The organism is Nocardia barduliensis (assembly GCF_013315795.1).
GTDB lineage: Bacteria > Actinomycetota > Actinomycetes > Mycobacteriales > Mycobacteriaceae > Nocardia > Nocardia barduliensis.
Genome location: NZ_JABLTE010000044.1, coordinates 1 through 56,078 on the forward strand (window position 1 = coordinate 1; position 56,078 = coordinate 56,078).

55 protein-coding genes and 2 pseudogenes (1 of these 57 running past the window's edge) are annotated in these 56,078 nt (G+C 66.8%); 26 read left to right on the top strand and 31 right to left on the bottom strand.

Annotation, left to right across the window (positions count from 1 at the left end; translation table 11 throughout):
* Nucleotides 1-12: 12 nt before the first annotated feature.
* Nucleotides 13-1,110 (bottom strand): MBL fold metallo-hydrolase, encoded by a 1,098-nt coding sequence (locus HOV91_RS19935; protein ID WP_174186913.1) that lies wholly within the window; start codon nt 1,108-1,110, stop codon nt 13-15.
* Nucleotides 1,110-1,958 (bottom strand): SDR family oxidoreductase, encoded by an 849-nt coding sequence (locus HOV91_RS19940; protein ID WP_174186914.1) that lies wholly within the window; start codon nt 1,956-1,958, stop codon nt 1,110-1,112. The genes HOV91_RS19935 and HOV91_RS19940 overlap by 1 nt, the downstream gene beginning before the upstream one ends.
* A gap of 114 nt (nt 1,959-2,072) precedes the next feature.
* Between HOV91_RS19940 and HOV91_RS19945 the strand changes: the two genes are divergently transcribed.
* Together HOV91_RS19945 and HOV91_RS19950 are read left to right on the top strand one after the other, a co-directional pair.
* Complete coding sequence (locus tag HOV91_RS19945; RefSeq protein ID WP_174186915.1) at nt 2,073-2,735, top strand: TetR/AcrR family transcriptional regulator; 663 nt, start codon at nt 2,073-2,075, stop codon at nt 2,733-2,735.
* A gap of 247 nt (nt 2,736-2,982) precedes the next feature.
* Nucleotides 2,983-3,885: a tyrosine-type recombinase/integrase gene (locus HOV91_RS19950; protein ID WP_246350450.1), complete on the top strand. Its 903-nt coding sequence runs from the start codon at nt 2,983-2,985 to the stop codon at nt 3,883-3,885.
* A 205-nt stretch (nt 3,886-4,090) separates the two neighbouring features.
* Here HOV91_RS19950 and HOV91_RS19955 read toward each other — a convergent pair whose 3' ends face one another.
* The 3 genes from HOV91_RS19955 to HOV91_RS19965 are packed head-to-tail and all read right to left on the bottom strand — an operon-like array spanning nt 4,091 to nt 8,075.
* On the bottom strand, nt 4,091-5,710 hold the full coding sequence (locus tag HOV91_RS19955) for an ABC transporter permease (protein WP_312884711.1): 1,620 nt from the start codon (nt 5,708-5,710) through the stop codon (nt 4,091-4,093).
* A complete protein-coding gene (locus HOV91_RS19960) occupies nt 5,707-6,621 on the bottom strand; it encodes an ABC transporter ATP-binding protein (protein WP_174186916.1) in 915 nt (304 codons plus the stop codon). Before HOV91_RS19960 ends, HOV91_RS19955 begins: the two co-directional genes overlap by 4 nt.
* Complete coding sequence (locus HOV91_RS19965) at nt 6,618-8,075, bottom strand: serine hydrolase domain-containing protein (RefSeq protein ID WP_174186917.1); 1,458 nt, start codon at nt 8,073-8,075, stop codon at nt 6,618-6,620. The genes HOV91_RS19960 and HOV91_RS19965 overlap by 4 nt, the downstream gene beginning before the upstream one ends.
* 429 nt (nt 8,076-8,504) lie before the next feature.
* Between HOV91_RS19965 and HOV91_RS41095 the strand changes: the two genes are divergently transcribed.
* Entirely contained in the window at nt 8,505-9,248 is a 744-nt protein-coding gene (locus tag HOV91_RS41095; protein ID WP_369009323.1) for a PfkB family carbohydrate kinase, read from the top strand.
* 66 nt (nt 9,249-9,314) lie between these two features.
* Here the strand turns inward: HOV91_RS41095 and HOV91_RS19975 are convergent, their stop codons facing one another.
* From HOV91_RS19975 to HOV91_RS19985, 3 genes are read right to left on the bottom strand one after another with little or no spacing between them, the layout of a single operon-like run.
* Nucleotides 9,315-9,719 (bottom strand): pyridoxamine 5'-phosphate oxidase family protein, encoded by a 405-nt coding sequence (locus HOV91_RS19975; protein ID WP_246350460.1) that lies wholly within the window; start codon nt 9,717-9,719, stop codon nt 9,315-9,317.
* A gap of 44 nt (nt 9,720-9,763) precedes the next feature.
* Complete coding sequence (locus HOV91_RS19980; RefSeq protein ID WP_174186919.1) at nt 9,764-10,123, bottom strand: hypothetical protein; 360 nt, start codon at nt 10,121-10,123, stop codon at nt 9,764-9,766.
* Nucleotides 10,124-10,181: 58 nt separating this feature from the next.
* Entirely contained in the window at nt 10,182-10,505 is a 324-nt protein-coding gene (locus HOV91_RS19985; protein WP_174186920.1) for a hypothetical protein, read from the bottom strand.
* Between the two features lie 1,141 nt (nt 10,506-11,646).
* Between HOV91_RS19985 and HOV91_RS19990 the strand changes: the two genes are divergently transcribed.
* From HOV91_RS19990 to HOV91_RS19995, 3 genes and pseudogenes are all read left to right on the top strand, one after another.
* Nucleotides 11,647-11,955, top strand: coding sequence for a hypothetical protein (locus HOV91_RS19990; RefSeq protein WP_174186921.1), 309 nt, complete (start codon nt 11,647-11,649; stop codon nt 11,953-11,955).
* 157 nt (nt 11,956-12,112) lie between these two features.
* Nucleotides 12,113-12,337: pseudogene (locus HOV91_RS41100) on the top strand (hypothetical protein); the annotation flags it as partial.
* 330 nt (nt 12,338-12,667) lie between these two features.
* Entirely contained in the window at nt 12,668-13,141 is a 474-nt protein-coding gene (locus tag HOV91_RS19995) for a hypothetical protein (protein WP_174186922.1), read from the top strand.
* A gap of 66 nt (nt 13,142-13,207) precedes the next feature.
* Here HOV91_RS19995 and HOV91_RS20000 read toward each other — a convergent pair whose 3' ends face one another.
* Complete coding sequence (locus HOV91_RS20000; protein WP_174186923.1) at nt 13,208-13,627, bottom strand: MerR family transcriptional regulator; 420 nt, start codon at nt 13,625-13,627, stop codon at nt 13,208-13,210.
* Between the two features lie 427 nt (nt 13,628-14,054).
* Between HOV91_RS20000 and HOV91_RS20005 the strand changes: the two genes are divergently transcribed.
* Nucleotides 14,055-14,552, top strand: coding sequence for an allene oxide cyclase barrel-like domain-containing protein (locus HOV91_RS20005; RefSeq protein ID WP_174186924.1), 498 nt, complete (start codon nt 14,055-14,057; stop codon nt 14,550-14,552).
* 223 nt (nt 14,553-14,775) lie between these two features.
* A pseudogene (locus HOV91_RS39965) lies at nt 14,776-15,186 on the top strand (DUF4913 domain-containing protein).
* 198 nt (nt 15,187-15,384) lie between these two features.
* Here the strand turns inward: HOV91_RS39965 and HOV91_RS20020 are convergent.
* A complete protein-coding gene (locus tag HOV91_RS20020; protein ID WP_174186927.1) occupies nt 15,385-16,068 on the bottom strand; it encodes a hypothetical protein in 684 nt (227 codons plus the stop codon).
* A 396-nt stretch (nt 16,069-16,464) separates the two neighbouring features.
* Between HOV91_RS20020 and HOV91_RS20025 the strand changes: the two genes are divergently transcribed.
* On the top strand, nt 16,465-17,121 hold the full coding sequence (locus tag HOV91_RS20025) for a hypothetical protein (protein WP_174186928.1): 657 nt from the start codon (nt 16,465-16,467) through the stop codon (nt 17,119-17,121).
* A gap of 361 nt (nt 17,122-17,482) precedes the next feature.
* On the opposite strand, the gene HOV91_RS20030 is transcribed toward HOV91_RS20025, so the two are convergent.
* A complete protein-coding gene (locus tag HOV91_RS20030; protein ID WP_174186929.1) occupies nt 17,483-17,728 on the bottom strand; it encodes a hypothetical protein in 246 nt (81 codons plus the stop codon).
* A 140-nt stretch (nt 17,729-17,868) separates the two neighbouring features.
* Nucleotides 17,869-19,011 (bottom strand): AraC family transcriptional regulator, encoded by a 1,143-nt coding sequence (locus tag HOV91_RS20035; protein WP_217440813.1) that lies wholly within the window; start codon nt 19,009-19,011, stop codon nt 17,869-17,871.
* Here HOV91_RS20035 and HOV91_RS20040 point away from each other — a divergent pair.
* Nucleotides 19,010-20,062, top strand: coding sequence for a saccharopine dehydrogenase family protein (locus tag HOV91_RS20040; RefSeq protein ID WP_174186930.1), 1,053 nt, complete (start codon nt 19,010-19,012; stop codon nt 20,060-20,062). The genes HOV91_RS20035 and HOV91_RS20040 overlap by 2 nt on opposite strands.
* 582 nt (nt 20,063-20,644) lie before the next feature.
* Here HOV91_RS20040 and HOV91_RS20045 read toward each other — a convergent pair.
* On the bottom strand, nt 20,645-21,004 hold the full coding sequence (locus HOV91_RS20045; RefSeq protein WP_174186931.1) for a hypothetical protein: 360 nt from the start codon (nt 21,002-21,004) through the stop codon (nt 20,645-20,647).
* Nucleotides 21,005-21,385: 381 nt separating this feature from the next.
* Here HOV91_RS20045 and HOV91_RS20050 point away from each other — a divergent pair, with 381 nt between their 5' ends.
* Together HOV91_RS20050 and HOV91_RS20055 are read left to right on the top strand one after the other, a co-directional pair.
* The gene (locus HOV91_RS20050) at nt 21,386-22,333 is read left to right on the top strand and encodes a TIGR03564 family F420-dependent LLM class oxidoreductase (RefSeq protein ID WP_174186932.1); all 948 of its coding nucleotides are present in this window, start codon (nt 21,386-21,388) and stop codon (nt 22,331-22,333) included.
* A 165-nt stretch (nt 22,334-22,498) separates the two neighbouring features.
* On the top strand, nt 22,499-22,768 hold the full coding sequence (locus HOV91_RS20055; protein ID WP_174186933.1) for a hypothetical protein: 270 nt from the start codon (nt 22,499-22,501) through the stop codon (nt 22,766-22,768).
* Nucleotides 22,769-23,219: 451 nt separating this feature from the next.
* On the opposite strand, the gene HOV91_RS20060 is transcribed toward HOV91_RS20055, so the two are convergent.
* Entirely contained in the window at nt 23,220-24,170 is a 951-nt protein-coding gene (locus tag HOV91_RS20060) for a carbohydrate kinase family protein (RefSeq protein ID WP_174186934.1), read from the bottom strand.
* Complete coding sequence (locus HOV91_RS20065) at nt 24,167-24,859, bottom strand: class II aldolase/adducin family protein (RefSeq protein ID WP_174186935.1); 693 nt, start codon at nt 24,857-24,859, stop codon at nt 24,167-24,169. The genes HOV91_RS20060 and HOV91_RS20065 overlap by 4 nt, the downstream gene beginning before the upstream one ends.
* A 61-nt stretch (nt 24,860-24,920) precedes the next feature.
* Here HOV91_RS20065 and HOV91_RS20070 point away from each other — a divergent pair, with 61 nt between their 5' ends.
* Genes HOV91_RS20070 through HOV91_RS20080 form a run of 3 tightly spaced genes read left to right on the top strand, consistent with a single transcriptional unit; the run spans nt 24,921 to nt 27,480 of the window.
* Entirely contained in the window at nt 24,921-25,562 is a 642-nt protein-coding gene (locus HOV91_RS20070; protein ID WP_174186936.1) for a TetR/AcrR family transcriptional regulator, read from the top strand.
* Nucleotides 25,559-26,944 (top strand): flavin monoamine oxidase family protein, encoded by a 1,386-nt coding sequence (locus tag HOV91_RS20075; RefSeq protein WP_174186937.1) that lies wholly within the window; start codon nt 25,559-25,561, stop codon nt 26,942-26,944. Before HOV91_RS20070 ends, HOV91_RS20075 begins: the two co-directional genes overlap by 4 nt.
* Nucleotides 26,941-27,480: an SRPBCC family protein gene (locus tag HOV91_RS20080; RefSeq protein ID WP_217440815.1), complete on the top strand. Its 540-nt coding sequence runs from the start codon at nt 26,941-26,943 to the stop codon at nt 27,478-27,480. The genes HOV91_RS20075 and HOV91_RS20080 overlap by 4 nt, the downstream gene beginning before the upstream one ends.
* Nucleotides 27,481-27,552: 72 nt before the next feature.
* On the opposite strand, the gene HOV91_RS20085 is transcribed toward HOV91_RS20080, so the two are convergent.
* Genes HOV91_RS20085 through HOV91_RS20095 form a run of 3 tightly spaced genes read right to left on the bottom strand, consistent with a single transcriptional unit; the run spans nt 27,553 to nt 31,897 of the window.
* Nucleotides 27,553-28,950, bottom strand: coding sequence for a GH1 family beta-glucosidase (locus tag HOV91_RS20085; protein WP_174186938.1), 1,398 nt, complete (start codon nt 28,948-28,950; stop codon nt 27,553-27,555).
* Nucleotides 28,951-28,991: 41 nt separating this feature from the next.
* Nucleotides 28,992-30,230, bottom strand: a complete 1,239-nt coding sequence (locus HOV91_RS20090) for an MFS transporter (protein WP_174186939.1) — start codon at nt 30,228-30,230, stop codon at nt 28,992-28,994.
* On the bottom strand, nt 30,227-31,897 hold the full coding sequence (locus HOV91_RS20095) for an amidohydrolase family protein (RefSeq protein WP_246350452.1): 1,671 nt from the start codon (nt 31,895-31,897) through the stop codon (nt 30,227-30,229). Before HOV91_RS20095 ends, HOV91_RS20090 begins: the two co-directional genes overlap by 4 nt.
* Before the next feature lie 631 nt (nt 31,898-32,528).
* Here HOV91_RS20095 and HOV91_RS20100 point away from each other — a divergent pair.
* The 4 genes from HOV91_RS20100 to HOV91_RS20115 all read left to right on the top strand — a co-directional run bounded on the left by HOV91_RS20100 (nt 32,529) and on the right by HOV91_RS20115 (nt 36,380).
* Nucleotides 32,529-33,179 (top strand): DUF8020 domain-containing protein, encoded by a 651-nt coding sequence (locus tag HOV91_RS20100; protein WP_174186940.1) that lies wholly within the window; start codon nt 32,529-32,531, stop codon nt 33,177-33,179.
* A gap of 13 nt (nt 33,180-33,192) precedes the next feature.
* Nucleotides 33,193-33,924 carry a DUF8020 domain-containing protein gene (locus HOV91_RS20105; protein WP_174186941.1) on the top strand — a complete coding sequence of 244 codons (732 nt, stop codon included), beginning with the start codon at nt 33,193-33,195 and terminating at the stop codon, nt 33,922-33,924.
* A 65-nt stretch (nt 33,925-33,989) separates the two neighbouring features.
* Nucleotides 33,990-34,592: a TetR family transcriptional regulator gene (locus tag HOV91_RS20110; protein WP_174186942.1), complete on the top strand. Its 603-nt coding sequence runs from the start codon at nt 33,990-33,992 to the stop codon at nt 34,590-34,592.
* A gap of 735 nt (nt 34,593-35,327) precedes the next feature.
* Nucleotides 35,328-36,380, top strand: a complete 1,053-nt coding sequence (locus HOV91_RS20115; protein ID WP_174186943.1) for an AraC family transcriptional regulator — start codon at nt 35,328-35,330, stop codon at nt 36,378-36,380.
* Between the two features lie 51 nt (nt 36,381-36,431).
* On the opposite strand, the gene HOV91_RS20120 is transcribed toward HOV91_RS20115, so the two are convergent.
* Nucleotides 36,432-37,034: a DUF8020 domain-containing protein gene (locus HOV91_RS20120; RefSeq protein ID WP_174186944.1), complete on the bottom strand. Its 603-nt coding sequence runs from the start codon at nt 37,032-37,034 to the stop codon at nt 36,432-36,434.
* Nucleotides 37,035-37,381: 347 nt separating this feature from the next.
* The gene (locus HOV91_RS20125; RefSeq protein WP_174186945.1) at nt 37,382-37,948 is read right to left on the bottom strand and encodes a 3,4-dihydroxy-2-butanone-4-phosphate synthase; all 567 of its coding nucleotides are present in this window, start codon (nt 37,946-37,948) and stop codon (nt 37,382-37,384) included.
* 634 nt (nt 37,949-38,582) lie between these two features.
* On the opposite strand from HOV91_RS20125, the gene HOV91_RS20130 reads away from it, so the two are divergent.
* From HOV91_RS20130 to HOV91_RS20145, 4 genes are read left to right on the top strand one after another with little or no spacing between them, the layout of a single operon-like run.
* The gene (locus tag HOV91_RS20130) at nt 38,583-39,326 is read left to right on the top strand and encodes a hypothetical protein (protein WP_174186946.1); all 744 of its coding nucleotides are present in this window, start codon (nt 38,583-38,585) and stop codon (nt 39,324-39,326) included.
* Nucleotides 39,323-40,084, top strand: a complete 762-nt coding sequence (locus tag HOV91_RS20135; RefSeq protein ID WP_174186947.1) for a hypothetical protein — start codon at nt 39,323-39,325, stop codon at nt 40,082-40,084. The genes HOV91_RS20130 and HOV91_RS20135 overlap by 4 nt, the downstream gene beginning before the upstream one ends.
* Entirely contained in the window at nt 40,081-40,668 is a 588-nt protein-coding gene (locus HOV91_RS20140) for a cytochrome c oxidase subunit 3 (protein ID WP_174186948.1), read from the top strand. Before HOV91_RS20135 ends, HOV91_RS20140 begins: the two co-directional genes overlap by 4 nt.
* Before the next feature lie 11 nt (nt 40,669-40,679).
* Nucleotides 40,680-40,982, top strand: a complete 303-nt coding sequence (locus tag HOV91_RS20145) for a cytochrome C oxidase subunit IV family protein (protein WP_174186949.1) — start codon at nt 40,680-40,682, stop codon at nt 40,980-40,982.
* A 78-nt stretch (nt 40,983-41,060) separates the two neighbouring features.
* Here the strand turns inward: HOV91_RS20145 and HOV91_RS20150 are convergent, their stop codons facing one another.
* The 8 genes from HOV91_RS20150 to HOV91_RS20185 form a co-directional block, all read right to left on the bottom strand.
* Nucleotides 41,061-41,504, bottom strand: coding sequence for a hypothetical protein (locus HOV91_RS20150; RefSeq protein WP_174186951.1), 444 nt, complete (start codon nt 41,502-41,504; stop codon nt 41,061-41,063).
* A 37-nt stretch (nt 41,505-41,541) separates the two neighbouring features.
* Nucleotides 41,542-42,267 carry a hypothetical protein gene (locus HOV91_RS20155; protein ID WP_246350454.1) on the bottom strand — a complete coding sequence of 242 codons (726 nt, stop codon included), beginning with the start codon at nt 42,265-42,267 and terminating at the stop codon, nt 41,542-41,544.
* A gap of 145 nt (nt 42,268-42,412) precedes the next feature.
* Complete coding sequence (locus HOV91_RS20160) at nt 42,413-43,219, bottom strand: CbbQ/NirQ/NorQ/GpvN family protein (RefSeq protein ID WP_174186952.1); 807 nt, start codon at nt 43,217-43,219, stop codon at nt 42,413-42,415.
* Nucleotides 43,220-43,240: 21 nt separating this feature from the next.
* Nucleotides 43,241-44,773, bottom strand: a complete 1,533-nt coding sequence (locus HOV91_RS20165) for a nitric oxide reductase activation protein NorD (protein ID WP_174186953.1) — start codon at nt 44,771-44,773, stop codon at nt 43,241-43,243.
* Between the two features lie 575 nt (nt 44,774-45,348).
* Nucleotides 45,349-45,954 carry a TetR/AcrR family transcriptional regulator gene (locus tag HOV91_RS20170; protein WP_174186954.1) on the bottom strand — a complete coding sequence of 202 codons (606 nt, stop codon included), beginning with the start codon at nt 45,952-45,954 and terminating at the stop codon, nt 45,349-45,351.
* 486 nt (nt 45,955-46,440) lie between these two features.
* Nucleotides 46,441-47,217, bottom strand: a complete 777-nt coding sequence (locus HOV91_RS20175; protein ID WP_174186955.1) for an oxidoreductase — start codon at nt 47,215-47,217, stop codon at nt 46,441-46,443.
* Between the two features lie 182 nt (nt 47,218-47,399).
* Entirely contained in the window at nt 47,400-47,771 is a 372-nt protein-coding gene (locus tag HOV91_RS20180; protein ID WP_174186956.1) for a DoxX family protein, read from the bottom strand.
* 30 nt (nt 47,772-47,801) lie between these two features.
* Nucleotides 47,802-48,476, bottom strand: a complete 675-nt coding sequence (locus tag HOV91_RS20185) for an SDR family NAD(P)-dependent oxidoreductase (protein WP_174186957.1) — start codon at nt 48,474-48,476, stop codon at nt 47,802-47,804.
* A gap of 205 nt (nt 48,477-48,681) precedes the next feature.
* On the opposite strand from HOV91_RS20185, the gene HOV91_RS20190 reads away from it, so the two are divergent.
* Nucleotides 48,682-49,275: a TetR/AcrR family transcriptional regulator gene (locus HOV91_RS20190; protein WP_174186958.1), complete on the top strand. Its 594-nt coding sequence runs from the start codon at nt 48,682-48,684 to the stop codon at nt 49,273-49,275.
* Nucleotides 49,276-49,883: 608 nt separating this feature from the next.
* Nucleotides 49,884-51,221: a TetR/AcrR family transcriptional regulator gene (locus HOV91_RS39970; protein WP_246350456.1), complete on the top strand. Its 1,338-nt coding sequence runs from the start codon at nt 49,884-49,886 to the stop codon at nt 51,219-51,221.
* A 267-nt stretch (nt 51,222-51,488) separates the two neighbouring features.
* Here the strand turns inward: HOV91_RS39970 and HOV91_RS20205 are convergent, their stop codons facing one another.
* On the bottom strand, nt 51,489-52,718 hold the full coding sequence (locus tag HOV91_RS20205; RefSeq protein ID WP_174186959.1) for a PucR family transcriptional regulator: 1,230 nt from the start codon (nt 52,716-52,718) through the stop codon (nt 51,489-51,491).
* 338 nt (nt 52,719-53,056) lie between these two features.
* The gene (locus HOV91_RS20210) at nt 53,057-53,719 is read right to left on the bottom strand and encodes a TetR/AcrR family transcriptional regulator (RefSeq protein WP_174186961.1); all 663 of its coding nucleotides are present in this window, start codon (nt 53,717-53,719) and stop codon (nt 53,057-53,059) included.
* Nucleotides 53,720-53,886: 167 nt separating this feature from the next.
* On the opposite strand from HOV91_RS20210, the gene HOV91_RS20215 reads away from it, so the two are divergent.
* Nucleotides 53,887-55,281: an ABC1 kinase family protein gene (locus HOV91_RS20215; protein WP_174186973.1), complete on the top strand. Its 1,395-nt coding sequence runs from the start codon at nt 53,887-53,889 to the stop codon at nt 55,279-55,281.
* A 290-nt stretch (nt 55,282-55,571) separates the two neighbouring features.
* Here the strand turns inward: HOV91_RS20215 and HOV91_RS20220 are convergent, their stop codons facing one another.
* Nucleotides 55,572-56,078: the 3' portion of a SulP family inorganic anion transporter gene (locus HOV91_RS20220; protein ID WP_174186962.1), read on the bottom strand. The gene runs 1,731 nt beyond the window's last position; 507 of the gene's 2,238 nt are visible here — the last part of the coding sequence; its start codon lies off the right edge, out of view; it ends in the stop codon at nt 55,572-55,574.

Sequence of the window (56,078 nt, forward strand, 5' to 3'; positions counted from 1 at the left end):
GTTCGAGCCTGGTTACCGGGTGGGGACGGTGATGGCGCCGTAGTCCAGGCCGCCGTGGCTGAAGGTCGGCACGACCGGCCACTGCCGCTTCCAGTTCGCGCATTCGGAGGACGGGATGATCTGGCGCCACTGCGGGTTCCGCGGCGACGGGCTGGCGAGGGTCTTCTCCTTCACCATGGAGTCGTACTGGTCGAGGGAGTCTTCGAGGGTGTTGGCGTTGAGCACTACCTCGCGGCCGTAGAACTGCGCCGTGCGGCGCACGCCGGGGATCTTCGACAGTTCGGGTTGCCAGCTGTCGGCGGCCATCCCGTTCTCTGACGACACCCACACCCCGTCGGGAGTGTTGACGACCAGGGAATGGTTGCCGTCGGTGTGGCCGGGTGTCCACAGCAGGCTGACCCCGACTCCGAGTTCGACATCGCCGTCGAAGATTTCGAGCCGGTCGGCGGGTACCCCGTTCATGCCGCCGTCGACATACCAGGCCCACTGCATGGGGTGCATGGACTCGAAGGTGCCCAGTTCCCTTCGATGCACGAGCAGTTTGGCGTTGGGGAACAAGGGCTTGCGCGGTTCGGCCTCGCCTTCGATGGGCTCGCTGCTGCCCACGATCATGCGTGGGTCCTGGACGTGGAGGTGGTCGAAGCTGATGTAGTCGACGTCGTCGTTGGTCAACCCCAGGCGCGGCAGCACCCGATCGGGGTCGTTGTAGTACTTGACGAACAACGATTCCAGGCCGACGCGGCGGCTGAAGCGCTGCAACTGGCCGTAGAACGGGGCTTCCGCGGAACCGGCGGCTACGGTGGGTTCCCACACCAGGGTCTTCAATTCGCCGTCGAAGCCCTCGAACTGGATCACGAACATGCGGTTGATGATCGAGATGAAGGGGTTGAGGTTGACCGAGTAGTTCTGGAACGCGTACTGCGCCGGATACGGCGCGGCGGCGATGTCGAAACTCTTGACCGCTTTCACCTGCCCCTGGCGCAGAAATCGTTCCCGGTAACTCAGTGCCGCTTCGCGAACAGCGTCGAGCCGCCGGCCCCGGGGCCAGATGTCGTGGACGCCGGAAAACTCCGGGATCGGGCGGACGGTGCCGGATTCGATGTTGGTCATCAGGACTCCCTCGGGTCGGTGGTCTCGGTCAGGGCACGGTGTTCGTAGCCTGCGCGGGTGTTCGAATTCCGTGTTGCCTCGACTTGGTTGGGCACCGTGCGGCGCAATACCTGGTCACGGATGGACTGCGGTAGCACAGCGGCGATGCGGACCAGCAGACCGATCGAGGCCGGCACGGTGACCTGGAAACGTGGGCGGCGCAAAACCGCGACGACGGCGGCGGCGACATCGCCGGGCTGCAACGGTGAGGTCGCGCCGCTGTCGGTGCCGATCGCGAGTTCGGTGTCGACGACGCCGGGCATGATCACCGAGATCTCGACGCCACTGCCGCGCAGTTCCTCGCGTACGCCGGTGAGGTAGCCCAGGACGGCGTGTTTGGTGGCGGCGTAGGTGGATTCTCCGGGCGGGGCGAGTTTGGAGGCGGCCGAGGCGATGGTGACGATGTGACCGCGGCCGCGCTCGCGCATCGACGGTGCGGCCAAGCGCACGCCTCGGATCACGCCGTGCAGGTTCACCGCGAGCATGCGCTCGGTCGCGGTCTCGGGTTCATCGTCGAAGGCCCCGACCCACATGACACCGGCGTTGTTGACCAACACGTCGAGTGGACCCCACAAGGCGGTGACTTCGGCGAGGAACCGGCGGAACGACCCGGTATCGGTCACATCAAGCGTGAACGCATGCACCTGACCCGGTAACGCCTGCGCGGTGGCCTCGGCGGCCTGGATATCGCGATCACCGATCGCAACCCGGGCACCGGCCTCGGCGAGCTGGCGCGCGATCTCGCGCCCGATGCCCTTCGCACCGCCGGTGACGGCCACGATGCGCCCGGCCAGTGTTGTTTCCGTCATTGTGTGATGCCTTCCCTGCATCGGCTGGACACAGCGATCAATGTTGGGCAATCGTGATTGTCAGAAATGGTTCGGCTAGTATTGCACTTCGTCGGCAGGAAGGAAAGGCCCCGAATGACCCGCACGGGACCCTCCGGCCCGAAACCCTCCGGCCGCAAGTACTCCGGTATCGCTCCGGAGGAGCGAGTGCGTCAGCGCCGGGCGGCCATCCTCGAATCCGCTTTGGAGCAGTACGGCACGACCGGCTACGCGGCCGCGTCGATCAAGCAGATCTGCCGCGGCGCCAGCGTCACCGAGCGGTACTTCTACGAGTCGTTCTCCAATCAGGAGTTCTGCCTGGCCGCCCTCTACGACAACCTGGCCGAGATGATGCGCGCGCAGACCATCGCCGCACTCGAGCAGGCCCATCCCGATCTCGACGCACGCACCGCAGCCGGACTCGAAGCCTTCATCCACTACCTGACCAGCGACCCGCGCCGCGCGCGGGTAGTGCTCATCGAGGTCGTCGGGGTTTCACCGGACATGGAACAGCGTCGCCATCGGGTTCTGCGCGATTTCGTCGACACCGTGATGGCCATCTGGGCGACGGAGAGCCCTCGCTCGCTGACGCGAGGCCAGCGGTTGACTGCGACCGCACTGGTCGGCGGCGTCAACCACCTGCTGGTCGACTGGTTGATGGACGGTTGCCATGACGACCCTGCCGACCTCGTGACGGTGTGCGTGGACCTGTTCGCCGCCGCCCGCGCGCGCTGGAACACCATCACATCGTCTTCATAGCTGCCCGTGCGAACCGTCCTATCGTCTCGGCGCGACGGCGTGGTCGACCGATGCGGGCCGTCAGCTGGGCGACGAATCGCCGGACCCCGCAGACCACTGAACTCCTGCGAAGATCTGGCGTTGAGGAGTTACCCCGGATAATGGGCCGTTATCCGGGGTAACGTGGAACCCGACCTGCGGCGGACCCACTCCGGCGCGTTCACGAAGCGGCACCGTTATCCGGGGCAAGCCGGAAAGGCGGGTTCCGATGGCCGCGAACGTGGCCCGCCTGCCCACCGCCCCACCGACGCGCACCCTGCGCTCGGCCGCCGACGTGTTCCTCGACACCATCGGATCGGCGAACACCCGTCGCGCCTACGGCATCGCGATCGTCAAGACCGTCGATGCGCTCGACGGCCGCCCGGACGGAATCCTCGGGCCCAGCCGCGCCCTGGACTCGGTCACCGACGCCGAAGTCGGCGCCGCACTGGAAACGCTGTGGGGTTCCGCCGCGGTGAACACCTGGAATGCCCGCCGCGCCGCAGTCGGCAAATGGCTGAACTGGTGCGCCGAGCAGGGCTGGACCGCACCGAAGCTTCCGACGTCGGCCGCGCGGTCGACGCCGCCGGACTCCGACACCCCGGTCCGCTCACGCACCGCGATCGACCGACTCATCGCCCGCCGCGACATCCACCTCCGGGAGAAGACGCTGTGGCGGATGCTGTACGAGACCTGCGCCCGCACAGAGGAATTGATCCAGCTCAACATCGAAGACCTCGACCTCGCGGGCCGCACCGCCGCGGTGAAGTCCAAGAGCGCCAAACCCCGCACACGCCGCCGCGGCGCCACCCACCACGAACACATCCTCGAGAACGTGTACTGGGACGCGGGCACCGCGCGGCTGCTGCCCCGACTGATCCGCGACCGCACCCGAGGCCCGGTCTTCCTCACCCACCGCCGGCCCGGACCCGGCAAGTACCTGGGCGAGCGTGACGTCTGCCCCGACACCGGCCGCGCCCGCCTGTCCTACGACCAGGCCCGCGACCTGCTCGACGCCGCCACCGCGACCGATGGACCAGGAACCGGCTGGGACCTACACGAACTCCGCCACTCCGGCCTGACCCACCTCGGCGAAGCCGGCGCGAGCCTGCTCGAGCTCATGGCGAAGTAGCGGCACCGCAAGGTCGAGTACCTGCGCCGCTACTTCAAACCATCCCCGCAGGCGATGCGCGAGCTGACCTCAATCCTGGGCCCAGGCGCCGAGCGCCGACGCTGACCAGCAGCTACGCCATATCCGTTGATTCTTCGGCGGTTACTACCGGAACCCCTATTCGCCCGACGAGCGACAACGTGTTCGCCAGCGGGCGGAGTCCTGGTCAATACCCGACGTCGCGGCGGCGAAAACCGGCGGCAGCGAGTATCAGACCGGCCAGTGCGGTCAGGATGATCACGAGCATGGGCGTGGCGGTGACGGTATGCAGCGGCGCCTTCGGAATGTGGGTGAACGGCGAGACGTCGTCGAACCAGTCGGGCAGATCGAATGCGGCTGCGAAGAGCAGCGCCACGGCGCAGTAGGCGAAGGCCGCCCAGGCCACCGCTACAGCCGCTCTCGGAGCGCAGCCGAGGCCGAGTACCGCAACCGCGATCACCGACCAGACCGCGGGGAGATACACCAGCGCCACACCGGTCATGCGCAGTGTCTGTCCTGGATCGGAGATCGTCAGCCCGTACGTCAGGCCGATGCCGAATCCGCCGACGGCCAGCACGAACGCGCCGCCCCCCACAGCGATGGCGAGATGGCTCGCCAGCCAGCGATACCGGCTGACCGGAGCCGCCAGCAGCGGCTCGGCCCGTCCCGCGGTCTCCTCCCCACGCGCGCGCAGCACACTGGCGACGCCGAACGCGGCGGTGAGCAGCGCGACGATCGACACCGTCAGGGATAGATACGAGTTCACCGCGTCGGCCGCGCCGCCGGGAAGGTAGGCGGCGATCTCGGGATTGTCGTCGAGATAGTCCGCGATACTGTCGGCGAACGAGCCGTACGCGGCACCTAACGCGAAAACGGCCACGGCCCAGCCGGCCAGCGAACCGCGCTGTAACCGCCAGGCGAGGCCCAGCGGCGACCCCAGCGCCCAGGACGCGGTCGCGCGCCCCGTGCCGTAGGGGAGCAGTCCGGCGCCGAAGTCGCGTCGATCCAGCAGAGCGAAGGCCAAAGCGGTCAGTGCGAAGGTCGCGGCGGCGAACAACAGCACCGTCCACCAGCGGTCACCGGCGTACGGGTAGCTGCGCTGGGCCCATCCGATGGGCGATGTCCAGGAGGCGGTTCCGCTGCCCACATCGCCGATCGCGCGCGCCACATAGGCGGCCGCCAGCGCAAGCCCGACCGCGCCGTAGACGCTGCGCGGATTCTCGAAGATCTGGGCGGCGACAGCGGTGACGGCGGCGAACGTGACACCCACGCCCCCCGTGACCACGCCCAGCAGCAGTGAGCCGCTCGTCGGGAGCCCGGTGCCGACCGCGGCGGCGAAGAGCACCAGCACGACGGCGATATCGGCCAGCCCGGCCAGCGCCAGCGCGGCGACGGTGGGTGCCCGGCGCCCCACCCGCGCCGAGCGGAGAAGTTCCGCGCGCCCGGTCTCCTCGTCCGAGCGAGTATGCCTGCCGACCAGAAACATATTCATCAACGCGACCACGACCGCCAGGTACGCGAGTATCTCGAAAGCGATCTCGCCGCCGATGGTCGTCAGCAATTGCGTCGGCCCGCCCATGGCGACGGCGGCCGCACTGGCACTCATCGTCTCGCGCAGCTGCGCGAGCTTTTGCGGCGTGTCGTAGAAGCGTTGACTACCGACCGACTGGAACGCCAGCAGCGCGGCTGCGCCGAGCAGCCAGCACGGCAGCGAGAAGCGCTCGCGTCGCAGCGCGAAGCGCAGCAGCGTGCCTGCCCCGGAGAGATCTTGCCGCAGCGGCGGCCGCGAAATCATGGCGGTGCTCACCGGTTCTCCTGCCCTGAAGGGGCCGAAGCGGCGTCGTAGTGGCGGAGGAAGATGTCCTCGAGTGTGGGCGGCGTGCTGGTGAGGCTGCGCACGCCGAGATCGGCGAGTACGCGCGTCACGGCGTCGAGGTGGGCGGTGTCGACGTCGAACCGGGCCCGAGTGCCGTCGCGGACGAGGTCGTGCACTCCGGCCGCCGCGTCCAGACCCGTCAGCGGCCGGGTGGTTTCGACGGTGATCGTGGTGCGGGTCAGATGGCGCAGCTCGGACAGGGTGCCGCTTTCCACGGTGCGCCCGCGCCGGATGATGCTCACCCGATCGCACAGTGCTTCCACCTCGGCCAGAATGTGACTGGACAGTAGCACGGTCCTGCCCTCGTTCTTGGATTCGGCGATGCAGCGCTGAAATTCGGCTTCTTTCAGGGGGTCGAGGCCAACGGTTGGCTCGTCGAGCAACAGCAGCTCCGCGTCCGAGGCCAACGCCGCGACGAGCGCGACCTTCTGCCGGTTGCCCTTGGAGTAGGCGCGCGCCTTCTGGTGCGGATCGAGATCGAATCGCTCCAGCAATTCGGCGCGGCGGCGCCGGTCGATCCCGCCGCGCAGACGGCCCATCAAGTCGATGACCTCACCGCCGGTGATTCCGGGCCAGAGCAGGACCTCACCTGGTACATAGGCCAACCGCGCGTGCAGTGCGACCGCGTCCGACCACGGATCGCCGCCGAGCATGCACAGCGTCCCGGAATCCGCACGCAGCAATCCCAGCAGAATCCGAATCGTCGTCGTCTTACCCGAGCCGTTCGGACCCAGGAACCCATGGACCTCACCGGTGCTTACGGTCAGATCCAGTCCGTCGAGTGCCTTCGCCTGACCGAAAGATTTCGTCAGGCCGGCGATCGTGATCGCGGGCTCGGTCATCTGGGCATCCTTTCCGCCCGCCGGGCCGGCAGGGTTCTCGACTTTCGCAGTGTCATGGGATGCAGGTCGAAGTGCATCCTCATCGCCCCGGTGCCGGACTCTCGACTGAACAGAATTCTGCCGGTGCCCAGACCCCACCGGTCCATGTCGATGCGGAAGGCCAAGCGATCGTCGGGGTCGTCGGGGTGCAGAGGCAGTCCGCGCATCAGGGCGGGAATCGGGGTCAGCACCCGCAGCACCGGTCGGCCGCTGCTGATCCGCACTTCGGCGCCTGCTCCTACCATCGATCGGGCGCGGACATCGGTGAGCGCCCCGGGCAGTGGGTAGAAGCCGCAGATCTCGGGCCAGATTTCCGGCCGGTGCGCGACGTCGTCGCGGATCGCCGGTTGCGCGACACCGAGGATCTCGTGTAGTTGGGCAGAGGATTCGGCCGGAAGCCAGAGCATGGCGCGATGACCGCCGGTGACGAAGGCCAGGACGGCCTGTCCGTCGTCGGGGGCGAGCCAGATCTGGGAGTTGAACCCGGGCAGGATGCCCTGATGCTCGATCACCCGATGGTTCCCGGCCTGACCGCGGAAGAATCCGAGGCCCATTCCCGGCACCCGGGGATCGGGCTGGTACTGCGGTGCGAACATCATTGCCAGCGTCGTGGATTCGACCACGGAACCGTATTCGTTGCCACCGCCGCCGAGCAGTGCGGCGATATAGCGGCCGATATCGCGCGCAGTGGAGTAGGCCGAGGACGCCGCGGCGGTGATCATCTCGCGATGGGTGATCTCTTCCGGCCCGTGCGCGCGCAGCCGGTATCCGACCGCCCGCCGCGACGCCGCGGTCGTGGGCGGGGTGAGACTCGTGTCGAGCATGCCCAGCGGCAGGAACAGCCGTTCGCGCAGATAGTCGGCGAATGGGACGCCTGTGATGTCGGCGACGATCTGGCCGAGGGTGGCGAAGCCATGATTGGTGTAGGTCCATCGGCTGCCTGGTTCGACGTGGACACGCAGGCCGCGCCGGTAGTACCGGCTCAGTGGCGGTACGGGTTCGCCCGGTGCAACACTCTCCCCGAAATCGGGGTGCAGCACCCGCCGGGGATGAGCTGTCTCACCGATGCCCGAGGTGTGGGTCAGCAGGTGGCGTACCGTCACCGGCCCGAACCGCGAATCGGCGGGGACCAGGCGATAAGCGCGTAGATACTTGCTCGCCGGGGCATCGAGATCGATCAGTCCGCGCTCCCACAGCTGCATCACCGCGATCGCGGTGAATGTCTTGGTGATAGACGCGATCCGGAAGATCGTGTCCTGGGTGACCGGGCGGTTCGCGGCGATGTCGGCCATCCCGTGCCCAGCGAAGTCCATTCGGCCCTCACGTACGACGGCGACCGCGGCGCCCACCACTGCCCGCCGACCGAATACGCCTACGATCCGGTCCGCTAGTCGCAGGTCCTCGTTTACCAGCACGGTTTCTCCATTCGCTCGCTGTCGTCGGCGGCACTATCAGCGTGCGGCTTCGCGGAGGGCGTTGGAGGAGGACATCGACTCGAAGGCGGAGGTCGAACGTCCCACACTTTCTCGGAGAGCTGTCGGATGGCGGCCGCGCTGACATCTGTCCACCTCCGTCCTGTCCACGTACTCCGGGCTCGGAGCGCGTGGTGCGGTTAACGCATGCCGGACAGCGATGCGCTGAAACGGAGACCGAGGTGTCCGGTGGCTTCGCGCCTTCGTGTGGCGAGACAGCGGTCATCTCCACGGACGGGCCCGGGTCCGGATGCTTTACAAGATCGGCCTGCAGCGACACTGCCCCGGTCGACGAGCGCGCCCGACTCCGACGGGATCGTAGCGAAAGCACGGAGCGAGAAGATTTCGGTGGGCCGGATCGTGACATCGACGATGAATCCCGCGATCGATCTCGCGACTCGGGTCGAGCGAGTCGTACCGACCGACAAGATGCGCTGCGCGACACCACGCTTCGACCCAGGCGGTGCCGGGATCAACATCGCGCGCACGGCGGCCGAGCTGGGCGTCGAGGTGACAGCGGGCTTTCCCACCGGCAGCCCGAGCGATCGCCCGCTCGAGCAGTTGGTGCGCGATACCGGAGTGCCGCCGCGGCCGGTGCAGGTGGCCGAATCGACCCGGGAAAGCGCTCGGTCACCGAAACCGTCAGCGGCGAGCAGTACCGATTCGTCTTCCAGGCCCGAGGCTCACCGACCCGGAACAGCATCGCTGCTTGGTCGAGGTGGAGCGTGCGGTGCGCGGCGGGAGCTACCTCGTGGCCAGCGGCACTCTGCCACCGGGTATGCGTCCTCGGACTTCTATCAAACCCTCACCGATCTCGCCGGCGAACTCGGGTCGATCCGGACATCGGTTCGAGGCTTACTCAGCTCGAACTCGTCGCGGGCGGTGTCGAGCGTGGCCGGGCAGGACCGCGACATCAGCGCTCGGCAGGGAGATGGCCCCAGGCGACGCTGTAGTTCTCGCGCGCTGATGACATTCGTACCGCGACAGAGGGGAATTCGTCCTCCGGATTATCTCGGGTGCTTCCTGCGAGACTGGTGGTGCCGGGAGGTCCTGCCTCGCGATGGAACCAATCGTCCGGCAGATCAACTCGTCTTCGAGAGGGAGCCGTCAGTCTAACGATTCCGATGAGGCAAGCCATACACCGCGCGGAGCCGCCGAGTACACCAGGGCGGCGGCCGACGCCTAGCTCGGGACCTCGATGAGCCGGACACCTTTCACGATTGTGGGTTCGATTCCGATGACGAAAGTCGTGGTCGGATCGCCCCATGGCGCTAACAGCCTTTCGCAGCGCGCAACGAGTTTGGGATCGGTGACCGGACGCGCGAACCCGGTTACGACCACCGACCAGCCCATACGGCCAACGGGGTCGATGTCGTCGGCTTGATAAGCCACCACGACACCCGGCGCTGTTCCGAGAGTGCTGGCGAGCGGGGCGAGCAGGCGGGTGCGTATGAGAACCATCCCACCGTCGAACAGATGATTTGCCGGGCGTATGGCAGGAAGCGCGTCGCGGGTGAAAACGACCCGCCCGTAGCGCGCGCTCGCCAGCAAGCGGAGCGACTCAGTCTGCTCGATCTCGACCATCATGCTGCTGGGACCATCATCAATCGGGTCGCTGCCATTGCATCGGTTCACCATTTCGTGCGGGGTGATGTCGCCGGCGAGTCCAGCCGACGGCGCGACTTCCATCCGCAACGAGTGTTCTCACCCGTTCGAGCGGAAGCCCTGAGATGTCCCGGCTCCAGGATGCGCACCAGGAACGCTCCCGTGATGGCTGCCATCACCGCGGCCATCACCAGACCGGCGAGAGCCCCGATCACCGCGGTAACCACCGCCGATTGCCCGGGCCGCCACAGCGGGCCGGTGACCACTAGGAAAGCACTCAACCCGGTGATCCAGCCCACGGCGTTGGCCCAGATCCACAGAACCGCTCGGTCTGACCAACGCCGCAAGACATACCACTGTGCGACGCCGAGCGCGAACACCATCACGATCGCACCTGCGGAAACCGTCGGCATTTGTATGCCGATCGGCCAGTCCCCGATTCGGTCACCATAGAGGAGGGGGGATCAGACCGACGGTCCATGCGACGACAGCGCCGACGACCGTGGCCGCGACCCAGTCGCGGGGCGCGAAGCCCCGCAGCCGGCTGCGCAGCACGCGGGCTTGGAACCAGCCCAGGACGCCGCCTTCGATCGCGCCCGCCATCAACAACGCGGCGGCGATCACGCCGGGCGCCGAGTCGGCGGTGAGCGCACCGACACAGGCGAGCGATCCGAAGCCGAGAGTCTCGCCGCTGGTGACCGCGACAAACCAGCGACGCCCGAGGTCCCGGCGTGACGGCACGACCTTGCCTGTTCCCACGTCGATCACGGGATAAGGGTCGAGCGTGTCGGTGCGTTGCCGCGGATGCGCGTCTTGAAAAACCGCCGGCCGTACGACCGCCCCAGATACCGCAACACCCCTATCGTCCGCGATCCCCCGACGTGCAGCCGCGCTGTGGGCAACACCGGCGAAGCGGCGAGCCCTGACCTCGCGTATCCGGTGGTTGTCACAACTGCTCTGCCGACCTGTCGAATCGCCTCGTTCCATACCTCGATCTTCTGCTGCCTTTTCGTGCTGCCACAGAAACGAAAGTCACCATCCGATGGCCGTTCGGAACATGCACAGGACCCTGGACAGCGCCACGCCCCGAGGACGTTGGTCCCGAAGTGAGACGGCACGACGTCCCTCACGTGAGCGCTGGAGCACCATCAAACGGAACCGTCGAGGTGGGGGTTCAGCGGGGGCTGGTGAGGAAGTCGACGCAAGAGCGGATCGTCGCAAGCTGCGTAGTAGTGGCAGTTCCCAGCCGATAGCCAGCAGCCTGTAACCGTCGCCGGGACAGGTTCGCGATGACAGAGGCGGGTTCGCTGGACACGGGCTTCATGGAAATGGAAGACACCGGCCGCCGGGTCAGCGTCGGACACTTCTGAAACGTTTGAAGGAAGCGGGCCAAGCGCCGGTGAGGTTCCCGCGTTCTGTCCTGAGTCGGTGCGCACCCTCGCGCCGGTCCTGTACGCGGCGATCGCCCCGGCCGACGAGTCTTCTCTCAACGGGAGCCGCTGCGGATATTTCCCACCGAATTGCGCATCACGGTACCGGTCTCGACACGCACGACCGAGGCGAAACACGTACTCGACAACCGTGTCTCTGCGGTGATCGCTCATCTGCCGATCGAACTCGACCATCCCGTGGAACGCCTCCTCGCCGTTTACGAGCAGATCCGCATGCACCGTCCTGTTCCATGGTCACCGCCAGGGGCCATCTATCTCGCACGGTCGCCGGTCCGTCCCTGATCGAGCCGCACACACAGACTTCGAGTAACCCACATGGCTCGCCTGGATGGTCCCATGCGCATTTTGCAGGGCACGCACCGGAATCCGCGTCGAGGAACTCGTCGAACTCGCCCACACCAGCATCGGCCGCTACCAGCGCCCCAGCGGCGAAGCGCTGCTGCCGAAGTTCGGGTCGGGTGGTCGAAGAGAGCCGACGCCAACGCGACCTCGAACAGAGTCGGTTCGTCGAACTCTTCGGTGCCGCAGCCGCCCAGATCGGCGCGACCGATGTCGCTGTCCGCATCGCCGGGGTCTACGCGATGGCGGGTGTCGCCGACGAATTCGACGGGCTGCGCCGTCAACAGTGTATCGACGTGCTGTGCGGCTACCTGCGGCTGCCCTACAGTCCCGAACTCGGCGGCAACCATCAGACCAAGGACATCCGCAAGTACCGGTCAGCTGATCTCGCTGGCCCGGAGAACGAACAACACTTCGAGTACCGGTAGAACGACCGCGAAATCCGTGCCACCATCGTCCGCGTCATCGCCGATCACTTGCGGCCCGAGGCCGAATACAGCTGGACAGCAAGCCACTTCGACTTTCGCACAGCTCATCTCGAGGACGTCGACCTCAGCAATGTGAAGTTCTCCGGGGACTGTCGGGTTCGGCGGCGCGACCTTCTCCAGCGACGCCCGGTTCGACCGCGCGACCTTCTCCGGTGAGGCCCGGCTCATGCAGGTGAATTTCGGCACTGAGATCATCTCTTTCGCCAGGCCGAATCAGTGGGGTCCTCGGGCGCCGGTATGCGACTGGGACCAGGACGTCAGACAGAAGCCTGCCAATGTCGAACCGCCGGGATTGGCCCCCCTTGTAGCGGCGGCCTTGTAGTCATACGGCATGGTGTGGAGAATCGTTCGATCTTTGGAAACTCGACCATCAGGGCGGAAACCACGGGAACTCAAGCATTCGTGGTGTCCATGAAACATGTCGAGCAACTGGCGTCGCAGGGTACGGCAGGCATGGATCCGTTGTGGATCCAGACCCTTGCTGATGCCAGCCTCCTCGCTGATGACGACTTACACCCGAAACCCTGAAACTGCCCCGAGTCGCAAGTAGTCTCGCGCGCAGGAGATGGGTCTACGGTGGCCGGGCGAGTGCCACACGCCCCAGCGCGTCACGCCGACGGTGTCGACGCCGCGGCAACCAGGGGGATGGCAGATGCAGACAACACTCACTATCGTTGCGCTGATAGTCGCAGCCGCTTCCGCGGGGTTCGCGGCCTGGCAACTTCGCTATGTGGCCGAGCAGACAAAGGCGCTGGCCCAACAAACACGAACATCGAATGCTCTGGTGGCTACGTCAGAGTTGAGAGCCATCATGAGCGATCTTCGTCAGGTGTACTCCCATCTTCTCGACTATCCCGAGCTTCGCGAGTACCTCTACGGCGGTGCGGATGGTTACCGCCTGCGCGGAAAGCAGAAAGCACGGCTGGAAACCATCGCTGAGATGCTCGCCGACACGCTGGAAGCCGGGCTATTCACTACCCGGCAACACCCGAGCACCGCCTCGGAAGACGACTGGCACCACTACACACGACACATGCTCACCACGAGCCCCCTTGTACGCCAGATGGTTCTGGACCATGTCCAATGGTGGCCCTTGCTTCACGTACTGGCTCGCAGACAACAATGACAAGCCGCAATCTTCGGCCTCTCCACTCCCACGCGTAGTTGCCTGTGGCGCTGGGTTGTACCCCATTTATACGCTGGCGGAGTTCCGGGGAAGAGGGGGAATACGGGCGGCGATATGTTCGCGCGCGTGCTCACATTCGGCGAGGCTGTGCGGGCAGGCGAGGACATGTTCGATCAGTTCCTTGGCTGCTCGTGCCTGTGTGATACGCCGCTCGAGTTCCTCGACGTGGTGGCACAGCAGATCCCGATGGTCCCTCGGGTCGGCGGTGGACAGCACCGTGGCCAGCTCCCCCAGCGTGAGACCGGCCTCCTTGCCCATCAGGATCAACGCCACGCGTTCGAGGTCCGCGTGTTCGTATAACCGCTGGCCACCCGCGCGGCGTGCAGGCTCCAGCAGGCCCATGCTCTCCCAGTACCGCAGCACGTGCGTGCCCAGGCCGAACCGCTGAGCCAGCTCGCCGATCGTCAGAGTCCGACTTGACTTCATGTATCCATTAACCGGAACGCTGACGGCATGAGCAAGTCATCGACCGCGGTCTCCCGCCCTCGTCCCTTCCGGTCTCCTGCTGAATCTGGACGACCACTGGGTCCTCGGGTCGGCCTCTGAGATAGGCCGAGGACTCCTTGTCTGGTCGAAACCGCAGAAAGCCGCGTGCTCTATGCGGCGGTGAAGCCGTCGAAGTCGCGCGCACCTACAGCGATACAGGGCCGAGCAGCCACCGGACCGCCCTCTTGCCGTGCCCCGGTCGACGGACCGCGATCCCTCCGGTCCGCGGCGGGTAGACGGTGGGCTCTCCCGACACCCGTGTCGTGGCAGTAGCTCAGGCATCACCCGACGGCCGATCGTGCCACGAACCAGACCAACGGCCCTCGTGCCGTAAATCCCCTCCCTACCCAATTGATCAGGAAACGGTATGCCGAACAACAAGATGCGAATCAAGACGGCACTCATGGCATTCGGTGTCATGTCACTGCTGACCACTGTGGTCAGCGGCTGTGGAGCCGACGATGGCGAGGCACAGACACCCGCAGCGGACTCGATGGAGATCCTCGAAGTCAAGGTTGACAACGATCAATACGCAGCCCCAGATCTCGACCGCGCGGGGATGAGCGTAGGCGATATGGATGTCTTCTCCGGAACCGCCATAAAGGACGGGCGAAAAGTGGGCCGCGGGGGCGGCTCGTGCCAGGTCATCCATATCGACGGAGAAAAGATCACCGCGCAGTGCCTGCTCACGATGGAGCTCGAGCAGGGCTCGGTCACCATGCAGGCTCTGTGGGTCAGGGGTCCGGACCCGCTCGACATGGCCATCACCGGCGGCACGGGCGTCTACCGCAATGCCCGGGGCACTGTTCGGTTCTGGGATATCGGGACACCGAACGAGAGAGTGCGCGCCGAAATCATCCGTTGATACAGCCGCGGCGTACCCGATACGCTCCCGAAGGCCGGACACGTCAGGTTTGCTGAAGCGACTCATCAAAGCCGACTCCGACACACCGAGCTGTCCGTGAACGGCTGACCGAGTGGCCGGGGGGTGTGGCGAACTCCGGGCCGTGCTGGGCCCGCTGTCTCTGAAACGTTCGCTCTTTGCCCAGCCACCAGCAGGTCCAAGAGTGCTTAAGCGTTTGCCCGACATGCGCTGGCGCACTGCCGACACCGACCCGCCGCGCCCTGCGCTGAGTACCCGTCGCTGGGAGAGTTCGTGCACGGATTCCTGGTGTACGCACGCCTACGCCCGTCAGGCCACCGACACCCACGAACGGGCCTGGTGCCCGCTGTGGTGGCGCCACCCCGAAGCACTGCACCGCCTGCACACGCTGTGGCGCACCTACGAGGAACTGCGCACCACCGGCCCGCTCGGCGTCAGCGCCTAGTGGTGCGACCACGCCGATCTGCACATGCCGAAGCTGCTGGACCCCGACGGCTGCTTCAAATTCTGCAGCCCACGCACCGGCCACAAAGACCTGCCGCAGCCGCTGCCCGTCGATGAAGCCCCCGCAGAGCTGTTCACCCCGTCGACGGCCGCCGCGGCACCGGCGGCATGAGAAGAAGGGAAGAACCTGAGCACAGGGATGCACCTGAGCAAAGACAGGAAGTGAGGGATGGATCCAGCCGACAATTGGCCCAGCCGCCTCGTCAGTCCGGTTGTCCATCCGCAACACTTGCGCCGGCCCGCCAGGCTGGGATGCGGAATACCTGCCAGCCCGGCACCGCTTCGTCGCGGAAGTCACAGTCGTGACCCGCTAGCGTTTCGGCTGCCAGATCACGCCGGTTACGGTGATGTCGCTGACTTCGCCGTTGAGGTTCTTCTTCCATATGACCTGCAGGATTCCGACGCGGGTGTCTCGGGATCGCACACACACGGTCGTTTTGGACGGCAACTGCTCCCACGTCAGCGAGTTGACTTCATAGGTCGCGGCGCGGCAGGCGGAATAGCCCGGGTTGGTGACGACCGCGAACGCGGAAGCGTTCGCCGCGCTCAGGCCGAAACCAGCATCGACAACGACATCAGAAGTACCTTCGGGACCACCGCTCCAGTTCGGGTTGTGGAATGCGACGCCCCAGCGCGGAGAGGAAATGCGAACCGTGCCAGAACTCTGCACCTCCGGCGCCGGATCACCATCCGCCGTTGTCGTGGAAGGCGCCGCTAGTGATGGAGAGCTTGTCGGCGGACTCTGGCCGTTCGGTGACGATCTCGGCAAGCATTGCACGAGGAAGGCGAGCACCGCGATCACAACACTGACGACCGCGGCGATACCGCCAACTTTTGTCCACAACGCTGTCTCGTCACGGCCACCGCCGCTCTCGGGTGTAGCGCCATCCTGCATTGCTGCCGCCCCCTTCTGATAGCCATACACACCCCGCAATGGCGCGGAGTCGCTGTCGAAGACAACGTAGCTTGCGAAGATCAACCCATCCTTGGGCACCGACCGAAAGCCCCCACCTCGCTCGTGCCCGCCGACCCGGAGCCCGGGGTGTAAGTGCCCTCGGCTGCGCTGCGAAATATTTCCCTCCGACCACCTACACACTGGCTGCCTCTAGGGCTGGTGCTGGACCCGTTGTTGGGCGTCGGTGATGAGAGCGCAGGCGGCGTGCCACACTTCGCCAACGGAGCTGCCCTCGCCGGAGGAGAACGAATGGCCGCCACCAACGACAGGCTTACAGTGAGGCTGGTCGCGCACTGCCGCCTGGCGAACAGTCCTCGGGCTTCGACTTCGACCCCGGCGTAGATGAACGTCGCGGGCAGCCGTTCGGCGAAGTAACATGCGATTTGATCTCTGCCGGGCCAGCGCCGGCGGTCGCGAGGAGGACGGAACAATCTGATGGTCCGCTCCGCCCACGAAATGCATACGTACCTGATCGACCAGGTCAACAACATGCTGCGACGACTGGGCATGTTCGGCGGGGAGCCTGCCCTGTGGACACTATTCGACCACCTCTTCTACCTCGAGGGCGAAGACCACGGGGTAGCAGACATCTATGAGTCATGGCGCGATCGGAACGCTTTCACCCCAACCGGTGCCCAGGGCGCCCTCGGGCGCCTGCTACCGGACAACCTGAGATCGGCTTTGCCGTCGATGTATGCCGAAGCCGCCCGCAACCGGGGCTGGCTCCGATTGGATCGGACATTGACACCTGACGAATACGCGAGGTTGCGCGCCTCGATCGAACCGTTTGCCGAACAAGACCACACCTGGAGCGATGTCGTCGACGCATTCGGTCAACCCAGTGTGCTGTTCGGCGGAACCAACCCCCGGTATGAGAAGACGCTAGCCTACGCAACCGCAGACAAGTCCGATCCGATGGTGATCTTCCATCTGTGGAACGGTGTCGATTCGGACACGCAAGCACCCTGGCCACCGATGTACACCGACCCGATCCTGCTCGCGATCCGCTGCGGCTCCGGCCCGTTTGTAGATTCCTTCGTCTTCACCCCCGAAGGAAACCGCCGCCGACCACCCATGAACGGGATCGACTGAACCCGGCGGAGCGCTCGTACCTCACCCACCTCCCGCCGGACGACGTGCGCTCCCTTCCCCAGCCAGCGCAACCCGGCAGGAGGGGTGCCTACTCGGTGGCTCCACGTCGCTTGCCCCACAGGGCGCTCACCCACGCGTCGCCGACTAATCCCGAACTTCGCCACTCCCTCGCCAGCTACATCTGCCTTGTAGGCGAGAGGTCGTCGATTGAATTCCGGCCCGCAGCCCACAAGGTCGTGGTGCCGGCCCCATGACCGTGCAGACTGATCATGGGGCTGCGATCCGCGCCGCTCGTGCGGCCGCTAGGCCGGATCAGGACGATCCTCCCCCGGCACAGCAGTGGCTCGATCCCCGAGTTCGTCTACGAGAACAGCACGATCAGACCGACGATCACCACTGCAGGCGGCACCAGCCACAGCCACCGCATATCCAGCGGGCGCGGCAGCTCGAGCACGCCCGCCCGATCCAGTTCGACCAGGCGCCCGATCGCGCGCCGCTCGCCGGGTGTGATCGGGCGCGGCTCGGGCTGCCGGTACGGGCAGAACGGGGCGTAGTGCCATCCGATCAGGCATTGCGAGCAGAGGTACCGGTACTCGTACTGGGCCATCGCCGTGCCTCCCCTGTGCCACCGCGAGCCCGGCCACTGGTACTCCAACTGTCCGGTCCGATTGGATTCTTCGAAGGAGCGGCTGCCGACGTGGTCTGCGAAAAGTTGGTGTGGCCTCCGTGGGTGCGGGGTGTTCGGGTCTATTTTTCGGATTCGGCGGCGTGTGTGACCGCGCGCGCCGCGAAGCCGGTCGACCGTCCTGCGTTCGGATCCGGTGGTTGAACTGGCGGGTTCTTCCTTCGGAATTGGCCTGGTGGTTGGCCGAATTCGTTCTTGAACGCGTGGGCGAACGCGAATTCGGATGCATATCCGGAGTCTCGGGCGATGACCGTCAGCGGGGTGTCGGTGTCGCGCAGTTGCCGAGCCGCGAGGGTCATGCGCCACCAGGTGAGGTAGGCGATGGGTGGCCGGCCGATGAGGTCGGTGAATCGGCGCGCGAAGCTGGCGCGGGAAATCCCGGCGTGGGCGGCGAGTTCGGCGACGGTCCAGCCGTGCCCGGGCGAGCCGTGGATCGCCGAGAGCGCTGCGGCGACGGCTGGGTCGTGCAGAGCGGCCGACCACCCGGTGGCGGTGTGGCGGTCGAGCCAGCCGCGCAGGATGTGTAGCAGTAGCGCGTCGAGCAGCGAACGGAGCATGGCATCGTGTCCGGGCCGGTCGGCGGCGAGTTCGCTGTCGAGCAGATCGATGATCGCCTCGACCGGGGTGTGGCGAGTTTCCGGGGCGGGCAGGTGGATGACCTCGGGCAGATCGGCGAGCATCGGGTGTGACCGGCTTCGATCGAGAAGGTAGGCACCACACAGCAGTACGGTCTCCGGTCGCGGGGCGGATGCGGTGTCCGGTCGTGACGGTCGCGGGTTCACCCGGCGCAGCGATGCAGTAGCAGGACGTAGTGGCGTGGCCGGATCGTCGGCCAGCCCGTGGGTGCATCCTCCCGGGAGGAACACTATGTCGCCCGGCCGCAGCGCGATCGGGTCGGCGTCGGGGGGCAGAAACCAGCAGGTGCCCGACAGGACCACATGGAAGCCCGCGGCGTCGAAGGCGGGAAACTGCCAGCCGAACGGCGCATGATGGCCGACCCGGCCCGAATGAGGCTCGCCGATCCGCATCGCGGCCACCACGTCGGAAAGAGGATCCACCCCATCGAAACTATCAAAGCACAACTCAAAGGAGACAGATTCGTATAAATCTCGGATTCTGACGCATTGAACGTCGCAGACCGTTGGCTTTACGTTCGAACTGCTGCTGATCGTGCAGCGGAATCGTTCAGCTACAGGAGTCGACATGCTCATCACCGTCTACGGCGCCAACGGCTATCAGGGCAAGCTCACCCTTGCCGAGTTGTCCCGCCATGGCATGGAGGTCCGGCTCGTCGGTCGAGATCACACACGGCTGCGATCCGCCGCCGCCGAGGTCGGAATTCCCGACGCCGATCGCCGGGTTGCCGGTCTCGACGACCGCGCCGCTCTCGTTGCCGCTCTGGCGGGTAGCGATGTCGTCATCAATTGTGCGGGACCGTTCACCACCTCCGGCGCTGTGATGGTCGAGGCTGCCATCGCCGCGGGCGCGCACTACGTCGACACTGCAGGCGAGCAACAGTATGTGAAAGACGTTTTCGATTCCTTCGGCGGTGACGCCGAGCGGGCGGGCGTCACGGTAGTACCGGCAGTCAACGACGGCTGCCTGCCGGGCGACCTGCTCGCGCACCTGATCGCCGAACGGACCGGGCCACTGGCCGAGATCACTGTCAGCCACTTCATCACCGGTGCTGCCGGTCTCTCCCGCGGATCGCTGCGCTCGGCGGCGGCGACGATGGACGCGATGCGGTCAGGCGGGTTGATCTATGACGGCGGTGCCTGGCACAGCGGGATCCCGGCCCGGCGCGATCGAATCACCTTGCCGGACGGCCATTCCGTCGCGATGGCGGCGCTGCCGACGTGCGAGGTGGTCACCATCCCCCGACACGTGCAGGTCGATCATGTCGAAAGCCTGCTGGAGGCAGCCCTGAAGTCAGTCGTCGAAACACCCATCACGCCGGAACTGATCGCAGGGCTCCCCGCAGGCCCGACCGAGCACGACCGCGCCGAACAGCAATTCACCTACCTGCTCGACGCCGTGGACCACCAAGGGCAGCAGACACGAGGAGTCATCCGAGGCCGAGACACCTACGGAACCACCGCCGTCGCCGCGGTCGAAGCAGCCCGGCGATTGACGGCAGGCGCCACTGCCGCCGGAGTACGCACCCCCGCGCAAGCATTCGACCCCGCCGACTTCCTCCAAACCCTCTCCCACCACGACCTCAGCTGGACCATCGAGCCCACCCTGACAGTGGAGTGACACAAATGTCACGCCGGTGCCGGGAGCGCGTTCAGCCACCGGTCGGTGCAGACCGCGACCGGCCCGCCCGGGGCGCCGGGCAGTCTCGCTGCCGAATCGACCGCGCCCCGTCGACATGCGCGAGCAGAGGTCCGCGTCGGCCGCGGACCCACTGCGCCAGCAGGCTGCTTAGCTCGGGTGGGGTGCTCATCGCCGCACCCGTCGACGACGCGCGCGACTTCCCAGCAGCCCGCCTCGCGCAGCTGGTCGGCCAGGTCCTCATCACCCAGTATTCCGCCGGCGGGCGTGGCTCGGATCTCGTTCAGCGCCGCCATGTCCCCGTCCACTCGTCGCATAGGTGGAGTCTCCCTCTCTCCCCTGTCTACCGCCGATCACTGTGCGAGTTTGCATGCCGCGGTGCTGGTTACGCAGGTCTCGCCGACGCCGATACGGCTTTCGCCGAGATGCATCCTCATCAGCGCAGCACAAACGTCGAATTGCTGCGCCGAGTCGCCGACGGTAGCGCCACCCAGAGGAACGTGCCCGAGTACCGTGTTCGGTTTCGGGGCATGGGCCCGCGAGTACCGCGATCCGATCTGAGAGTCAGAACCGTGTGAAACCTGTGAGCAGTGGCCGTACCGCCGCCTGGCCGGCCGGTCCGGAACGCAGCCCGGCGAGCACCTCGTCGGACATCTCACCGTAGGTCTCGAACGACTGCACTGTGCAGTGGGCCATCACGTCCTGGATGTAGGGATCGGACATCTTCCAGTGCGCGAGCACGGCTTCGGAGTCGGGATACAGCTGGAAGCTGTGGGCCAAGCCGCGTTCTTCGTCGAGAAATACCTGCACCATCAGCTGCGGGCCGTGTTCTTCGACGAACGTCACGGCCCGCCGCACGGCCGCCTGGAACTGTTCGAGGTGGCCCTCCGTGATCCGCATGGTGTTGTGAAACAGGATGCTCATTCCTCGATCATCGAACCTCGAGGGTAGTTGAGGTCAAGCCGAACCGGCACTACTCGCCTGCGATTCGCTCCCGGGCGAATCGGTTCGGCTTGCAGCAGAACTGCTAGCCCCCGGGCCATCGCCTTGTATCAGCGAGCCGGCGGCGGATCGGTCGAGTGTTGCGGTGATAGACGGACGCTCCCAGCGGGGATGTGGACCTTGCCGTGCCAGCCGCACGCGTCGGGCCCGCACAGGGAGTACGGTGCCCCGATCCGGTGGGCGTGAGGTTCCCCGCATTGCTGGACTTCGAAGCCGGCTACCATCACCTCGCCCCAGCCTGATCAAGCCGATTTCATCTTGCTGTCCGGGAACAAGCGCGCACGCGTGCAGGTTGCCCCTGGCGTGACTCTCGGAATTGCGCTCGCTGCCTCGAATTCGGGCAACTACGTTGACCAGATCGTGGCGCAGGCCCGCTCGGTCGCCGAGCTGGGTATCGAGTCGGTGTGGTTCGGACAGCGGATGGACTACGACTCCCCCACTCTCGCCGCCATCGTAGGTCGGGAGGTGCCGCACCTGCAGGTCGGCACCTCGGCAATCCCCGTGGTCGGCCGCCATCCGCTGCTGGTGTCCTCTCAGGCGCAGACCGCCCAGGCCGCGACGCACGGGCGCTACCATCTGGGCCTGGCCGTCGGTTCGGCACTGGCCGCCGGTGCGTTCGGCACAGCCTTCGATCGGCCCATTACCCGCTTACGCGAGTTCCTCACCGGGCTGCGGGAATTGCTCGACAGGGGCACCGCGGACTTCCACGGCGAACTGCTGACGGTCACACCACCGCTGCCGACCGCGGTTCCCGGAGCTCAACCACGCGTACCGGTGTTGGTGGCCGCGATGGGACCGCAAGCACTACGTGTCACCGGGGAACTCGCCGACGGCACCCTGCCGTATCTGGCGGGCCCGAAGACCTTGAGCAACCACATCGTGCCGGTGATCACGCAGACCTCGGAAACTGCACCACGCATCGTCGCCTTCGTCCCGGCAGTCGTCACCGCCGATGTCGAGGGCACCCGTGCGACGGCGGTGCAACAGCTGGCGTTCTACGAGCAGGTGCCGTCCTATCGCCGGGTCATCGAACTCGAAGGTGCCTCGCGGGCGGCGGAGCTGGCGCTCATCGGCGACGAGCAGACCATCGCCGACGGAATCCAGCGCTACTACGACGCAGGCGCCACCGAGGTCGTTCTGACCACAACGGATTTGGCCGGTCCGGACGATCAGCGCCGCACCTGGGCGCTGGCCGGGGCACTCGCGGCCGACCGGGTCGGCTCCTCGGCTGCGGCCCTGCCCGCGGTGTAGCACCGCGCGGTCAGCGAACTCGGCCCTGGTGCACCCGCGCACGGCGTCGCCGACCAACCCGAAAACCCAACCCCGATCGGATGACGTGCGGGTTTCCCTGCGAATCGGCCCGGGAATCCTGAAGCTGTCACGAGCCGCAAAACGGACGCATTCGACTACGACGAGGTGGATTGGTCGTATTTCGCCGAGCAGCTGCGGCGGCTGCGCCCCGACGTCATCAATGTGCAGGAATCGGAGATCGGCCCGGACGGCCTCGCGGCCGCCACCGAGGTGCTGTTCCATATTCCACTCGCGGTCGGCCATCCCCGATACGCGGAATGCCTGCACCGCGTCAGCACCGAGATAGCCCCCCGGCTGCATCCCGCGCAACGTGCCGGGGTGGTGTCGTCGAGCCACGACCCGACCGATCGAATCCGCGCCGCGAGAGGACAGTAATAGTGAGGAACAGACCACCGGGCGACCAGAACGCCTGTCCTCCCGGCTGGTTTCGGGCTCCTGATCCAGCAGCACCCGTCGGCCCGCGGCGATCAGCTCGGACGACTAGACCAGCCGGTCCTGCGCCGAGGACATCCCGTCGGCGTCGGTACGCGGTGTCGCGGCGGCGGTGCGGTAACCCCTCACATGCAGGGCCGAGGCTGTGACGATGCCACCCCCGCGGCCAGCAGGCCGCGACGGCTGATCCTGTCGCGACTGCGCTGAGGAGGATTCACGCGATGTCCTGTTCGGCGGAAAGGGTGCGACACGACGGTCCGGAAGGCAGGCCGGCGCCGTGGCGGTGCGGATAAGGATCGGCGGATCGCGCCGGTGGTCGGGCTCGGCGACCTGGAATCAGGTAACTGGGTAATCGTCCAGTTGCGTTCGTTCGGGGCCCCGGTTCGCCGGGTGATCAGCACGGTGGGAGGTAGGACGTCGACAGCGCGGGTGTCGCGGCCGCGAACTCGTCGGCGGTGACGAGATCGAACTCGCCGTGGTCGCTGCCGAGGCCTCCGGCGACCAATGCCGCTGTCGCGCAACCGAGCACGGCCGCCTGGAGGGGTTCGCGGGCCGCCGCGACGCCGACGAGGAATCCGGCGGAGAAGGCGTCACCGCAGCCGGTGGTGTCGACCACTTCGGTGGCGAAGGCGGGTACGTGCGCGATGCGCTCGGCCTGCGCGACGAGAACACCGTCGCCGCCCATGGTCGCGGCTACCAGACCCGCGCCGAGCTCGATGAGCCTTCGGCAGGCGGCGGCGGGCTCGTCGATCCCGGTGAATCCCAGGACCTGTTCGAGATTGGGCAGCAGATAGTCGGTGTGCGCGAGCGCCGGTGCGATGAGTTCGATGGCGCCCATATTGCCCGGCGCGATCAGGTCGACGGAGGTGGTGAGTCCGAGTTCCTTGGCGCGGCGCAGGATCTCGCCGGCGTTGTCGGGGCCGAGCAGTTCCGGTGCGCCGAGGTGCAGGTGGTCGGCCGAGGCGACCTTGTCCCAGACGACGTCGGCGGGCGTGAACGCGGTGTTGGCGCCGAGCAGGTGCAGGCTGGGGCGCTCGCCGTTGGGACGGATCGGCAGGATCGACACCGAACTCGGGGTGCTAGCGATGCGCACGACCATGGTGGTGTCGATGCCCGCGCGTTCGAGCAGCGAGACGAGCAGGTCGCCGGTGGCGTCGGTGCCCACCGCCCCCGCCGTCGACACCGTCGCGCCGAGCTTGGCGAGGCTGAGCGCGGTGCCTGCGGCGGTGCCCGCTGCGGTGAGGCGCACCTGTTGCACCAGGGCGGTGGCCTGTCCGGGCGGGATGGACTCGACCGGGTGCACGAGGACGTCCAGGATGTGTGCTCCCATGGTGACGACCTTCATTCTTGTTGCTCCTGTTCCACGGGGTTGTCGATCTGTGCGGAGCGGGTCGTGCCGTATCCGCGCGCCATCGCGGCCCGGATCACCGCGGCTTGCTGCTCGTCGTCGAGCAGGCGGGGACCGCCGAGTCGCCGGGTATCCAGGTAGACCGCGCACGCCCACTCGAGCAGCAGGGCATGGTCGGCGGCCTGACCCAGAGACGCCCCGATGGTCACCGCGCCGTGATTGGCCAGCAGCGCGGCCTGCTTGCCGCGCAGCGCCCGCACCGTGGACTCGGCCAGTCCGGGAGTTCCGAACGGGTGGAACGGCACGACGTGTGTATCGCCGCCGAGTAGAAGCTGCTGGTAATGAAAGACCGGCAGGTGCGTCTCGGCGCACGCGACCGCGACGGATTTCGGTGCGTGAGTGTGCACGACCGCGCCGGTGCCGAGTTCGCGGTAGCACCCGAGGTGCAGGTCCACTTCGGAGGTGGGGGCCAGCGCTCCGGCGATCTGGGTGCCGTCCGGGGTAAGGACGCAGAGATCCTCGGCGTTGATCCCGGCCAGCTCCGCCCCTGTGGGTGTTATCACGATGTGGTCGCCGAATCGGCTGCTCACATTGCCGGAGGTCCCGATGAGGAGGCCCTTCCCGGACAGCATGCGACAGACCTCGGCCAGTTCTCGGCGCTGTTCGGTCAGCGTGATCGCCGTCATGCGGCTAGCCTAACGGTAAATGTGAAAGAAAGTCAGATTCACATCAGGGAGACGGGTGGAGATGGACGGGCAGCTCGTGATCGCTTCGGCGGCACTGCGCCGGGTGCCTCAGCAGGCGCGCAGCAGGGAGAGACTGGAGCACGTACTACGGGTGGCCGACCGGCTCATGGCCGAGTCCGGCCCCGAGGCGCTGACCACCTCACGGGTTGCCGCGGCCGCGGGCATCTCGGTCGGGTCGCTCTACCAGTACCTGCCCGATCGCGAAGCCATCATCGAAGCGCTCGCGGAGTCGTACCTGCGACGGCTCGAGGACGCGATGAGCGAGTTGGCCGAGCGCGCTCGTGCACGACGCTGGCCGGACCCGATCGCGGAACTGGTGGACGTGTTCGCGGAGCTGTATCGGTCCGCACCCGGATTCCGCGCACTGTGGTTCAGCAGGCACCTCACCGACGCGACTCGCGCCGCCGACCGCGAGCACAAGAAGCGGATGGCCGCCACCCTCGCGGATGTCCTACTGGCCCAACGGGTCCTGCCGGACAGTGACCGGCTCGGCAGTGTCTGCTACGCGGGCCATGTCATCGCCGACGCGGCCCTGCAGGAGGCGTTCCGGCTCGATCCCGACGGTGACCCGGACCTGTTGCGGGAGACCAAAACCGCCCTGCGCGGATACGTAGCCGCCTACACCAGGGAGGTTGCTTCGTGAACGCGTGCGACGTCGTGGTGGTCGGAGCCGGGTTGGCGGGGCTGGTCGCTGCCAGACGGCTGCGAAGCGCCGGCCTGGACGTCGTCGTCGTGGAAGCCCGTGACCGGGTGGGCGGGCGGACGTTCGATCACGACCTCGGTGACGGCCAGGTCGTGGAGGTCGGCGGCCAGTTCATCGGCCCGACCCAGGACCGGTTGCTCCGGCTGGCCGGCGAACTCGGTGTCGAGACCTTCCGGGCCAACACCGCTGGTGCGAGCGTCTATGTCAAGAACGGGCGCGGCACGCGCTATACCGGCGATATCCCACCCGATCTGCTCGCTCTGCCCGATCTCGGCGTGGCGATGCACCGCATCGACCGGATGGCGGGGCGGATCCCGGTGGTCGCGCCGTGGACCGCGCGCGACGCGTCGCGGCTGGACGGGATGACCTTCGAGAGCTGGCTGCGGCGAACGACGCTGGGCCGGGGCGCCCTCGACCTTGTCAACGCGTTCCTCGGCTCCGCGTTCGGTGGTTCCGCCCGTGACGCGTCGCTGTTGTTCGGTCTCTGGTACATCGCGACGTTCGGCAACGAGACCCATCCGGGCACGCTGGCGCGCGGCATCGGCGTGGCGGGCGGAGCCCAGGAATCGCGATTCGTCGGCGGCGCGCAAGAGCTGTCGCGACGGCTGGCGGCCGATCTGAGAGAACGAGTCGTGCTGTCGGCGCCGGTGACCGCGATCGAACAGGATCCGCGACGAGCGAGGGTCAGTGCTGGTGCGCGCACCTGGACTGCCGAGGCCGTGATCGTGGCGATCCCACCGGTGCTGGCCGGGCGGCTGCGCTGGGATCCGGTGCTACCGGCCCAGCAGCAGGCACTGTTGCAGCGGCTGCCCTTCGGCACCCTGATGAAATGCGAGGCGATCTATCCCGAGCCGTTCTGGCGCGAGGCCGGACTCAACGGCAGTGCAGTCTTCCGCGACGGCGCACCCATCTGCTCGATGTTCGACAACACTCCGCCCTCCGGCGCGCCGGGCATCCTGATGGGGTTCCTAGGCGGACAGGCATGGCGGACCTGGTCGCCACGTAGTGGCCGGGAACGCCGCGGTGCGGTGCTGCGTTCTTTCGCCGCCGCAGTCGGGCCGGAGGCGCTGCGCCCGTCGTCCTATTTCGAGCAGGATTGGACGCGCGAGCCGTGGACGCTGGGCGGGCCCACCGCTGTCGCCGGCCCCGGCGTGCTCACCGAGTACGGCCCCTGGCTGGGGCGGCGCTTCGATCGTGTGCACTGGGCGGGTGCCGAACTGTCGCCGTACTGGAACGGATTCATGGAGGGCGCGGTTCGTTCCGGTGAGCAGGCGGCCTGTGCAGTCCTCGCCGATGCACCGCAGATGGTTCCACAACGATGAGTTCACTACCGCTCGAACGAATTCGGGCGAGCGTCGAGAAAGGGAACGCGAACATGGTCACCGTGGAGGAGAAGGCCGTCATCCCCGCGAGCGTCGAGCGAGTGTGGGAGGTGGTGTCCGCGACGGACCGCTACGGCGAATGGGTCGCCACCGTCCTTTCGGTCACCGATCACCACGGAACAGCACAGCTGGGCAAGACCTATGCCGAACGCAACACCACGATCGGGCCGCTCACGACCCGTTCGCAGTGGACCGTCCGGGAAATCGAGCCGCTGCGGCGCCGGGTGGATCACGGAACCGGCTTCGAACCCATGCGAGATCTCACCAATATCTTCGAGTTCCGGCCCTTGACCTTCGAGGACGGCACTGCCGGCACCGAGATGACCTATCGGGTGACCTACCGTCCCGGACTCGGCGTGATCGGTCGCTTGATCGATCGCGTGCAGAAGCCGGGGATGCGTGCGGGAATGCGCCGATCCATGCAGAACCTCTCCGATCTGCTCGTTTCCGAAACCGAACCCTCCGGCAGAGGCTGACCTGGGCGGCGGACCGGTACGGACGCCGAACGCCCGCCGAGCGGGTGGTGCGCCGTCCGTACCGTCGTACCGTCAGGACCGCTGCCGGTGCGCGCGCACGATGTCGCGGTACCAGTACCAGGAGTCTTTTCTGGTGCGTGCCAAAGTTTTCCAGTCGACGTGGATCAGGCCGAAGCGTTCCTGGTAGCCGGCGGCCCATTCGAAGTTGTCGAGAGCGGACCATACGTAGAAGCCGCGCACATCGACGCCGTCGGCGACGGCCGCGGCCACCGCGCGCAGGTGGGCGTCGAGGAACTCGATGCGCCGGGTGTCGGGGACGCGCCCGTCGGGGCCGGGCTCGTCGTGGAACGAGGCGCCGGTCTCGGTGATGACGATCGGCGGCAGGCCGGGGTATCGGGCGCGCATTTCGGCGAGGATGTCGGTGAGGCCGGAGGGGACGATGGCCCAGCCGAAGTCGGTGCGGTCGACATCGGGGATGGCGACCGGGGAGAAGGGCATGCCGGCGGGGACGTCGACCTCGAGGACGCCGCGGTAGTCTTTGCCGGGGCGGGGTGCTTCGATACTGACGGGCTCGTAGTAGTTGACCCCGTAGAAGTCGAGCGGTTCGGAGATGACGGCGAGGTCGGCGGCCAAGGCATCGTCGTCGAGGCCGGTGGTCGCGGCGATCAGCGCGGTGACCTCGTCGGTGGGGTAACGGCCGAGCAGGATGGGGTCGGCGAAGGTCCAGTGGGTGAGGGTGGCGAAGGTGTCGGCGGCCTCGACATCCTCGGGCGCCTCGGAGGCGGGTCGCACCGGGTAGTGCTGGCCGACCACGCCGACGCGGGCGAGGCCGTGCGCGCGGATCGCCCGGACGGCCAGCCCATGGGCGAGCAGTTGGTTGTGTGCGGCGGGAAAAGCTTCGAGGCCGAGCCCGAGGGCGGGGGCGTGATCGGTGAGGACGTGTCCGTAGAGGGTGTGCACGTTCATCTCGTTGAGGGTCAGCCAGTCGGTGACTCGATCGCCGAGGCGCCGCACCACGATGTCGGTGTAGTCGGCGAAGGCCTCGGCCGTTCCCCGTCGCAGCCAGCCGCCCGCCTCTTGCAGCGGCTGCGGAAGGTCCCAGTGATAGAGGGTGGGCACCGGGCGGATGCCGGCTTCCAGCAGTGCGTCGACGAGGCGTTCGTAGAAGTCGAGTCCGGGATGGTTGATCGCGCCGCGCCCGTCGGGGACGACGCGCGGCCACGCGATGGAGAAGCGGTAGTCGTGGATTCCGGCGTCGCGCAGGTGCTCGATGTCCTCGCGATAACGGTGGTAGTGGTCGGTGGCCACCGCGGGGGTGTCGCCGTGACGGATGGTGCCGGGCCGGGCGGCGAAGGTGTCCCAGATGCTGACACCGCGCCCGTCCTCGGCGACGGCGCCCTCGATCTGCGCTGCTGCGGTGGCCATCCCGAAGCGGAAGTCGAAGGGGAACTGCGGCGGTGACGATGGCATGGATGTCCTCGGGGTCGAGAGTCGAAGTGGGAGCGGTTGACTCAGTAGCGGTCGGGCAGGCGGGCGACGCAAAGCACGGCCGCGGCGGCCGTGAGCGCTGCCAGCCCATACAGGCCGGAGTAGCCGAGCGGTCCTGCCACCAGCGCGGCGGCCACCAGCGGGGCGGCGACCTGGGGAAGTACGGCCGCGATATTGGCGATGCCGAGCATGGTGGCGTGCGTTGTCGGGTCGGTGAGGGTGGCGGTGACCAGCGCCATGTCCACGGCGAGATAGAGCCCCCAGCCGCAGCCGAGCGCCGACGCCGCGCCGATCACCACCGGATAGGGCGGCAGGGCGGCGAGGGTGACGGTTCCGGCGACGGTCGCGACCGCCGCGGCGACCGCGAACGCACGGCGCCTGCGCAGCCGGTCGGACAGTCCGCCCGCCACGCCCGCCGTGGCCGCCGCGATGAGGACCACGAGCACAGTGACGAGCAGCACGGCCGTCTCGGTATCCTCCACACCGACGGCATCGTCGAGATAGAAGTACAGATACAGCAGGACCAGCGCGTTGCCGAAGTTCATCAGGAACCGCATACCCCAGGCCCATGCGAACAACGGGGGCAATCCGCCGCGCAGCCGGCGTGCCGCGACCCGTGGCGGTAGCGCGGTGCCGAAATCTCCGGACTGCCGCCCTTGCGCGAGCAGCCAGCCCGCGCCCAGCGCGGGGACCGCGATCGCGAGGGCGACGTATCCTGCGCCGCTCGAATCCGAGGCGACGGCGAGGGCTGTGCCGGTGACCACTCCGAGGGTCTGCGCGATCCCGAACAGAGCGCCGACGAGACCACGTTGCGACGGCGGTACCCGATCGGCGATGAGCGCGGCATAGGCGGCGGCCGGACCGTTCAGGCCCAGCTGCGCACACGCCCATCCGGTGACCATCCAGCCCACCGACGGTGCGGTGGCGAGGATCAGCAGACCGAGGACTCCGATCGCGGTGCCCGCGAGGATGACGGGTACGCGGGGACCACGGGACGAGCGGAGCCGGTCCGACAGCACCCCCCACAGCGGGTTGGCGATCAGTGACACCAGGGCGCCGGTGCCCGACACCAGCGCCAGCGCCGCCTCCTTGCTGCCCGCTCCGGCCGCTTCGAATGCCTCGGCCTGGGCGGGCAGCAGGATCTGCAGCGGGCCGAACCAGCCCGCCGCCACCCCGGTCATGGCGAGGACGAAGGTGATCAGCCATCCGGCGCCGACGGGTGGGACGGGTGTGGTGCGTGCCCGCGCGGTACCGCTGGTCATCGGCGCGCGGATTCCCACATGGCGACGAAGGCCTCGGCGCCGTTCATCAGCTCGCGGGCGAGTTCGTCGCCGTCGTCGCCTGCCGTCCGGATGACATCGGCGTACCAGTCGGCATAGAGCCCGTACTGGGCGACACCGTCGACATTGAGGTCGTAGACGCGATCACCGACGCGCTGACGGTCGAACTCGACCCCATTGGGCGCGCGGAATGGGTAGCTGAGCGGTCGCTGCGCAGCGTCGAGCCGCGGGGCCGCCAGAGCCGCGAGTCCGTTGACGTCGGACCCGTAGCCGTAGCCGGTCACCCGATCGCCGTGCGGCCCCGAGGTGTTGGCGCGCCATTCCGACAGGAAGTCCGGCTCGCCGTCCCCGGCGTCGGCGGCGGCGTAGGCGTAACTCGCGACGAATCCACCGAGTGCGAGCACCCGGTCGACCATTTCCCGGTCCGCCCAGGTGTGCGCCGAGATGATGCCCGGATATCCGGCCGCTTCGGCGATCTCGAGGGTGTCGCGCGCGGCGCGCACACTCATGTGATCGATATTGATCACCATGCCGCGCGCGATCATGCCGTGCACGAGATGACGGCCGAGTGCGGTGAGACCGCGGATGTTGCACACCGGCCCGCTCGGATAGACGGGCACCGCGGTACCCGACGGCAGTCCGGTGGCACCGCCCGCGAGCAGAGTGCTCAGGGCCGAGTCGGCGAACAGTTGCTCGTGATCGGCGGCGCCGGTGCAGGATTCGGCCTGCCACCAGTGCCCAGTCGTGAGCAGGTTGCCGACATTGATGGCGGCGCCGGCGAGACCGGGATCGAAACGGGTGCCGCCGAAGGCATTGTCGAACTTGTGGATCGGGAACAGATTGCTCACCCCGAGAGCCTGCATCTCGTCGAGCCCCCGGTCGATGTCGGCGACGGTGCACTGCGCGACATCGCGTATTTCGCGGCAGCCGAACAATTCGGAGTTCTCGACCCCGATGATCACCGCCAGTTTCCCCTGCGCGGCGATCGATCTGACCTGCTCGGGTGTGGTGGCGATACGGAACCAGCCCCGGCCGGGGCCGCCATGGGCCGCGTCGACGTGATCCTGCATGGCGCGCAGATAGTTCGCCTGGATGTGAATCTCTTCCATCTCGTCACAGGCGTGGTGGCGCGGCTGCGGAGACAACTCGCAGATCACCCGGTTCGCGACCAGCAGGGTGTTGACCACGCGCAAACCGGCCCGCCAGGCCCGCTCGATGCCATCGATCTGAGCCTGTTCGTGCAGCACCGTGTCGTGCCGGGGCCAGGACTCGAAGCCGGGCCAGCCCCCGCCCCCGTCGGGCACCGGCGCACCACCGCCGATCACGGCCTCGAGCAGCGAACCCGGTTGTGTCCCCGCCTGCTCCGGGCACGGCGCGAGGGCCGTCGCGGTACCACCCTCGGCGAAGGGGCGCCCGCACCGCAGCGCGCCGCCGAACGCTTCGGCAGCGGTGAGGTGGGCATGCGCGTCGATCATGCCCACCAGCTTCCCGGCGACGCCGACACCGGGAAGCTCCGACCGGTCGGCGAGTTGCCGGGCCGCGTCGGTGGTGGCCGGTTCCCGCTCGCCGGTCGGCGGCAGCTCGATCGCGTCGGAACAGATCGCGATGATGATGGCAAAGACCAAAGTGGACCCGATCGGGCCGCGCATGTTTCTGAGGGCACCTCTGCGATGATCGCGTACGACATATCGGAGAAATGCTCGACTACGTTCGTGCACTGTTATCCGGAAGTTTCTGTTTCGGGTAACGAAGCATTGATCGCGAAAGCGATCAGAGCTCGTCGGGCGGGGGCGGGTATACGAGGAGAAGGGGCACCGCAAGATAGCGGCGATGCCTCTGGTTTCCGTGCCCGGGGTGCCGCGCCTGTCCGTCATCACCGCGCGGCAGTCTCGGCTCGGGGCGAATCTGCTGCGCTCCGTGGCGTTCACCGATCGGTTGGTCACGATGTTGCACGTCGTCTGCGGCTCCTCGGTGGGCTTCGGCGGGTCATGTGGTCACTTGTCCAGTTGGGGCGAGACATTACCGCGCGATTTTCCATATTGGGTTACGAAAAGATAAATTCAGGACGGATCGTCATGCTGTGGTCGTGCGCCCTCCCTCGCTCCACGACGGGTCGCAAGTCCCGTACAGATGCGCTTCTTGACATTCCTGCAAGCTGACCTACCGTTTAGTCGGTAAGCCTTCTGTGCGAGTCTTCGCCCGACGAAGCTCGCTAACCCGAGGACTCCTTCGATGACAATCAGAAAGATCGCCTGCGCGAGTGCGCTCCTAGCAGGTGCAATGGCTTTCCCTCAGACTTCCGCCCACGCCTCGCCCGAGATCCGGTCGCCCAGTGTCGAGTTCCGCGCTGCCCTGGTCGACGATGCCGTGGTCGCCACCGTCGCCGACGGGCACTTCGCGCTCGACACGGCGACCACCACACTGCTGCTGCGCGACCACGCGGGGCAGATCCTCGACCGCCTGCCGTTGTCGGCGCGGGTCGACGGTATGCCCGTAGGGCTCGCCTACCAGATCTCCGACGACGGTCACACGGTGCGCCTGCGACCCGATCTCTCCGGCGTCGACCGCGCCGCGGTGCGTCCGGTGGCGTCTCCGTTGGAAAACCAGCTGGCGATGAACGACCTGATCAATGCCGTGAGCGTCTCGACGTCGGTCGGTACCCTGATCGGCACCGCTATCGGGGCCGCCGTCGGTATCGGGATCGGGGTGGCGGTCGCAGGCACCACCTGCGCGGCCATCTCGGTGGCGTGCGTGGTCGCCGTGCTGCCGGTGTTGAGTATCGGTGCCGCCGCGGGCGGCGTGATCGGGATGATCGCGGTGGCCGGTCCCTCGGTCGCGGTCGCGCTCTACGACTACGTCACGACCCTCAACGGCGCGCCCGGCACCAGCAGGTACGCACCGGATCTGCCCCGCCCCGCGACGCAGCGATGAGCGGAGCGCGGTGATGAGAGTGATTCGAGGTGGCCTCGGGGCGGCGGCCGTCGCGGCGGCCGTGCTGGCGACGATCTCCACGCCGGCGCACGCGACACCCGACGCCGCCGTGCGTTACGGCGTCGAGATCGTCGACGGCGCGGTAGTTCTGTCGCTGCGCGCGGGCAGTGTCGCGCCCTCGGCGGGCGGCCACGGTGTCGATGTCTTCGACAGCGCGGGCGTGCGACTCGAGACGCTGCCGACCGCCTACACACGTGACGGCGTGTGGTATCCGGTCGCGGCGCGGGTCGGCGACGACGGGCGCAGCCTGACCCTGAGGCCGGTCGAGACCGATCCTCGGCCGGTGGCCGGCGCCTTGGAGAATCAGCTGGCACTCGGCGACTTCGCCACCGCCATGTCGGTCGGGCCGACGGTCGGCCTGATCGCCGGGACCGTCCTCGGCGCCGTCATCGGCGCGGCGGTCGGAGCGGGCACCTGCCTGGTGGTCGGACCGGGCTGTGTGGCCACGCTGCCCGCCGCCATCGGCGCTTTCGCCGGCGCCGGCGGTGTGGTCGGCGGTGTGGTCGGCGGTACGGCCGGTCTGCTCGCCGGTGGATGGAAGTATCTGACCACCCTGCAAGCGGCACCCGGTACCAGCCCGTATGCCAACAGTGACGGCCTCCAGGACCCGAACGGTGCAGGCGTACCCAACTCCCCGCTGCGGTTGCCCGGTTTGCCCGCGCTGCCGCCCACCGGGTCGGGATAGATCGCGCACCCGACCGCTGATCCGGCCGATTTTGTACAGTGGCGACGGATCGAAGGAGATTCGGGATGGCACGTACAGCGGTCGCGACGCACGCGGGACGAACGGCCCGCGAGCGCATCCTCAACAGCGCGCTCGCGGTGTTCGCCGAGCGCGGCTACGCCGGATCGTCGCTGCACACCATCGCCAAGCGGGCCGGGTTGTCCCGGCCCGGACTGCTGCATCACTTTCCGGACAAGATGTCGTTGCTGCTGGCTGTGCTCGAGCAACATGACGAGTCCACCGACACCTTCGTCGACGACCTCACCGTCCCTGAACTGCTCGCGCGGGTCGTCGCGACGACCGAGCGCAATCTCGCATCGCGCGAGGTGATCCGGCTGGCACATGTGTGCGCACTGGCCACCGGCGAAGGTGCCGAAGTGGTGGCGCGGTGGTCGCGCCGACGCATGGCACAGATGCGCGCCGAGTATGTCGCGCTCGGACTCCGAGCCAGGGAGCGCGGCGAGATCTCCGCGGATGTGGACATCGACACGATTGTCGCCCTGATCATCGCGGCCTTCATCGGCCTGGAACACCAGTGGCTGCTCGACGAGAGTTTCGACATGGTGTCGGCGATGCGCGCGTTCACGGCCATGGTGTCCGCCGATCTCGGCATCGCGTCGCCGAGCTGACGAGGGCCTCGGCCTGGCGCGCCGCCGGGTCGAGCTGGACGGTCAGGAGGCTCAGCTCCTGATTCTGTATCGCGATCATGGCGCGGGCCGGGGCAGCTCGACCGGTCCTGTCGCGATCTGCTCGCAGGCGGCCTACGCCATGAGCGGTGCCCCGCGATGATGCCTGCGCTCGACGGCAGGAACTGACGCTCGGTTCGAATGCCGCGCGCCGAGTTCAGCGCGTCCGATCCGCGATCGGCAGTACGGTCCGGTGGCGATGAGCGGCCATGTCCTGGACGAAGGCGATCCCGGTGGCGAGGTAGATCGGGCGGACGCGCTGTCGGCGGGGACGATCAGGGGTGCGCGGCGGCGCCGAGGTCCATCAGCGGCACCGCAGAGTGCCGTTCAGCCGGAGGTCGCGGTAGTCGGATGGCCCGCCGGAAGCCCGTCGCGTCGATGTGATGTCGATCATGAGCTGGGGCCTGCGCGCGAACGGGCGTGGCCTCCGACCTCCTCCAACTGGTCGGTTGACCAGCTCGGATGCGAAGCGGTCCTGCCGAACCAGCGACACCGTCGCTGCGCAGGCGAAAGACACCATCCCCGCTACGCAGGCGATACGGCCGATCTGGACTATCGTCGCGGGTGGTCGAGCGATTCTCGGCGCACAGGGGCGTGCACATCCCGAGTTGGGTCGCTGCGGTCGAGTCGCCGTCCCCCGCCGCGTGCGCGGCGTTCACTCAGCATCGAGGTCACAGTATGCGGCACCTTTCCCGGCTCGGGTCCGTCGATGGATCGGTAGACGACGTCGTTCCCCCGATCATCCTGACCGGCGTAATCGACATCGGCCGACGCCACAACGTCGCGATCTCGCCGTGGTTCGACGGCGTCGGCATCGCCGCGACGGATCCGTCAGTTCTGGCTGCCGCGCGGATGTCGTTGCAGCAGAACGCGACTGTGCTCGCTCGCGCACTCGATGCCCTGCCGCAGGGACCACTGGGACTGCGCGTGGGAGGTCGCGATGTCCTGGTCTCCAACGGGATGCTGGGGGTGGCCCTGAGTGCCTGCGAGACCATCGCCGAAGCGTTGACCCTGTGTGCGGAAATCCATCGCGCCGGAGGATCGTTGGTCGATCTCGGATTCGAGATCGACGCCGACGAGGTCGCGATGACGGTGACGCCCCGGATTCCCGATCCGAGGCTGACCGTGTTCCTGATCGAGGAAGCACTGACCTCGACGGTCGTCTTCCTGCGAACGATGCTAGGCACCGACCTGAATCCGACCGCGATCGAATTGCCCTACGCCGTCCCCGCCCACGCACCTATGTACTACCGTGTCTTCCGTAGCGCGGTCACCTTCGAGGCCGACTCCGCCAGCATCTCCTACCCCGCCTCGATTCTCGAACGCGCTCTCCCGTTCGCCCACAGGCCCACCCGTGAGGCGGCCAGCGAGGCCTGCCGCCGGTTGCTGCGTGGCCCACACGAGCGTTCCGAAATCATCGCTGCGATCGAAGCGCTGCTCGACCGGTACGGCGTCCTGATGACTGCCGCCGACATCGCCCGCCATCTGCATGTCAGCGAGCGCACGCTTCGCCGTCGATTACACTCCGCCGGAGTCAGTTTCAGTGGCCTACGGGACAGTGCGCGCGAACGACGCGCCACTCTGCTGCTGCGGGAGTCCGGATCGACCATCGAGGCGATCGCGCGCGAAACAGGTTTCCGTTGCGGTCGCGACTTCCGCCGTGCCTACTACCGCTGGACCGGGAGTTCGCCCAGCGCGGTCCGCCGCGGTGGTGTCACCGAACCGACGTGAGGCGGCGGCGCAGCCCACCGCGCGAAGCCGCGCCGCCTGGTCGGGCGATACTTACGGCGCTGGTGCCAGAGCGCCGACGATCGCGCCGATGCCCGCACCGATGACGCCACCGATCGTCGCGCCGGTACCGGCGGCGGCGGCCCCCGCGGCGGCGCAGCCGGCGAGCGTGCCCGCCGCGCCCACCGCGCAGCCGACGATCAACCCGAGTACCCCGCCGATGGCCGAACCGATGGTCGATCCCATGGCGATGGCGGCGGGAACGGCCATCAGGCCGATCTCGTCGGCGGCGACGACCGGAGTGACGACCGGGGCCACCGGGACATCGGAAGGTGCGACCCGGGTGACCGGTGTCAGGCGCGCGGAGTGATCGTCGTAGTCCACCGCCAGTGCCACGACGGTGTCGTTGACCGGCAGGGCCAGCGGAACCTGGAGGACCAGGGCGCCGGCATCATCGACCAGCTCGAGCGCGTTGCCCGCCACTCGGAACCGACCGGAGTCGACCTCGGCCACGACCGACCTGCCCTCGTTGCGGACCGTCCATTCGATGTCGCGCTCGGCGGTATTCGCCGAGGCGGTACCGGACACCGCGGCGATCGCCGCGACCGCGGCGGTACCGACGACCAGGGACCGCTGGATACGACGCATGATGTGCATCTCGTGTTCTCCATCTACGTGACGACCCGATACGGGTTCGTCGAGGTGTGCGAACCATTCGGCTGCGCGGCCACCGCACCGTCACTGCGATGACGGCGGTCCGTCGGCCGAATTCACCGTAAGGAGCATGATCGTGAGGCAGCGACCTCCGCGCTCGCATCGGGCCGCTACGCCCCCATCATCTGTCCGCTACGCCCCCAGTGCTCTCCCCTCTCGGAGTACCGGTGCCTCCCCTCGACCGAGTCCCGAACCCAACCAGGCACCCGCAGAACGGGACTCGGCCAACATCCGCAACCGTGCGTGATGTTCGCGATCGGGCCAGCCGACCGGAGCCGACAAGGTGATGGTCAGGGGCTCGTCGAGGACACCGATGTCAGCCCGTGGCGGGTGGCGATCGACTCGGCGTCGGCGAGCTGGGTCGGATCGCCGATACCTTCGATGTCGGCGAACAGGGCACCGGAGTACTCGGGGCACGCCGCGTCGGTGAGCGCGAGGGCCGCCGCGGCGGCAGTGAGGCGGCCTCGGAAGGCGAAGGGATCGACCCGCACCGACACAAGGTGCCCGGGCCGCGTGAGGTCGTCCGCTGTCGAGTCGGGGTCGGCGAGAACCCGCGCGGTGCGTGCCCGGTCCGCACCCGAGATGCCGGTGGTGATACCCAGACAGGCGTCAACAGTCACGCATTGGCCGTAACCGGCAGCGTTGACGTCACGGACACTCGGCGTCGCTTCGGGCAGCAGCAGGCAGTCACAGGCGCGTTCGTGTAGGGCGACCTGCATGAAGCCGGTGCTGTAGCGGATGAGGAAGGCGCGTTGTTCGGTCGTGGCGGCGCCTGCGCATCCGACGAGCGCGAAGCGTGCGGGCAGGCTTCGCAATTCCGCCTGAGCTGCAGCTTTGTCCGCTCGAGCGGCGTTCATCGCCAAGACGAGCGTTGCAAACTGAGCCACTCTGCGCGTATCTCTCCAACCTCACCCAGGGATCAGTGTCGCCTGGCCGGGATCGGAGGCGAGCCGCATTCGGAACAACTGATCTCAGTCAGTCAAATGCTCGCGACGAAGCACCCCGAACGCAGGACCCCACCGCGACATCGGCAGACCGCAAACTCGGATTCGCGCCCGTGCCCCCTCTGCAGCTGAGCCGGACAGTTCCCTGCCTCAGCGGCAATCACGACGCGAAACCCGGTCCAGTTACTTTGGATAGACCTTCTCGCAGAACCGACGCCATCGCGCCCACCTGCGCGTCGCCGATGCCGATCCGTACGCTCCCTCGCCGATTCCGACAATCTCCCACAGGCATCGCGAGGGCGCGGCCGGATCACCACTGATTGACTGAAGTCAAAAAAGCTGCGATGCTCCGATCATGGATCTCGAGCGACCGCGGTCACCGCCTCCGCCCGCCCGATCCGGTGCCTCTGCCCATATTCGCCACCGATGACAATTCCTCCGGATTCCTGCAGGTGTTCACATCCGCCCGCGACTTCCTCGCGTCCTGGTCCGAGGCGGTCCCTCCGGCCCACGACGCTGCTCGCGTCTGCTCGAATGAAGGAAAGGTATGCAAGATCTCAGTCAGAAGGACGGCTCGGCCGTCGACTCGGAACTGAAGGCACAGTGGGCCATTCTGTGGTCCTCGTCCGTGGTCGCGCTGGTCCTGCTCGTACTGTTCGTGGCGTTTCCCGGGTTCTTCCCACCCATGTCGCCGAATCTGACGGCCGCCGAAGTCGCCGAGTTCTACCGCGAGAACACGCCGTTGATCCGGTTCGCGATGGTCGGGTTCAACCTGTGCGGGGTGCTGATCGTGCCGTTCTTCGTGCTGATCATGGGCAGGATGCTGCGGATGCAGGGGCAGAGCCGGATCTACGCCTTCTCCTATCTCACCTCGATCGTCGCGGGCGTCACGCTTTTCGCCCTGTCCAACGTCGTCTTCGGCGTGGCCGCGTTCCGCACCGACCGCGACGCCGCGCTGATCCAGGTGCTCAACGATCTGGCCTGGCTGCTGTTCATCGCTCCGATCGGCATGCTGGTCGCGCAGTTCGTCCTGTTGGCGATGGCCGTCTACGCCGACGATGGTGAAGTCCCGGTATTCCCGCGCTGGGTCGGCCATTTCAGCATCGCGACAGCCGTGGTGGTCGCGCCGTCGGCGGGGGCCGCGGTGTTCCGAGACGGTCCGCTGGCCTGGGACGGATTCGTCTCGTTCTGGTTGCGCAACATCGCCCTGGCGGTGTTCTTCGTGGTGATGTTCTTCCTGCTGCGGGCGGCGCTGCACCGCGAAGCCCGGCAGGAGGCCGTGTCCTCGTGAGCACCGCCACCGCCAGCGACGGTCCGGCTCCGCAGACGGGGCGGCCGAACAAGGATGTCTGGATCACCTACTGGCTGTTCGCCCTGTTCTACCTGGCGCTGTCGGTGGGCGTGGTGTTCTTCGGACGCGCCACCCCTCCGCCACGCCCGGATGCTACCGACGCGCAGGTCGCCGGATGGTTCGCTCAACATCACCTCGGCATCCAACTCGGATTCGCCGTGCTACTGGTCCTCGCCGGCGGCGCGGCGATCTCCAACGGCATCATCGGCTACTTCATGAAACGCATGTCCTCGGGTTCGCTGCTGGGCTACGCCTATATCGCGGCGATGGGCGTCGGCGCCATCCCGGGCTTCACCCTGCTGCTGATCTGCTGGCTGACCGCGACATTCCGGCCCGACCGCGACCCCGCGATCCTGCGTCTGCTCTACGACCTCGGCGCGCTGTCCTACAACGGCTCGCTGGGCTGCTTCACCGCCGCCTACTTCGTGCTCGCGGTCGCCATCCTCTACGACCGCAACCGCGTCTTCCCGAAGTGGTTCGCCTACATCTCGATCTGGCAGATCGTCACCGAGGTCCTGGCGACCCAGATGTGGAACTTCCACTCCGGCGCGTTCGCCTGGAACGGGGCGATCACCTTCTACGTCGCGGTCGTCGTCTTCGGCCTGTGGGTGGCCTGCCTGCTCCCGCTCATGCGCACAGCGGCCAAGGCCGAGGCAGCGCGGACTCCGCCGCTGTACTCGGCGGAGGCCGCGCGATGACCGTTTCCGACCGACCGGATTCCCTCGACCGGCCGACACCGCGACGACTGCCCGGCGACATCCACATGTGGGTGATGATCCTGGGCGACCTGTTCGTCTTCGGTTGCTACTTCGTCGTCTACATGATCTTCCGCGCCGTCTCCCCGCATGACTTCTCCGCATCGCAGCGCCATCTCCAGGTCGGCATCGGCGTCACCAACACCGTCATCCTGCTGACCAGTTCGATGTTCGTCGCGCTGGCCGTGATCGCCGTGCGCGAAACGGCGACGCGGCGGGCCGAACGACTCGTGCTCGCCGCGTGCGTCTGCGGGCTGATGTTCACGCTGATCAAGATCTACGAATGGCGCCACGGGATCAGCACCGGATTCACCCTCTCCGACGAATTCTTCAGCTTCTACTACGTCCTGACCGGCATCCACCTGGCCCACCTGCTGCTCGGAATGCTGATCCTGGGCATCGTGGTGCGCGAACTGCGCGTCACCCGGAAACCGCGCGTCGGTCTGGTGGAGCAGGGCGCGCTGTTCTGGCACATGATCGACCTGCTGTGGGTAGTCATCTTCGCGCTGCTCTACCTCATGAAATAGGACCTGACACGATGACCGATACGTCCACCGCTGCAACAGATCACCGTCACGACAAACGTCTGATCGTCTACGCGTGGCTCGGGCTGACCGCCGTCACGCTCCTCGCCTGGCTGCTCACCCCCGGCCACTCCGAGGTTTCCGTGCGACTCGACCGCGGGCTGGTCGCCGGAATCGTCGTGATCGGAGCCGTCAAGAGCCGGTTGATCATCCGCTACTTCATGGAAGTCCGCCACGCGCCGCGGTGGCTGCGGATCTCGACCGACGCCTGGACCGCGGCCTTATGGCTCAGCCTGTTCTGCCTCTACCTCTATTGAAGCCTCACCGTCAGCGGTGACGCCACGCGCCGACCGCGAGGCGACACCGCCGATGCCGATCCGCCTCGGCGCTCTTCCTCAGCGTGGCGGCGGTGCGTTCCCGGCGGCTTCCTGACGCGCGATGCGTTCTTCGTGGATGCGGACGAGTTCGCGGAAACCGATGCGGTCCCAGCCCGGCTTGGGTTGAACGCCCCATTCATCCCGGGCGGTGGTCTGGCCGGCGGCTTCAGGCGCTCCGCCGAAGGGCGGGCCGCTCAGTGGGTAGGGGTGTTCGCACTCGACGGTGTCGTCGGAGTAGCGGACCTTCATCAGTTCGCTGCATATCTCGGTGAACGACAGCGTCGGCCAGCCGTACCACAGCGCCAGGGCGGGCACGGTGAACGCGCCCTCGATGACCAGGGCGAACAGGCAGACGAAGATCGCGCGCCGCAGCCATCGGTGCATGCGTGCGTTCTCGGCGGTGGTGCCCGGCGGCAGCTCGGCGCTGTCCGACTTCGTCTGCGCGGGTGCGGGTTTCGTCATGGGTGGACCTCGGCGTTCTGGAAGGGCGTGTGGCGGGTCAGTCGGAGAAGATCTCGCGGTTGACCGTGTGCAGGTAGGGGATCGCGAGGAACGGGGTGATGTAGAAGATGTCGTAGAGCCACCAGCCGATCACCGGCAGCACGACGCCGTCGTAGCGGACGTCGGCGTACATGGTCATGTTGAACGTGTAGCCGACCCAGATCACCAGGCCGAACCAGCAGGTGACGATCATCCATTGGTGGCCCCAGCGCTTCATCTGGAGGAAGGCGATGGCCGCGGCGATGCGCATGGGGAACACGGTGAGCATGAGCGCGACCTCCCAGCTCTTCTCCCCGGGCGCGCCCGCGCCGCCGATCCACAGTTCGTTGTAGTGCCAGAAGTAGCCGGCGTCGAAGAAGTTGCCCCAGGCGGTGAGGATCACCCGGGCGATGAGGGTGTGGTTGGCGAGCAGGTCCAGGGCCCAGCCCAGACTGTTGAGGGCGGCGTCGAGGATGACCAGGTAGCCGATCAGGGTGACGATGATCGGCCGCACCGACAGACCGGCTTGCTGAGCTCTGCGTTGCAGCCACACCCCGCGCAGGAAGATGGGCAATCCGACGATGCCCAGGACCAGGGTTCCCATCAGCAGGGTGCCCGCGGTCAGCCACCGGTCCGCTTCGCGCTGTGCCTGCTTGCTGTCTTCGTGGTGGCGGTCGTAGCTGTCGCCCCGATCCAGCGGTGCGGTGTCGTTCGTGCGCGGCCGGGCGAAGGTGGGGATTTTCATCGCGACTCCTACCAGTCCCGGACCGAGTACATGTGCAATTGGATGAGGAACATCGCCAGCAGGAATCCGTAGGCGAAGACCTGGACGGCGATCAGCGCACGGCGGCGCCTGCGATCCTGTTCGTTCATGAGTCGGTGAACCCTCCTTATCGATCCCGCGCGGGTGTCGATCCCGTCGGGGACAACGTGGCGGCTGCGATCTCGCGCAATCCGTCGTCGATGGCGCCGTCGCTGCTCAACGGGGCCAATACGCAAACGTGGGCCGCCTCGATCTCGGGCACGCCCGCGGCGATGAGACGCCCCGCCGAGACCAGGACTCGCGTCGAGGGCGGGTCGAAATGGTGAACCTGCTCGGCTCGACGGATCAATGCCGCGCACGCGACCAGACGTTGCGCCACCGGGTACTCGATCCCGGCTTCGGTGCTCACCACTTGGGCCTCGCGGTCGGCGTCGAGGTAGTCGATCGCCAGGGTGGCGAATCGCTGCCGGAACGATGGCTTGAGGTCTTTGAGCGAGCTGCGGTAGGCGGGGTTGTAGGAGCAGACGAGCATGAAAGTATCGGGCGCGGCGATGGTTTCGTCGGCGCGGTCGAGGTAGAGGGTGCGGCGGTGGTCGGTGAGCGAGTGCAGGATCGCCAGCGAGTCGTGGCGCGCTTCCACCACTTCGTCGAGATAGCAGATCGCGCCGGTGCGCACCGCCCTGGTCAGGGGGCCGTCGTTCCAGATCACGTCACCGCCCGAGACCAGGAACCGGCCCACCAGATCCGAGCTGGTCAGGTCGTCGTGGCAGCTGATCGTGACGACGGGGCGACCGAGCAGCCGTCCCATGTGCTCCACCAGACGGGTCTTTCCGCACCCGGTGGGCCCGGTCAGCATGACCGGGACCTGTTGCTGGAACGCCCTTTCGAACACTGTGATGTCGTGGCCGGAGGCGACGTAGTAGTCGGTGCTCATCTCACACTCTCGATCCTGTGGTCAAGAGACCAGCTCGCGGTGGACTTCGGCCAGTGCGCGAGGCAGATCCTCGATCCGGCGCAGACGGCGTGAGCGGGGTTCCCCGAACACGGTGGGCAACGGATCGACCCGGACCGGGCCGACGCCGAGGTAGAAGACGCTGACCCCGGCCTCGGTGGCCTCCTGCACCGCCTGCGCCACGTCCGCCCACGCGTAGCGGCCCTCGTAGCCCTCGTCGGAGATCAATCCGTCGCCCAGGACCAGGAGTTGGCGACGCTCGGCGCGCTGGCCCAGCAGCCGCGCGGTCAGATGCCGCAGCGGCGCGCCCAGGCGCGTGTATCCCCCGGTCCCGAGTCCAGCGGCGCTGGGGTCGATGTAGCCGCGTTCGTGGAAGTTCTTGAGACACAGCACTTCCACCCGGTGGCGGGTGTTGCCGGTGAAGACGAAGATCGCGTGTGCCTGTCGGGTCGCCGACATGGCGCGCGACAGCGCGTCCGCGCACGCCAACTCGAGTCGGAACACCCGGCCACCGTGCGCGCTGAGTGAGGAGCTGCCATCGAGCAGCACCGCGGTCACCACGTCACGCGAGTGCGGCGCCAGATCGCGAAAGACCCGCGCCGCGGACGCGGGACCGGTCAGCGTGTCCACGTGATAACTCGTGTAGCGGTCGATGTCGAGGTCGGATCCGTCTTCCAGGCCGCCGCGCATGCCCCGATGGGTGCGGTGCTCGAACCAGCGGCGGATCTCGGGCGACACCGCGGCCGCCACGTGGCGCGGGGGCGCCAGCGCGCGTTCGAGTACCGCGACGTGGTCGCGCAAGTAGCTCTGGGTCCACATGTTCCATTCCGGATAGGGAATCCCCACCCGGTGATCGGGATCAATGGCGATGTCCTCGTTCTCCGGCCGACTCGGCGGAGGCTCATTGGGATTGCGCACCCCGCCTTCGCCGCCCACCGGGACCGACATCGCCCGGTAGGCGTCGGTGCGCGGCGAGGTCCACGGCATGCGCCCGTACATGCGCCGCACCGCCGCGGTCACCGCGTTTCCGCGCGCCGCGCCGAGCGGTAGCACTCCGAGCAGCGGATGCGCTGCCACCTGCGGGTGATCACGCGCCCACTGCCGAGCCCGTTCCAGCATCTCCCACCCCTCGAGACCCGAATCGAGAATGCTCAACTCGGGGATGGCGCGGTGAATCTCGGGCAGCAGTCCAGGCAGTCGCTCACCGATCCAGCCGGCCGCCACGCCACCCTCGACCATCGACAAGCTTCGACGTTCACGTGGTGACAGTTCGCGCGGGCCCGATTCCGCGATCCGTTCCTTGGACGGCGAACATTGCAGCGCCACACCGCAGGTCATCGATCGCAGCGTCCAGTCCGCGCGCAGCGAGGGAAACGGGACGTGCACGAATCGGCGGGTCGCGTCGAGGCCGAAACTGCGATTGTCGCCGGTGACGATCCGGACTCCGTCGCGTCGGTCGTCGGAGACGGCCACGGCGACCACAGCGCAGCTGTGCTCGAGTTCGGCCGCCGAGTCGAGGTCGCCGGTCGCGCTCACCGCGCGACCGTTCCTCGACGCCGCGCCGGGATCAGAAGGTCCCGATATTGCGCATCACCCAGTACCAGAAGCCGATCACGGCCCCCATCGCCGCCCACGACACGAGCAAACGAACGATGTCCTGCCACATGATCGAACCTCTCTTCTCGGTACGCGGCCGGGCGGACGTGCCCGGATCCCGCCTCGACGGCGAGGACGAGCGACCCCTTGCCCCTCGACCTCGCTGCGAAGTCCGGTCGAGGAGAGTGCACCGTGTTCATGAGAGAGCTTTCTACCCGACTTCACTGATTCAAGTCAATAAGTTCACTCCAAGCAACGCGCAAACCCGCTCTTTTGCAGGCAGTATCATGAACAATCACTCACAGGTTGTGTATATCGCTGATCTGAGTCAGAATCTGGAGATACGGGCGAGCACGGCGAGCGTCGCGGACCGACTCCGCCATGCACATCACGTCGGGGCGCATCCGCCGATCGGGTGGAACCCGGCGCGGATAGCCAGGATGCGCCGACGGGCCGGGATCGAGGGCCACCGACGCATCTGCGGCAGCGGACTGAAAGGGTGGGACGAAATCCGCTCAGGCGGCGGTCATGGAGTGCAGGGTCGTAGCGACGAACTGGTCGAGCACCGGGCCGCGGACCGCAGGATCGCCGGGGACGGTGATCAGCAGCGCGTAGAGTCCGAGCAGGAAGAACACGCCGTGATGCAGGGAGTCGGTCAGGCCGTTGGTCTCCCCCGCCTGGCGCGCCTGCTCGATCTCCTCTACGACCGCGACGATCATCGGGTGCTCGGCCCATTCCTCAGACGGGCCGCGGCTGGTCGAGAAGTGCAGCGCGAGGAAATCCTTGAACAGGCGTTCCCCCAAGCGCACTTCCAGCTTCTCCACGACTCGGACCGTCTCGAGCAGCACGGTCCGCAGATCGTGCGGCTTCGCGAAGACCTTGCGCAGCTCGGCGGCCATCCGCGCCTCTTCGCGCTTCTCGAGCTCGATCAGCACATGTTCCTTGGTGGGAAAGTGAAAGAAGAACGTACCGTGGGCGACACCGGCGGCCGCGACGATGGTACTGATCTCCGCGGCGGCCAGCCCGGCGCGCCGGAACTCGACGATCGCCGCGGCCAGCAGCCGTTCCCGCGTCTGCTGGCGCTTGAGATCACGGATCGACGTCGTCGCGCGCGCGGGCATGAAAGACCACCATTTCCACAGTTGACATGACTGCGGTCAACTTATCATCCACTGCGACCCGACTGCCCCACCAGCCCGCAGGCGCGGATAACGCGGGAATGCGCCAGTCATCCGACCGGGTAGGCAAGTACGGCACCCGCAGGTCCTGCGGGACTGCCGACAATAGCTGACCACAGTCATCGAATCGGGAGGCGGCACAGACGTCGACCGGCGGTGGCGGGCGCGGTCAGACAGCAGCGGGAACTCGCAGGAGGTCTCGGTCGATACATTCGATTCCTCGAGCGTAACCAGCACGCCGGACCTTCCGCGGCTTCGCCGTCTGCTCCAAGATCCGACAGCCCGATTACCTACCGAACGTTGCCTGACACGGCACTAGTTATCAGGCGATCCCCGACGGGTGGTCGCTGAACCGACGGATCGGACTGCGAAGGCGTTGCAGGGCGGTGCGGTGCCGCTCGACACCGTGGTGTGACGATGCGACACGGGTCAGACCGTTTTGATTGCACCGCCGTCGATGACGTAGTCGACGCCGGTGATGTTGGCGGCGACATCGGATAGGAGGAATGCGACCAGGGCGGCCACTTCCCCGGGCTCGGTCATCCGGCCGGTCGTGATCTGCGAGCCGTTGGTGAGCTGCTCGATGAACTCCGGCATGCTCTGGCCGGCCGCGGCGGCGGCCTTGGCGACCGGGCCGTCGGGGTTTTCGTAGATGGAGGTCCGGACCAGGCCGGGGGAAATGGTGTTCACGCGAACGCCACGGGGTCCGAATTCCTCGGCCAGGGACTTTCCGAGGGCGGTAACGGCCGCCTTGGCCGCGCTGTAGGTGGCCGGGACATTGCCGGGCGTGCGGGCGGCGGTGGAGGAGATGTTGACGATCGCTCCCCTGCGCTCGATCAGGCTGGGCAGGGCCGCTCGTGTGGTACGGACAGCGCTCAACACGTTGAGGTCGAACATGCGTGCCCATTCGGCGTCATCGGCATCGAGGAAACCGAAACTTCCCTCCCCGCCTCCCAGGTTGTTGACCAGCAGGTCGATACCACCCAGCTCGGCCAGCGCGGCATCGGCCAGGGCGGACACGCCGCCGGGAGTGCTCAGGTCGGCCGAGACGGTATACGCGTCAGTGTCTTTCAGCTCGGTAGTGATGGTGCGAGCGGCGCCCACGACCCGGGCGCCTTCACCGATCAGGGTGCGGACGACGGCCAGTCCGATACCCCGGCTGGCGCCGGTGACAACGGCTGTCTTGTCGGCAAGATCGAGATTCACGGTTTCTCCAATGTCGGAACGATATTTGTGCTGGGGCCGCAGGCAGGGCGTCCCGCCCGGTCAGATGGCTTCGAGCTGGTCTGTGTGCACGCTCACCCGCTACGCGAGCGTCTCGATCCGTAGCGGAGCTGCTGACCCAGGACATGGGCGAGGGTGTCAGCCATCTAGCGCGGTGCCGACGGTCAGAAGGCGTAGGGCCCGAAACGTCCCCAAGCGACGAGGACTGCGCCGATGAGCAGGACCGTGTTGAACGCGATGGCCGGTGGTTCGCCGCGGCGGAGGTGGACGACGATGGCTCCGACCATGATGATTGCCAGGCCGGTGGCAGCCAGCGGGGTGAGCACGGTGGCGATGCCGGTGACAGCGGGCAGGACGAGTCCTGCGGCTCCCGCGAACTCGGCCGCGCCGATCCCGCGCACGACCGGGGTGGAGAAGTCGTCGACCCACGGCAGCTGTCGGGTGAGTTCGTCACGCGGACGTGTGAGCTTGGTGATGCCCGCCAGCAGGAACAACGCCGCCAGCAAGCCTTGCACGATCCACAGCATGACGTTCATGGGTGGGAAACCTTTCAGTAGCGGTTGGGGTCAGCCTGTGAATACGCGTTCGGCGCTGTCGCGGGCGATGTGCTGCTCCCAGTACACGGGTGCGATCTGGTCGGCGGAGGCGCGAGGAAAACCTTCGGGCGCGCTGTCGCCGATCCACACGCCGATGCCGATGTGTGCGGCGTGGACGCCGGTGCCGGCGAGCTCTTTGTGCAGGTTGAGTACCCAGTTGCGCAAGGCGGCGCCGGCAGCGTTGATGTTGGCGAGCATCGGGCTCGGGTCGATAGAGCCGGCGCCGGTGGTGTAGAGCAGAGTGCCCGCGCCGGCCTCGCGCATGGCCGGCAGCACCGCGTCGGTGGCGGCGATGGCTCCGTAGAGCTGGAACTCCATCTCCCGCTGCACATCGGCGGCAGTGGTGCGTGACGGGCTCGTCATGGTGGTCGCCGCGGGTTGACCGGCCGGGGAGTACTCGAGCACGTCGATGCCGCCGAAGCGGTGGGCGGCATCGGTGAGCGCGGCGGTGAGTGCGGCGCGGTCGAGGACATCGGCGCAGAACGCGGCGGCGGTGTAGCCGTCGGCGGCGAGCCGGGCGACGAGGTCGTCGAGCTTGCCGCGGTTACGGGCGAGCAGGGCGATGTCGAAGCCCTGGGCGCCGAAGGCGCGGGCGATGGCCAGGCCCATCCCGCGGCCTGCTCCGACGATAGCGACGGTTGGCATGGTCAGCTCCTCAAAAAACTGGTCAGCGGTGGCAGGTGCCGCACGGGCCGTTGCCGGTGCAGTTGCCTGGTGATGCCGGGCGCCGGTGAGTTCTCAGGAGACGGTCTACGGGCGGGTGCGATCACGACTCCAATGTATTCATTGAATACATTGTGGTCAATGCCTACAATGTAGTTACTGATCACATCGAGATAGGGTGGCAAGTATGACAACCCGCCGCCCGTACCACCACGGCGATCTGCGTGCCGCCTTGTTGGCCCGCGCCGAGCGGACCCTGCGCGACAAGGGGCTTGCCGAGCTGTCATTGCGAGGACTGGCCAGGGATCTGGATGTGAGCCCCGGCGCGCCCAGCCGCCACTTCGCCAGCAAGCGCGCTCTGCTGAACGCGTTGGCGCAGGAAGGTTTCCACCGCCTGGGCAACACGCTGACCGCGGCACAGCAGCAGGCAGGTGAGTCGTTCGCCGACCAGCTGACCGCGCTCACGCGCGCCTACATGGGCTTCGCCGCCGACAATGCCGCTCTGCTGGATCTGATGTACTCGGCGAACTACGACCCCGCCGCGTCCCCGGAACTGGCTGCCACCTCACAGCGGCTACCGGCGTTGGCCACTCGGCTGATCGAGGACGGGCAACACCGCCACGAGGTCCGCGACGGACCAGCCGACGAGATCGTCTTGCCCGTTATCGCCGCCATGCACGGCTTCGTCGCCCTCGCGATATCCGGCGCCATCCCCACCGACGGCATCGAGCAGGGTCTGAAGGACACCGTCGCCTTCGTTATGCGTGGCTGCGCGCCGTGACAGCACCCGGCGCGCCGCCCCGCGGTTCCCGGTTGGATCTGCGGTCAGGGCGGGATGGATTCGACGGCCGGGTCGGTCGGGCGCGCGGTTTCGGCGCCCTTGCTCGAGCTCACCAGCACGATCACCAGCGAATCAACGGCGGCAAACACTGGGAATCGTCCCTGCCGCCCGGTGTGGACCGTGTATTCGATGAGATCGACAGCGCCGCCAGAATGGCGCCCCGCCTGCAGTAGGCACGGGGAGCGGAGCGATGACCGGCCGCGCGATCCTGTTCGTGATCGACGGATCGGCCGACCGGAGCCACCACACCGCCCGCACGATCTGCCACGCGGCTGGCCCTGCACCACCGCCGCGCAAGTGCGCAAATTCGTCGCGTACGCGATCTCACCGAATTGCCCCGGGTGATCTCCGCGCACGTCCCTCACCCCGACGGCGAGGGCGCGCTCGCCGGGCACCGCCGGACCGAGCCGGGCACCGCAGGTCACCACCTGGTGTTCCGCTCGCCAGGCGTTCGCCCCGCAGCACTTCCGCTGTTTGGTGCTGCCGCTGGCACAGACCGTAGGGTTGACGACGGTGACCTTCCCGGCGACAGCAGGCAGGAGTGACTTATGCCGCCGAACAGTGGGACCCGTCGTCCGACCCAGGAACGCGCGAAGGCAACCCGCGAGCACATCCTCGACAGTGCCGCACGCCTTTTCGGAGAGCACGGGATCGCGAACACCTCGACCAACCGGATCGCCACCGAGGCCGGAGTGAGCGTCGGCACCGTCTACCGTCACTTCACCGACCGCACCGTCATGGTGGACAAGCTGATCGAGCGGCTACTCGAAAATGCCGAACAACGCTTCACTCAGCGTGTCTTCGGCCTCGCCGAGCAAACCACCGCAGAACTGATGGCGTCCATCTTGGAGGTCATCACCGACGAGTTGATGGCTAGCGCCCAGTTGATACGTGCGCTCTCGGTCGGCGTCTCGTTCTATGACACCGGCATCCCCGAGCTCGAACTCCGTCTACGTCTTTTCGCCAAGGTGCTGGTTATCCAGCTGCTCGGCCCGGGCGACGACCACAAATACGACATCATGAGCATCGTGTTGGTTAACACCGGGATCGCGGCAGCGCTCCGCGCATCGGTGCTCGAGAATGACAGCCAGCAACGTAGGCAGGCACTCACCATCACCGCGCGTGCTGTCGCGGCGTGGATTGAATCCGAACGCACACAAGCTCGGCCTGACGCAGGTCGAATGCCGGACCATCGGCGCGCCGTTGATCGCGCAACACCTGGCCTTCCCCGGCCGGCAGACAGGAGCGAGTACCTGACCCCGCCGAGGAAGGCGACTAGCCGTCCCACGCAGGAACGCGCGAAGGTTACCAGGGAGCACATCCTCGATACCGCCGCACGCCTTTTCGGAGAACACGGCATTGCCAACACCTCGACCAACCGGATCGCGGCCGAGGCCGGGGTGAGTGTCAATACCGTGTACCGCCACTTCTCCGACCGTACGGACATCGTGGAAGAATTGCTGGAAAAGCTGCTGGAAAGTATCGAACAGCACCTCATTCGCAGCGTGTCCGATTCCGCCGACAGAAGCGTTCTGGAACTGGCCGTCACCATTCTCGAGGCCATCACCGACGAATTGGTGGTCAACGCCCCACTGGTGCGGGCGCTGGCGGCAGGACTGGCGTACTATAACAGCGGTCTCCCGGGATTCGAACCACGCCTGCGCGCCCTGCTGAAAGTTCTGCTGATCCGGGTGCTCGGCCCCGGCAATGAAAACGGCCACGACGTGATAGCATTCGTGCTGGTCAACGTCGGTTTCGCGGCGGCGGTCCGCGCCGCGTTGGTCGACGCCGACACCGGCGAGCGGCAGGAAATCATCGCGATGACTGCCCGCCTGATCGCGGCCGGAGCCGAAGCCGAAATCGTGGCATCATCGAGCTTCGGATAACCACCAATAGGCACCGGAGCGGGTAACTGGCCGCTCTGATGCGCGTGGCGGTTACATTCAGCGACTGACACCGCGCGCAAGCCTGCCCACAACACGAGGCAGGCAGATGAATTCCGCGCGTATGTCCGTCTGAGAATGGATCGCCGGTTGGGGCTCCGCATTCGATGGCGGCATCCGGCCGAAGCTGAGCTGACCGGCTCAGACTGCGAACGCGATGTTCGCGCAATCACGGAACTTCGTCACACCGATCGTAATTCGTATGGCCGTTCACACTGCGTCGACATGGCTATCGGGTTGGCCGCGCTTGCTGAACGCGCGGGCGATGAGCGCCGAACGTAGCTGCCACACGCCCGACGTGGTGGTGGGATCGAGTCCGGTCAGCTGGCTGATGCGCCTGAGCCGATAGTCGACGGTGTTGGCATGGATCTGCAGCGAGCGGGCGGTGCGTTGGCGATTGAGGTTGTTGCTGATATAACTCCGCAAGGTTTGGAACAGCTCGGGGCGATCGTCGAGGGAATCCAGGAGAGACCCGAGAGTTTCACGACCCGGCCCCGGCCTGGTCAGCTGGTATTCCAGCGCCATATCGGCGAAACGGTACAGAGCGGGGACACATTGCAGTTGCCGCACCATGTCGAGCAACTCGTGAGCGCGATCGGCCGCGCCGGGGACTCCATTGGCCGACGCTGTGACAACGACCGCTGTCACCGGTACACGCGCGGCCGCCGACAGCTGGGCGAGCAGTTCGTCGAGGCTCTCGTCGCTCATCGTCGCAGTCGGGATCAGGATCGTCCCGCCGTCCACACTGAGCAGCGCGAGTGCGTTCTCGCCGCAACGGGTAGCGAGTTCGGCCTGCAGGCGGCGCAGTTTGCGGCGGGCGACGACTTTGCCGTCGAGCATCGGGTGCTGCTCGTCCGGGTGTTTCGGAACATCGACTGCCAGAACGGAATACTCCTCGGCGATGCCTATTCCGTCTTCGCGGGCCGTTGTTGCGGCGGTGTATCCCCCCAGCAGCCTGGAAGCCAGCGTGTGGACGGCGGTGTGGTGCTCACTGACCGCCGCCTTGTGCTCACGGACATAAGCGCAGGCGACAGTGGCGCTCATGATGTCGAGCATCTCCACAACCAGGTTCATGCCGTCCACCAGATCGGCGTAGGCCTTCACCGTCCCTTTCGAGAAGATGAAATCCAAACCGAGCTTCGATCCTTCATGAAGGGAATGCAGGATCGTGTCGATCGGCACGCCATCCCGCGCCCAATCGGCCGCCGCATCGGCCAGCCAGCCGGTCTTCGCCGAAATATCGTGCCCGTCCAGCATGCTGACGGACAGCTCGAGACAGAACCGGGCGACGTCGTCACCGGGCAGCACGGCGGGGGTCATCACGTCGTCGATAGAGCGCCCGGCCAGCTGCCGAGACACCTCCCGCGCGCCCTGTGTGGGTAATGGCATCGGTTCACCCGAGACGGTCAATCCATTCCGGAGTGCCCCGTTGGCTGTCATCGTCGACTCCCTTCCGCCCAGTTGCTACGGCTCTACCGGCCGATGGTGCGGTCGGACGCCGCGCGCGGCCGAACTCGCACGGCGAATGCATTCGACCTGCGGCCCATGATCGGTTGGTCCAACGATATGAGGATCCCGAACTCGCCTTCCACTCTTCTTTGCCGAACCTCTCGATGTCGGTGAATCACGGCGTTGACATGCAGCGGAAGACCGCTCGCCACGGCGTTCGAAGAAATCTCCCGGTGGTTGCGTGCGAGGTTTGCTCACATTTCGCGGTAGCACTCACAAGTCGGTCGCACAGCGAACGGCGGCTCGCAGTTGCGCGATCCTGTTGCCGGTCAGGGCAGCGATGTCAGTTGAGCTGCCCGTACTTCATTCTCGAGCCAAGCGCCGATCATCTGAACGGTCATCGCGATGGCCTCGCGCCGTTGGTCGTCGTCGACCTCCCTCGCCGTTGTGCGCAGCAGCGCCGCGAAGCCGATATTGATCAGCACATATGCCATCAGGTCGTACTTGTGATCGTCTCCCGGACCGAGGAGCTGGATCACCAGCACCTTGACCAGCGGACGCAGACGCAGCTCGAACTCGAGAACGCGGCTGCCATGGGATTGGACTTCGCCGCCCAGCGCGCGCACCAGATGCGCGTTGGCGACCAACTCTTCGGCGAACAACTCCAGCATCTCGGTGGATACCTTCGGAACCGAGGGGTGCCGCAGGGTTATCGGGCGCTGCGACAAGTCGTAGACCCAGTGGGTGAAACGCCGCTCCGCGTTTTCGAGTAGGCGCTCGAGCAGCTCATCGACGATCGCGGTCCGATCAGGGAAGTACCGATAGACTGCGCCGATGCTCAAGCCGGCCTCCGCTGCGATCCGGTTCGTCGAGGTTTCCGCGATTCCACACTCACCGAACAACCGCGCCGCGGTGTCGAGTATCCGCTCCCTCGTCTCCTTCGCGCGCTGCTGGGTCGGGCGACGGCGCTGTCGGGCGGCCTTGTGCGGCATCACACTTCCCTGTCTAGGATTGAAAATGAGTTTTGCTCACTTTAACTTCAGCTGTCGAATACACTGCCGCTTGTTGTAATTTGTTAGACCGTTGAATCGACGGCCGACGTTGCCGACACCAGCGGTACGCGATCTTGGTCATAGGCTGGCCCACGGAGGTGCTGATGATGACCGGTCAGCTGCCCAGAGGTCGACTGGCGCGGGGCACTCGGCTGGGCCGACTGGTCGCGGGGCGGGCGGTGCGCGGAGTCGGGACACGGTTGTCGATGATCGGCCGGCCCGAGGAAGCCCGGCAGATACTCGCCGAGCGGTCCACTCTGCAAGCCGCACAGCAAATGGTCACGGTGCTCGGCGGCATGAAGGGTGCGGCGATGAAGCTGGGCCAGATGCTGTCGGTTCTCGATGTCGACCTCGTGCCGGAATCCCACCGTGAGCTGTTTCGGGCGAAGCTCGCCGAACTTCGAGATCGCGCACCAGAGGTTCCGTTCAGCGCTATGCGGAAGGTCATCGAGGGTGATCTCGGATCGATGTCCCGAGTGTTCGCCGAGTTCGAGGAGACGCCGGTGGCCGCAGCCTCGATCGGCCAGGTGTATCGGGCGAGATTGCATGACGGGCGCATGGTCGCGGTGAAGGTGAAATACCCCGGTGTGGACGAGGCCGTTCACGCGGACATGCGCAATTTGCAGTTGTTCGCCAAGCTCTGGAGATCCGTGCTGCCGAGCGCCGCCGACACCGCCGTGCTGGACGAGATCGCGCGCAACATCGGCGGTGAACTCGACTACCTGCGCGAAGCGCGGACTCAGCGTGGAGTCGCCTCGCGCTTCCACGGGCATCCCTTCATCACCGTCCCCGCCAGCGTCGGAGAACACTGCACGCAACACGTTCTCGTGACAGAATTCGTCGAAGGGAAGCCCTTCCAAGAGATTCAGGCGATGCCCGAGGCCGATCGAGATCGGATCGGTGAGCTGATCTACCGCTTCTACATAGGTTCGCTGTTCTCCGACTACGAGTTCTGCGGTGACCCGCATCCCGGCAACATCCTTCTGGACGGGGGCGGTCGCCTCGCCTTCGTGGATTTCGGGCTCTATCACCGGATGAACCCCGCGGACGCCGAATTCGAGCGTGCGTCCCTGCTCGCCGCCGGGGAACACCGGGCCGAGGATCTGTACAAGGCGTGGATCGGCCGCGGCATCATCGATCCGGACGCGAGCGTCACACCACAGGAATGCCTGGAGTACGTGTGGGCCGCCTCGGGTTGGCAGTTGCTCGACGAGGAGATCACGATCACCCCCGAACTCGCCACCGCGGCAGTGGTGCTCGCCGTCGACCCGAGGGCGGACGAATTCCGCGGCATGCGGCATCAACTGCTTCCGGCCGAGCACGTGTTCTCCAGGCGGGCGGAGTTGTTCACCTTCGCCGCACTCGGCCAACTGGAGACGACCAACAATTGGCATAGGCTGGCGCGTGAGTGGCTTTACGGCGAGCCTCCAGCAACTGATATCGGGCGGGCAACGGCACGGTGGCGAGCCGGGCGACTGTCGGGACCACCTTCCCACCGTTGACCAGGCCATCACCGTACTGCGAAGAAGTCGATCTGCTCCTCGACCCTTCTTCGCCGATGTAACGCCGGGCAGTGCCACGCACTCACGGTGTGGCACAACGGCGGGGACCGTAGGGAGATGGTCACGGATAGGAGTACGAGGAGCACCGCCAGGAAACCGCGGAAGCGTTGCGATGGCGGAAGTAGACCCGACCGGAAGTGTTGGTCGCAGCGCCGCCGTTGCGGTTGGGCTCATCCTTGCGATGGCGTACTCCGGATTCCGGCGGTCGATGTGTGGCCTGGATGGTGTTGTCACAGCAACCGACCAGGCACCATGACCGGTTCGGCAACCTGGTCGTTGAATTCGCTGACGCCATCAGTGGTGACCTCGAGCATACGGGCGGTGGAGATGTCGAAGAACAGGCCCGATACCGTCAGGCCGCGTGCAGCGGCGGCCTGACGGATCACCGGGTGGCGTCGCAGGATCTCGAGCTGAACGGCGACGTTGACCATGCTCAGCTGGGCGGTTTCGTCATAACCCGCGGCAGCCGCAACGGCCCGCACCGGGTGCCCGGCACGGTAGGCATCCAGGCTAGGGCGGGCATGGGCGAGCCAGGTGTCCAGTCCCGGACCGATGGAGGCGCCGGCCAGCAAGGCTTTCATGGCACCGCAAGAGGAATGGCCGCATACCACCACGTTGTGCACCTTCAGGTTGTCCACCGCGAAGGACAGGGCCGCCTCGACCGAGGCGTCCGAGCCGTCCGCGGGGTGCAAGTTGCCGACGTTGCGGACGGTGAACAGGTCACCAGGACCGCTGTT

Bases quoted from the DNA above. Each gene is read 5' to 3' on its own strand.
- HOV91_RS20115 (WP_174186943.1), top strand. From the start codon at position 35,328: ATGCGGCACCTTTCCCGGCTCGGGTCCGTCGATGGATCGGTAGACGAC.
- HOV91_RS20035 (WP_217440813.1), bottom strand. From the start codon at position 19,011: ATGTCGACTCCTGTAGCTGAACGATTCCGCTGCACGATCAGCAGCAGT.
- HOV91_RS20205 (WP_174186959.1), bottom strand. From the start codon at position 52,718: ATGACAGCCAACGGGGCACTCCGGAATGGATTGACCGTCTCGGGTGAA.
- HOV91_RS20025 (WP_174186928.1), top strand. From the start codon at position 16,465: ATGGTCCGCTCCGCCCACGAAATGCATACGTACCTGATCGACCAGGTC.
- HOV91_RS19960 (WP_174186916.1), bottom strand. From the start codon at position 6,621: ATGACCGAGCCCGCGATCACGATCGCCGGCCTGACGAAATCTTTCGGT.
- HOV91_RS20080 (WP_217440815.1), top strand. From the start codon at position 26,941: ATGAGTTCACTACCGCTCGAACGAATTCGGGCGAGCGTCGAGAAAGGG.
- HOV91_RS20095 (WP_246350452.1), bottom strand. From the start codon at position 31,897: ATGCGCGGCCCGATCGGGTCCACTTTGGTCTTTGCCATCATCATCGCG.
- HOV91_RS20130 (WP_174186946.1), top strand. From the start codon at position 38,583: ATGCAAGATCTCAGTCAGAAGGACGGCTCGGCCGTCGACTCGGAACTG.
- HOV91_RS20005 (WP_174186924.1), top strand. From the start codon at position 14,055: ATGCCGAACAACAAGATGCGAATCAAGACGGCACTCATGGCATTCGGT.
- HOV91_RS20065 (WP_174186935.1), bottom strand. From the start codon at position 24,859: ATGACGGCGATCACGCTGACCGAACAGCGCCGAGAACTGGCCGAGGTC.
- HOV91_RS20105 (WP_174186941.1), top strand. From the start codon at position 33,193: ATGAGAGTGATTCGAGGTGGCCTCGGGGCGGCGGCCGTCGCGGCGGCC.
- HOV91_RS20120 (WP_174186944.1), bottom strand. From the start codon at position 37,034: ATGCACATCATGCGTCGTATCCAGCGGTCCCTGGTCGTCGGTACCGCC.
- HOV91_RS20030 (WP_174186929.1), bottom strand. From the start codon at position 17,728: ATGGCCCAGTACGAGTACCGGTACCTCTGCTCGCAATGCCTGATCGGA.
- HOV91_RS19945 (WP_174186915.1), top strand. From the start codon at position 2,073: ATGACCCGCACGGGACCCTCCGGCCCGAAACCCTCCGGCCGCAAGTAC.
- HOV91_RS20215 (WP_174186973.1), top strand. From the start codon at position 53,887: ATGACCGGTCAGCTGCCCAGAGGTCGACTGGCGCGGGGCACTCGGCTG.
- HOV91_RS19950 (WP_246350450.1), top strand. From the start codon at position 2,983: ATGGCCGCGAACGTGGCCCGCCTGCCCACCGCCCCACCGACGCGCACC.
- HOV91_RS20070 (WP_174186936.1), top strand. From the start codon at position 24,921: ATGGACGGGCAGCTCGTGATCGCTTCGGCGGCACTGCGCCGGGTGCCT.
- HOV91_RS20000 (WP_174186923.1), bottom strand. From the start codon at position 13,627: ATGAAGTCAAGTCGGACTCTGACGATCGGCGAGCTGGCTCAGCGGTTC.
- HOV91_RS20145 (WP_174186949.1), top strand. From the start codon at position 40,680: ATGACCGATACGTCCACCGCTGCAACAGATCACCGTCACGACAAACGT.
- HOV91_RS20160 (WP_174186952.1), bottom strand. From the start codon at position 43,219: ATGAGCACCGACTACTACGTCGCCTCCGGCCACGACATCACAGTGTTC.
- HOV91_RS20125 (WP_174186945.1), bottom strand. From the start codon at position 37,948: ATGAACGCCGCTCGAGCGGACAAAGCTGCAGCTCAGGCGGAATTGCGA.
- HOV91_RS20090 (WP_174186939.1), bottom strand. From the start codon at position 30,230: ATGACCAGCGGTACCGCGCGGGCACGCACCACACCCGTCCCACCCGTC.
- HOV91_RS39970 (WP_246350456.1), top strand. From the start codon at position 49,884: ATGCCGCCGAACAGTGGGACCCGTCGTCCGACCCAGGAACGCGCGAAG.
- HOV91_RS20185 (WP_174186957.1), bottom strand. From the start codon at position 48,476: ATGCCAACCGTCGCTATCGTCGGAGCAGGCCGCGGGATGGGCCTGGCC.
- HOV91_RS41095 (WP_369009323.1), top strand. From the start codon at position 8,505: ATGAATCCCGCGATCGATCTCGCGACTCGGGTCGAGCGAGTCGTACCG.
- HOV91_RS20100 (WP_174186940.1), top strand. From the start codon at position 32,529: ATGGCTTTCCCTCAGACTTCCGCCCACGCCTCGCCCGAGATCCGGTCG.
- HOV91_RS20180 (WP_174186956.1), bottom strand. From the start codon at position 47,771: ATGAACGTCATGCTGTGGATCGTGCAAGGCTTGCTGGCGGCGTTGTTC.
- HOV91_RS20110 (WP_174186942.1), top strand. From the start codon at position 33,990: ATGGCACGTACAGCGGTCGCGACGCACGCGGGACGAACGGCCCGCGAG.
- HOV91_RS20060 (WP_174186934.1), bottom strand. From the start codon at position 24,170: ATGAAGGTCGTCACCATGGGAGCACACATCCTGGACGTCCTCGTGCAC.
- HOV91_RS20045 (WP_174186931.1), bottom strand. From the start codon at position 21,004: ATGAGCATCCTGTTTCACAACACCATGCGGATCACGGAGGGCCACCTC.
- HOV91_RS20085 (WP_174186938.1), bottom strand. From the start codon at position 28,950: ATGCCATCGTCACCGCCGCAGTTCCCCTTCGACTTCCGCTTCGGGATG.
- HOV91_RS19975 (WP_246350460.1), bottom strand. From the start codon at position 9,719: ATGATGGTCGAGATCGAGCAGACTGAGTCGCTCCGCTTGCTGGCGAGC.
- HOV91_RS19940 (WP_174186914.1), bottom strand. From the start codon at position 1,958: ATGACGGAAACAACACTGGCCGGGCGCATCGTGGCCGTCACCGGCGGT.
- HOV91_RS20190 (WP_174186958.1), top strand. From the start codon at position 48,682: ATGACAACCCGCCGCCCGTACCACCACGGCGATCTGCGTGCCGCCTTG.
- HOV91_RS20210 (WP_174186961.1), bottom strand. From the start codon at position 53,719: ATGCCGCACAAGGCCGCCCGACAGCGCCGTCGCCCGACCCAGCAGCGC.
- HOV91_RS20170 (WP_174186954.1), bottom strand. From the start codon at position 45,954: ATGCCCGCGCGCGCGACGACGTCGATCCGTGATCTCAAGCGCCAGCAG.
- HOV91_RS20150 (WP_174186951.1), bottom strand. From the start codon at position 41,504: ATGACGAAACCCGCACCCGCGCAGACGAAGTCGGACAGCGCCGAGCTG.
- HOV91_RS20140 (WP_174186948.1), top strand. From the start codon at position 40,081: ATGACCGTTTCCGACCGACCGGATTCCCTCGACCGGCCGACACCGCGA.
- HOV91_RS20155 (WP_246350454.1), bottom strand. From the start codon at position 42,267: ATGAAAATCCCCACCTTCGCCCGGCCGCGCACGAACGACACCGCACCG.
- HOV91_RS19995 (WP_174186922.1), top strand. From the start codon at position 12,668: ATGCAGACAACACTCACTATCGTTGCGCTGATAGTCGCAGCCGCTTCC.
- HOV91_RS19935 (WP_174186913.1), bottom strand. From the start codon at position 1,110: ATGACCAACATCGAATCCGGCACCGTCCGCCCGATCCCGGAGTTTTCC.
- HOV91_RS20040 (WP_174186930.1), top strand. From the start codon at position 19,010: ATGCTCATCACCGTCTACGGCGCCAACGGCTATCAGGGCAAGCTCACC.